The 57671-nt window shown below is 68.3% G+C and carries 25 protein-coding genes and 1 tRNA gene (1 of these 26 running past the window's edge); 13 read left to right on the top strand and 13 right to left on the bottom strand.

Annotated features, from left to right (window positions below; all coding sequences use genetic code 11):
• The 6 genes from M8859_RS26975 to M8859_RS26950 form a co-directional block, all read right to left on the bottom strand.
• Positions 1 to 528, bottom strand: the 5' portion of a protein-coding gene (locus tag M8859_RS26975; protein WP_249644996.1) for an NAD-dependent epimerase/dehydratase family protein. 198 nt of this gene lie to the left of the window's left edge; only the first 528 of its 726 coding nucleotides appear in the window; the start codon lies at positions 526 to 528; its stop codon lies beyond the left edge, outside the window.
• 112 nt (positions 529 to 640) lie between these two features.
• Positions 641 to 1054, bottom strand: coding sequence for a cupin domain-containing protein (locus M8859_RS26970; RefSeq protein WP_159930112.1), 414 nt, complete (start codon positions 1052 to 1054; stop codon positions 641 to 643).
• Positions 1055 to 1069: 15 nt separating this feature from the next.
• Positions 1070 to 2872: a thioesterase domain-containing protein gene (locus M8859_RS26965; protein WP_249644995.1), complete on the bottom strand. Its 1803-nt coding sequence runs from the start codon at positions 2870 to 2872 to the stop codon at positions 1070 to 1072.
• Positions 2869 to 14964, bottom strand: a complete 12096-nt coding sequence (locus tag M8859_RS26960; protein WP_249644994.1) for a thioester reductase domain-containing protein — start codon at positions 14962 to 14964, stop codon at positions 2869 to 2871. The genes M8859_RS26965 and M8859_RS26960 overlap by 4 nt, the downstream gene beginning before the upstream one ends.
• Positions 14961 to 36761 carry a type I polyketide synthase gene (locus M8859_RS26955; RefSeq protein WP_249644993.1) on the bottom strand — a complete coding sequence of 7267 codons (21801 nt, stop codon included), beginning with the start codon at positions 36759 to 36761 and terminating at the stop codon, positions 14961 to 14963. The genes M8859_RS26960 and M8859_RS26955 overlap by 4 nt, the downstream gene beginning before the upstream one ends.
• Positions 36762 to 36933: 172 nt before the next feature.
• The gene (locus tag M8859_RS26950) at positions 36934 to 37290 is read right to left on the bottom strand and encodes a winged helix-turn-helix transcriptional regulator (protein WP_159930108.1); all 357 of its coding nucleotides are present in this window, start codon (positions 37288 to 37290) and stop codon (positions 36934 to 36936) included.
• Positions 37291 to 37433: 143 nt separating this feature from the next.
• On the opposite strand from M8859_RS26950, the gene M8859_RS26945 reads away from it, so the two are divergent.
• The 4 genes from M8859_RS26945 (at position 37434) to M8859_RS26930 (ending at position 40898) form a co-directional block, all read left to right on the top strand.
• Positions 37434 to 38303, top strand: a complete 870-nt coding sequence (locus M8859_RS26945; RefSeq protein ID WP_249644992.1) for an NAD(P)-dependent oxidoreductase — start codon at positions 37434 to 37436, stop codon at positions 38301 to 38303.
• Between the two features lie 123 nt (positions 38304 to 38426).
• Positions 38427 to 38511: transfer RNA gene (locus tag M8859_RS26940), tRNA-Leu, on the top strand.
• 867 nt (positions 38512 to 39378) lie between these two features.
• Positions 39379 to 39891, top strand: coding sequence for a hypothetical protein (locus tag M8859_RS26935; protein ID WP_249644991.1), 513 nt, complete (start codon positions 39379 to 39381; stop codon positions 39889 to 39891).
• Complete coding sequence (locus tag M8859_RS26930; protein WP_249644990.1) at positions 39888 to 40898, top strand: tyrosine-type recombinase/integrase; 1011 nt, start codon at positions 39888 to 39890, stop codon at positions 40896 to 40898. The genes M8859_RS26935 and M8859_RS26930 overlap by 4 nt, the downstream gene beginning before the upstream one ends.
• A 7-nt stretch (positions 40899 to 40905) precedes the next feature.
• Here the strand turns inward: M8859_RS26930 and M8859_RS26925 are convergent, their stop codons facing one another.
• Positions 40906 to 41280: an MmyB family transcriptional regulator gene (locus M8859_RS26925; protein WP_249644989.1), complete on the bottom strand. Its 375-nt coding sequence runs from the start codon at positions 41278 to 41280 to the stop codon at positions 40906 to 40908.
• A gap of 477 nt (positions 41281 to 41757) precedes the next feature.
• Between M8859_RS26925 and M8859_RS26920 the strand changes: the two genes are divergently transcribed.
• From M8859_RS26920 to M8859_RS26905, 4 genes are read left to right on the top strand one after another with little or no spacing between them, the layout of a single operon-like run.
• The gene (locus tag M8859_RS26920; RefSeq protein WP_283780103.1) at positions 41758 to 43779 is read left to right on the top strand and encodes a KAP family P-loop NTPase fold protein; all 2022 of its coding nucleotides are present in this window, start codon (positions 41758 to 41760) and stop codon (positions 43777 to 43779) included.
• Positions 43779 to 44513, top strand: a complete 735-nt coding sequence (locus tag M8859_RS26915; RefSeq protein WP_249644987.1) for a Qat anti-phage system associated protein QatB — start codon at positions 43779 to 43781, stop codon at positions 44511 to 44513. The genes M8859_RS26920 and M8859_RS26915 overlap by 1 nt, the downstream gene beginning before the upstream one ends.
• Positions 44510 to 45871, top strand: a complete 1362-nt coding sequence (qatC, locus tag M8859_RS26910) for a Qat anti-phage system QueC-like protein QatC (protein WP_249644986.1) — start codon at positions 44510 to 44512, stop codon at positions 45869 to 45871. The genes M8859_RS26915 and qatC overlap by 4 nt, the downstream gene beginning before the upstream one ends.
• Positions 45861 to 46658, top strand: coding sequence for a TatD family hydrolase (locus tag M8859_RS26905; protein ID WP_249644985.1), 798 nt, complete (start codon positions 45861 to 45863; stop codon positions 46656 to 46658). Before qatC ends, M8859_RS26905 begins: the two co-directional genes overlap by 11 nt.
• Positions 46659 to 47162: 504 nt before the next feature.
• On the opposite strand, the gene def is transcribed toward M8859_RS26905, so the two are convergent.
• Together def and M8859_RS26895 are read right to left on the bottom strand one after the other, a co-directional pair.
• Positions 47163 to 47729 (bottom strand): peptide deformylase, encoded by a 567-nt coding sequence (gene def, locus M8859_RS26900; protein WP_249644984.1) that lies wholly within the window; start codon positions 47727 to 47729, stop codon positions 47163 to 47165.
• Entirely contained in the window at positions 47726 to 48697 is a 972-nt protein-coding gene (locus M8859_RS26895; protein WP_249644983.1) for a helix-turn-helix domain-containing protein, read from the bottom strand. The genes def and M8859_RS26895 overlap by 4 nt, the downstream gene beginning before the upstream one ends.
• Before the next feature lie 192 nt (positions 48698 to 48889).
• On the opposite strand from M8859_RS26895, the gene rfbB reads away from it, so the two are divergent.
• From rfbB to M8859_RS26880, 3 genes are read left to right on the top strand one after another with little or no spacing between them, the layout of a single operon-like run.
• Complete coding sequence (gene rfbB, locus M8859_RS26890) at positions 48890 to 49900, top strand: dTDP-glucose 4,6-dehydratase (protein ID WP_249644982.1); 1011 nt, start codon at positions 48890 to 48892, stop codon at positions 49898 to 49900.
• 1 nt (position 49901) lies between these two features.
• A complete protein-coding gene (locus M8859_RS26885; RefSeq protein WP_249644981.1) occupies positions 49902 to 50930 on the top strand; it encodes an ATP-grasp domain-containing protein in 1029 nt (342 codons plus the stop codon).
• Complete coding sequence (locus M8859_RS26880; protein WP_249644980.1) at positions 50927 to 52054, top strand: DegT/DnrJ/EryC1/StrS family aminotransferase; 1128 nt, start codon at positions 50927 to 50929, stop codon at positions 52052 to 52054. Before M8859_RS26885 ends, M8859_RS26880 begins: the two co-directional genes overlap by 4 nt.
• Here the strand turns inward: M8859_RS26880 and M8859_RS26875 are convergent.
• From M8859_RS26875 to M8859_RS26865, 3 genes are all read right to left on the bottom strand, one after another.
• Positions 52042 to 53181: a UDP-N-acetylglucosamine--N-acetylmuramyl-(pentapeptide) pyrophosphoryl-undecaprenol N-acetylglucosamine transferase gene (locus M8859_RS26875; RefSeq protein ID WP_249644979.1), complete on the bottom strand. Its 1140-nt coding sequence runs from the start codon at positions 53179 to 53181 to the stop codon at positions 52042 to 52044. The genes M8859_RS26880 and M8859_RS26875 overlap by 13 nt on opposite strands.
• Positions 53182 to 53588: 407 nt before the next feature.
• The gene (locus tag M8859_RS26870) at positions 53589 to 54785 is read right to left on the bottom strand and encodes a hypothetical protein (protein WP_249644978.1); all 1197 of its coding nucleotides are present in this window, start codon (positions 54783 to 54785) and stop codon (positions 53589 to 53591) included.
• A 296-nt stretch (positions 54786 to 55081) separates the two neighbouring features.
• On the bottom strand, positions 55082 to 55339 hold the full coding sequence (locus M8859_RS26865; RefSeq protein ID WP_249644977.1) for a helix-turn-helix domain-containing protein: 258 nt from the start codon (positions 55337 to 55339) through the stop codon (positions 55082 to 55084).
• A 262-nt stretch (positions 55340 to 55601) separates the two neighbouring features.
• Between M8859_RS26865 and M8859_RS26860 the strand changes: the two genes are divergently transcribed.
• Positions 55602 to 56051: a hypothetical protein gene (locus tag M8859_RS26860; RefSeq protein ID WP_249644976.1), complete on the top strand. Its 450-nt coding sequence runs from the start codon at positions 55602 to 55604 to the stop codon at positions 56049 to 56051.
• Positions 56048 to 57208 carry a tyrosine-type recombinase/integrase gene (locus M8859_RS26855; protein ID WP_249644975.1) on the top strand — a complete coding sequence of 387 codons (1161 nt, stop codon included), beginning with the start codon at positions 56048 to 56050 and terminating at the stop codon, positions 57206 to 57208. Before M8859_RS26860 ends, M8859_RS26855 begins: the two co-directional genes overlap by 4 nt.
• 234 nt (positions 57209 to 57442) lie before the next feature.
• Here M8859_RS26855 and M8859_RS26850 read toward each other — a convergent pair.
• On the bottom strand, positions 57443 to 57671 hold a 229-nt coding region (locus M8859_RS26850), incomplete at its 5' end, for a hypothetical protein (protein WP_249644974.1).

Raw genomic sequence — 57671 nt, 5'->3', positions numbered from 1 at the left:
GGTGTCCTCGAGGTGGCCGGCGATCCAGTCGGCGCACCAGTCCACGGGGGCGAAGCTCTGGCGCGAGCGGCCGCTGGCGAACACCGGACGGTCGGCGGCCATGTCGGCCAGCACGCCCTTGCGGTAGTCCCCGCCGTACATCGGACCGAGGCGGACGACGAAAGTGTCCGCACCCGAACACAGTTGCTCGGCTTCGGCCCGATGACGGCCGTACACCGTATCCAGCTGGGTGCGGGCGGAAATGCTGCTGATCTGCACGAACCGGTCCCAGCGCCACCGCTGGCGCAGTAGCCGCGTCTTGTCCACCGTCTCGGCACGATCGGCTTCGGGATTGTGCTCGGCCCAGAACCTCTTCGAGGGGCAGGCGGCATTGATCAGCACGTCGTAGCGACCCGCCGTGCGGTGGGGCTCGTGATCGGCGCGGACCACGGGCACGACCTCGAAACCTCCGCGCCTGCCGAGCGCTTCGACCAGCGCGGCACCCACGTATCCGGCTGCGCCGACCACCGCCACCCGCACCCCGCTCATGCGGTGTCCCGTCCGGCGTGAGCGGTCACGCTTCGTGGCCGCCCCGCAATCGCCGCACCTCGCGGCGAGCGCATCCGAATGCGCCTGTTTGCCCGCCTCTCGGTCCGCCGGCTCACGACTTGCCTTCCAACGTGTGTGGCAGCGGCGCCACCTGCACGATCGGCGGATCGCACTCGTCCCACGGCTTGGTCAGCATCGCGACGAACGTCAGCGGCGTGATCGAGTACACCGTGTGCATCACCCCGATCGGGGTTCGGGTGCAGATGCCTTTGGAGACGTGGATGAACTCCTCCGGGCAGTCCGGATCCTCGTGGTCGTCCTTGGTCACCAGCACGCCGTTGCCCTCGACGAACAGCAGATACTCGACGAAGTGGGGGTGGTAGTGCAGCCCGCGCACCTTGCCGGGGTGCATGTAGATGAGGTTGAACTCCAGCAGGGGTTCGGGCGGGACCCAGGTGAAAATGCCGCCGCGCCCGTCACGGACGGTGTCGAGGTTGCACGACGGGGTGAGGACTTCGACCTTCATTACTGCATCCCTTCATCAGGCGGGTACCGCGTCGGGGCGGACAGCGTCGAGCTTGTCCGCGAGTGAGCCGAGCAGCGCTGCCCGCTGCTCGACGAGGAAGAAGTGACCGCCGGGCAGCAGCTCGGTGGAGCGCAGCCCCGGCAGGACATCGCGCCAGGCCTCCAACTGCGAGACAGCCACCTGACGGTCGTCACGACCGCCGAACAAATGAGCCGGGCACGACGGCGCGTCGGCGGGTGTGAACCGGTAGTCGTCGAAAATCTCGAAGTCGCTGCGTAAAGCGGGCAGGAACAGCGCCATCACTTCAGGGGTCTCGCGCACTTCCGGCGGGATTCCGCCGTAGTGGCCGACCGCGGCGGTGAATTCGTGATCCGGCAGGTCCGACAAGCGTCCCGGCCTGGGCAGGTGCGGGGCGACCGCTCCGCCGAGGAACAGCGCCCGCGGCGTGACTCCCGCGGGCAGGCGGCGCGCGACCTCGTAGGCGGTTAGCGCGCCGAGACTGTGGCCGAAGAAGGCGAACGGAAGATCGGTCAGCGGCAGGATCAGCGGCAGTGCGGCGTCGACCAGGTCGGTGAAGCGGCGGATGGGCGTCTGCGCCAGATGCCGCTGCCGGGCGGGCAGCTCGATCGCGCACAGTTCGACCCAGTCGGGCAGTTGTTGCCGCCACGGGGTGTAGGCCGCCGCTTTGCCACCGGCGAACGGCCAGCAGAACAATCGCAGGCGCGGCGTGCCCGCAGTTTTGCGGTGGATGGTCAGCCCGCCCGTCTCCGGGCGTCGTGCCGGTTCGGGGGTAACCGAAACGGTCGCAGAAGCCGGAACAGGATCCGCCGCAGGGGTCTGCGGTTCGAGGGTCGCAGAAGCCGAAAGGGTTTCACCCATGGGACTTTTCGATCCGGCTTCGTCAGACAGGGTACGCAGATCACCCACCGTCGCGATCCGGATCACCGGCGCACCGAGCGTCGCGAAGAACTTCGACAGCGGAGCAGACGGACCGACCTCGTACCGGGGTGTGCCGGAGCGCAGCAACGCGCGCATGTTCGCGGTCCAACGGACCGGAGCGGAGATCTGGCGGACCAGATGCTCGGCGAGGGTTTCGGGCCGGTGGAACTCACCGGTGTAGTTCGAAGTCACCGCGACCGCGCGTGCGGCGCGCATGCGGGGCGCGCAGTCGGCCAGATGTCCGGCGAAGTCGGCCTCGATCCCGCGCATCCACCGCGAGTGGAACGGCGCGCTCACCCGCAGCGGGACGAACCGCAGGTCCGGATGGCGGTCGGCCAAGACGGCGCGCGCGGCCGCGATCGCGTCGCTGTCGCCGCTGATGACGAGCTGGTCGGTCGAATTGTCGTTGGCCACTTCGGCGCCCGCCTCGACCACCAGTTCGGCCACCCCGCAAGCGGCGATGTCCGGCAGGATCAGCGCCGCCATGGCGCCCTGGCCTTCGGGCACCGCCCGCTGCATCAGCGCACCGCGGGTGCGCACCAGCCGTACCCCGTCGGCGAGTTCGAAGACGCCCGCGGCGACCAGCGCGGCGTACTCGCCGAGGCTGTGGCCGCCGAAAGCGACCGGCCGGGCGCCGAATTCGGTGACCAGCACCCGGTAGGCGGCGATCTCCATGGTCAGCACGCACGGTTGGGTGTACTCCGTGCGATGCAACCGCGGATCGCGCTCGACGCAGATCCGCAGCAGATCCTCGCCCACCGCGGCAGCGGCCTCGGCGAACGTCTCTCGCGCGAGCGGGAACTCGGCGCACCAGTCGGCGCCCATCCCGGTGCGCTGGGCGCCCTGCCCCGGGAAGACGATCGTGCACTCGCCGCTCATCGCAACGCCTCCGCGGTCGGCTCGGCCGCGCGCGGCGCGGGGATGTAGCCCACCTCCGCGCAGTGCGCCAGATACACCCGCACCAGATCCTCGGTCGGCGGGCAATCGATGCCCGCGGCGGCGAGCACGCGCCGGGTGTAGGCGCAGTCGGCGTAGGAGCTCTCCTCGTAGTGGATCGTGCCGAAAAGTTCGATGCCGTACTTGAACATCTCCAGGGTCTGGCTGTCGTAGACCTCGTCGGTGCCCAGCCGGTAGATCTGTCGGTCGGTGGCCCTGCGGTGGAATTCCTCCAACGGCACGAGCGTCACGTCGTACCCGGCGCGCTGGACATAGCGCACCACGTCGTAATAGCGCCGGATGTCGGGGTTGGTCAGGTGGTAGGTCTCCCGGTAGGTGGGGCGGTGCATCGCGATGTGCACGATCGCGGCGCTGACGTAGTCGACCGGGGTGATGTCCCAGTGCACCGGCGTCAGCATCGTCTCGCCGGTCTCGATCATCGTCTTGAGGATGTCGTAGTACGCGCCTTTCACGCTGACCTCGGAGAACGGATACCGGCCGGTGCGGCTGTCGCCCATGATGTTGCCCGGGCGCACGATGTCCCAGAGCAGCCCGCGTTCGCTCGCCGCCCGGATCAGCTTCTCCGACTCGTACTTCGTCTGCTGGTAGGGCAGATGGTCGTAGCCCTGGCCCAGTTCCAGATCGCGTTCGGTGAACGGCGGGTTGTTGAAGTTGAGCCGATCACCAAGCGCGCTGAAGCTCGACACGTACACCAGGTACTTGCCGCGTGAGCGCAGCGCGAATTCCACCGCGCGCCGGGTGCCTTCGACGTTGATCGGGGCCAGCGCGTCGTAGAAGGTGACCAGGGTGGTGCGGCCGGCGGCGTGGATGGTCAGGTCCACGTCGTCGGCGAGCCGCTGCCAGGTCGTCTCGTCCAGGCCGAGCCGTTCGCCGGAGACGTCGCCGAGCACCGTGGTCACGCGATCGGTGAACGCCTGGTCGAGCGTTCCGTCCGGATCGTAGGTGCTGAGGAAGTGCTTGACCCGGCGCTCGGCCGTGGCCACGGTCTTGCCGCGCACCAGGCAGGTCACTCGCACGTCGGTGCGGGTGAGCAGATCGTGCAACAGCTTGCCGCCCAGCACGCCGGTCACGCCCGTGATGAAGACCGACCGCACCGCGATCGGAGCGTCCATGCGCACCGGCGGGATGTCTTGCTGGACTGTCGCGGCCGGGTCCACCGCGGTGGCGCGCGGGACATCGTCCCGCGTCGTCCCGGCGATGATGCCGTCGGCCACCAGGTAGTGCGACAGCGACGCGATGGTGGGATGCAGCTCGGTCGACTCCGCCGGGATCTTGACGTCGTAGTGCTTCATCAGCCGGTTCAGCATCCGGACGGTGGCCACCGAGTCGAACCCGAAGTCGGTGAAATTCGCGTCCAGGTCGAGATCGGCCGGGTCGGACTTGGTCAGATCGGCGAAGATGTCGCGGATGTGCTCAGCGAGCCGATCGCACATCTCGCTGTCGAATTCGTCGCCGGTCGGGGCTGTGGTGACCGGTTCGGTGACGCCGGTCGGAGCGGGCAGGTCCGTGCGCGGCTCGATCGGTTCGGTCGACGTCGGTTCGGTTCGGTGCGCGGTGCCGTTCGTGGAACGGCCGTTGCGCTGCTGTGCCCGAGGCGGCCCGCTTTCCTGCGTGACCACTGTTTTCGCGACCACCTGAGGAGCCGGGTGGCTGCGTTTGCGGTAGTCCTCGGGAACGATCCAGTACCTGCGCCGCTCGAACGGGTAGCCGGGCAGGCTCACGGTCCGGCCGAACGGCTGGTCGTAGCCCTGTTCCCAGTCCACGCTCCAGCCGCCGGCCCACAGCTCGGCGACCCGTGGCAGATTGCCGGAGCGCAGCAGCGCGCGCACTTCGGCGCGGTCGGCGTCCGACTCGCCGGGCAACTCGTCGAGTTCGCGGTGGGTGCGGGCCACGCCACGGAAGATGAGCAGCCCTTCGGCCGGTGCCGGGGAACTCGGCTCGGCTGCACTGTCGAGCAATTCGACGAGTTCGGCCGTGGAGGTGGCCACCACCGCGAGGCGATGTGTGAACGCGCTCCGCCCGACGGCCAGCGTCCACGCCACATCGGGCAGCGGCAGCGGGTGTTCGCGCAGCCGGTCCGCTGTGCGAGCGGCCAGTTCCGTGAGCCGGTCACCATCGCGCGCCGACAACACCACGATTCGCGGTTGCCCGTCTTCGGCGGTCGGCACGGTGGGCTCGGCGTCGGTGAGGATCACGTGGGCGTTCGAGCCGCCCGCACCGAATGAGCTGACGGCGGTGATACGGGGCTTGCCGTCGTCGGGACGCGGCCAGGCCGTGGGCCGGTCGATGACCCGGAACGGCGTCGCCGCGAAATCGATCCCCGGGTTCGGCGGGTCGCTGTGCAGGTTCGGCGCGATGGTGTCGTGGCGCAGTTGCAGCAGCGCCTTCACCACGCCCGCGGCGCCCGCCGCCGCTTCCAGATGCCCGACACTGGATTTCGCCGAGCCGATGCCGCAATAGCCGCGTTCGGACCTCGCGCTGCGGTAGGCCTTGGTCAGTGCCGCGATCTCGATGGGATCACCCAGCGCGGTGCCGGTGCCGTGGGCTTCCACGTAGCCGATGTCGCCCGCGTCGACGCGGGCCGCGGTCAGCGCCCGGCCGATGAGGTCGGCCTGTGCGACCGGGTTGGGAACGGTGAACCCGTTGGTGCGCCCGCCGTGGTTTATCGTGCTGCCCCGGATCACGCCGTAGACGCGGTCACCGTCGGCGCGCGCGTGCCGCAGTGGTTTGAGCACGAGGGTGACCACTCCCTCACCGGGCACGTAGCCGTCGCCGCCCGCGCCGAACGACCGGCACCGGCCGTCGGTGGAGGCCCAGCGGCCGTAGCCGAGCAGCAGATACTTGCCCGGGTGGATCGACACGTTCACCCCGCCGGCCAGCGCGTAGGCCGACTCGCCGCGCCGCAGGCTCGCGCAGGCCAGATGCAGCGCGGTCAGCGACGCCGAGCACGCCGTGTCGACCGCGAGACTGGGTCCGTCGAAACCGAAATGGTAGGAGACCCGATTCGCCACCGCGAAATATCCCGAGATCGGCACGCCGACGAACGCCTGATACTCGGCGTAGCCCACCCCGGCGAAGACCCCGGCATCGGGCAGACCGCGCGCCGCGGCGCTGCGGCGCACCCGATCCGGCGAATAGCCCGCGTCTTCCAGTGCCGCCCAGGAGGTTTCGAGGAACAACCGCTGCTGCGGGTCCATCTCCTCGGCGTCCTTGGGCGTGATGCCGAAGAAGCGGGCGTCGAACTTGTCCACGTCGTCGAGGAACCCACCCCACCGTGCGTAGGTGGTGCCCGGTTCGTCGGGGTCGTCGGAGAGGTATTCACTGTGGTCCCAGCGTTGCGGCGGGACCTCGACGATACAGTCGCGGCCCGCGACCAGGTTGGTCCAGAACTCTTCTATGTCCCCCGCCATCGGGAACTTGCCCGCCATACCGATCACGGCGATGTCGTCGGAGTCGTCCGCATCGTGTGTGGCGAGCTCGGTTGGCTCCGGTGCCCGTTCGGGGGTGGGGTGATCCGCCGCCACCGTGCGCGTCGCTTCCGGGTTGCTGCCGGTGCGGGGCCGGCCCGCGGTGAGCACGGCCAGGCGTGGCGCGTGCTGCTCGGCGAGATAGCCCGCGAGGTCACGGACGGTCTGGAACTCGAAGAACAGAGTGCTGGGCAGGGGCCCGAAATCGGTTTCCAGCCGATCGTTCATCTTGCTGATCAGCACGGAGTCGATCCCATAGTCCTGCAGGGGGATACGAGTGCGGATCCGATGCGGGTCCAAGCGGCAGTACTCGGCGAGCAGGCCTTTCAGATAGGTCTCGGCGTCGCCCCGCAACGCTGCGGGATCTGCTACGGAGGAGGGCTCGGTACGGGGTGTCGCGAGCGCGCGATTCTCGTGAGCGGCAGTGCCGGGCGCGCTATGGTTGCCGGTCTCACCGACAGTGCGGGATGCAGGGATAACCGAGCCTTCGGTCTCCCCGCGTGCCGTAACGGCCGCGGCTTCGGGTTCGACGGGTGCCGGTGTGTCGGCTGCGCCGGAGGCGCCTACCCCCTCGAGTGCACCGGCCTCGGGTGCCGTGGCACTTCGTGGTGCCGAACTCTGTGCCGCGGCTCGGTGGAGGTCCTGAGGCCCGAAGATCCCGTTCGGCAAGCGCACGGAGCCGGTCTCGTGTGTGGACGAAGCGGCAACGCTCAGCTCGGGCGCCCAGCACCGTTGCCGATCGAACTCGTAGCCGGGCAGGTGGATACGGCGCGCGAGCGGGTCGTTCCAACCGGAGTGTTCGACGTGTCCCCCCTCGACCCATTGCCGGGCCACCGCTACCGGGTCGTCGAGCACGGTGGCGCCGGGCCGGTGCGCGGTCGGGGCGTCGAGCGTTCCCGTGCGGACTCCCGCAGGACGATCGCCCTCGGCGAAGGCAGCCAGCCGGGCGGCGATCGCATCCACCGAGTCGCCGACTACCGCCAGCCGATGCTCGAGTCCGCTGCGCCCGTGGGCCAGCGTGCACGCGACATCCGCCAGCGCCGTGTCCGGATGCGCGGTCAGATGCCTGCGCAGCGTCCGCGCCATCCGGATCAGGCTCGTGGCGCTGCGCGCCGAGAGCACGATCAGCTGCGGTCCGCCCGGTGCGTCACGCCGGGCGGACCGCGCCGCCGGTGCGCCGTCGACCACCACGTGCGCGTTGGTGCCGCTGAAACCGAAGGAACTGATCGCCGCACGCCGCGGCGCTCCGTCCCACCCACGCAGTTCGGTGTTGACGAAGAACGGCGACTCGTCCAACCCGAGCAGCGGGCTCACCGAATCGACGTGCAGCGAGGGCGGCAACTGTCCGGCGCGCATGGCCAGCAGCACCTTGAACAGGCTCGCCATCCCGGCGGCGTGCGAGGCGTGGCCGATATTCGATTTCACCGACCCCACCGGGATGGCGCCGACCGCGCCGGTGTGGTGGCGGAAGGCGGTGGTGAGCGCTTCGATCTCGATCGGATCACCCAAACGTGTTCCGGTTCCGTGAGTTTCGACGTAGCTGATGGTGGACGGGTCGATCCCGCCGTCGCGATACACCGCCAGTTCCAGTTCGGTCTGCGCGCGAACGCTCGGCGCGGTGATGCCGTTGGTGCGGCCGTCGTGGTTGATGCCGATCCCGCGAATCACGCCGTGGATCGGGTCGCCGTCGCGTTCGGCGGCGGCCAGCGGTTTGAGCACCACCACACCGACGCCTTCGGCGATCACGAAACCGTCGGCGCCCGCGTCGAAGCTCGCGCAGCGGCCGCGCGGCGACAGCATGCCCATCGAGGAAGCGAGCAGGTGGTATTCGGGCGTCACGAAAACCGCGACACCGCCGGCCAGCGCGAGCTCCGACTCCCCCGAGGCGAGGCTGCGGCAGGCTTGGTGCAGCGCGACGAGCGCCGAGGAGCAGGCGGTGTCCAAACCGAGACACGGACCGGTCAGGTCCAGGTGGTAGGCCACCCGGGCGGGCAGGATGGCCGGGCTGTTGCCGGTGAAGAGGTGATGGGAGCCGACGGTGCCGTGGTTGCGCAGCAGGGTGGCGTAGTCCGACCCCGGTGATCCGGCGAACACCCCACAGCGCGTGCGCCGCAACGACTTCGGATCGATGGCGGCGTCTTCCAGGGCCAGCCAGCTGTGCTCGAGGAACAAGCGCTGCTGCGGGTCCATGTAGTCGGCTTCGGCGGGCACCAGGTCGAAGAACGCCGGATCGAACTCTTCCACGCCGTCGAGGAACCCGCCCCACTTGGAGTAGGTCTTGCCGGGTGCCGCCGGTCCCGGCCGGAAGTAGTCGGCGACCGGCCAGCGTGACGCGGGCACCTCGGTCACCGCATCCTGCCCGGCGGCGAGAGCGCGCCAGAACTCGTCGAGGTTCCGCGCGCCCGGGAACTGCCCGGACATGCCGATGATGGCGATGTCCATCGATGCTGACCTTTCGCTGGGCCGTGCGGCCTGGGCGGTGACGGTTCGGGGAACCGACGCGCCGGACACCGGAGATGTTCTGCTGGTCGCCGTGGCGCCTTGTGCGGCCATGTGCTCGCTGAGCAGCCGCACGGACGGATGGTCGAACACCACCGTGGGTCGCAGCGTGAGGCCGTAGCGGGCGTTGACCCGGTCGATGATCTTGATCGCGAGAATGGAATCGACGCCGTACTCCGACAGGGGCAGTTCGGCTCGCACGTCGCCGCGTGCCACACCGAGTCCGTCGGCGACGATGGCGATGAGTTCGGCTTCCAAGGCCGTGGCATCGGCCGCATAGCTGACCGGGGCGCTCGGCTTCGGGGCGTGTGTGTATTCGGCCTGCACGCCCGCGCCGGGTTCCACGGCGGGTGCGAGAGGAACTCGAGCGATCGCGGCGGGTTCGGGCTGCACGTCGTCGGTCGGTTGCGCCGTGTCCCCGGCAGCGGGCCGCGTGGTGGCGCTGACGGCGGCCAGCAGCCGGAAACTCGGTTCCGGATCGGAGGACAGACCCGGTCCCCACGAACGGGCTCCCGAGAACCCCGCCGCGGTCATGGCGGCGTGCCATTGTGCTTCCGACAGCAACGGAGAGTGCGGGATACGCATCCCGGGATCGCGGTAGGCATGCCAGCCCTCCAGCAACCCGAAGGTCAGCGCGAGCACTTCGAGGTCGGTGGTCGCCTCGGTGAACGCGAGCACACCGCCGGGCGCCAGCAGGCGCCGGACATTGCGCAAGGTCGCATCGATCGACCGCGTCGCGTGCAGGACGTTGGCGCAGACCACCAGATCGGCTTCGTGGGCGGGGAATCCTTGCGCGACCGGGTCGGAGTCGATGTCCAGCACCGCGAAACGCAGGTTCGGGCGCGCGCCGAAGGTGCGTCGCCCATGCGCGAGGAAACTGTGCGACACGTCGGTGTAGTGATAGTCGAACGCGATCCCGCGCTCGGTGAGCGCGTCGAGCACCGCGTGCGTGGAACCGCCCGTGCCCGCGCCGACTTCCACGATCCGCAACGGCCGCGCGTCGTCGTGCCGCTGCGCGAGCGCCGATACCAGTTCGGCGAGTAGGCCGTTGGTGAAGTCGTAGGCGGCGTTGCCACGATAGATCGCGCTCACCATCTCGATGTCGCCGCCGGGGAACAGCACCTCCGTCGCCGACAGCTCCCCGCGCAGTACGCGTGGATAGGCTGCCAGGCAGGCGTCCAGCAACGCCACGTACGGCTCGGTTTCCGGGAAGCGCGCGATCAGATCGGCGCGCATCCCGCCCGTGCCGGGTGGCGGGCCGGGGACCTCGATCCGGTCGTCCTGCCACCGCACGAGCCCGTGTCGCCGCAGGATGTTCAGACAGCTGGTGCGCAGCCGGTCGAATTCGGGCCGCACACCCAGGTGCGCGTCCAGTGACCGCACGGTCCACTCCCCCGGCGTGAGTCCCATTCCGGCGAAGGTGGCGAACAACAGCATCGCCGCGTAGCGGCCGAGTTCGGCCTTGCCGGGCTCCACGATGCCCGTGAGCTCGACGGAGGCATCGAAGCGCTCCACCGCAGCGTCGAACTCCGAGCGCGGCGGTGCGATGATCCAGTAGTCGGTGCGTTCGAAGGGATAGCCGGGCAACGGAATTCGGCGCTGCGGGCCGCCGCGCCCGCGCCAGTCGACCTCGACCCCCGCGACCCACTGGCGGGCCAGTTCCTGCTCGTCGGCCGCCGGAGCGTACCGCGGCGGCCTGCTCTGAGCGTCGACGGTGCCGGTGACCACAGGGCCGAGCTGGTCGGTGCGATATCGGTCGAGCGCCTCGGCTACCTCGACCGGTGCGGACGCGACCACCGCGAGACGGTGCGCCAACGCCGGCCTGCCCACTTGCAAGGTGCGCACCGCGTCGGTGAAATCCGCTGGATCGAGGGTGCGGAAGTGCCGCGCCATCCGCTCGGCGTATCGGTGCAGCCGCTGCGGTGTGCGGGCCGACAGCACGAAGACCTCCGGTCCGATCGTCCCGGCCGGGTGAACGCGGTCGTCGACGAATTCCGCTAGCACCACATGGGCGTTCGCGCCGCCCGCGCCGAAGGCGCTGATGCCCGCGTGCCGAGCCACCACGACCCCGTCGATGGTGCGGCGCGGCCAATCCTCCACTTCCCGGGGCAGATGGAACGGCACCGAGTTGAACGCGATGGCCGGGTTGATCCGGGCAACGTGCAGTGTCGGCGCGATCCGGCCGTGCCGCATCTGCAACAGCACCCGGGTCAGGCTCGCGACACCCGCGGCGGCTTCGGAATGGCCGATGTTCGATTTGGTCGACCCGAGAGCGCGGGAGCGACCGGCGTCACTGATTCTGCCGAAAGCCGCTGCCAATCCGGCGATTTCGATCGGATCGCCGAGCGGTGTCCCCGTGCCGTGTGCTTCGAGATAGTCGATCGTGTCGGGATCGACCCCGGCCGCCCGCAGTGCCTCGCCGATCACCTCGGCTTGCGCTCCGGGATGGGGAACGCTGTATCCGGACGTCTGCCCACCGTGGTTGATCGCGCTGCCCAGGATCAGGCCGTGAATGGTGTCACCGTCGGCGCGGGCGGCCGACAGCGGCTTCAGATACAGCGCGCCGACACCTTCGCCGGGAACATAGCCGTCGGCGGCGGCGGCGAACGGTCGGCACCGGCCGCTGTCGGACATCATGCCCAGGCTGTGCAGCAGCAGGAATTTGTCCTCGTGCAGCAGCAGGTTGACTCCGCCGACGATCGCCGCGTCGCATTCGCCGCCGAGCAGGCTGCGCCGTGCCAGATGCAGCGCGGTCAGCGACGCCGAGCACGCGGTGTCCACGGTGAGACTCGGGCCGCGCAGACCGAGGGTGTAGGAGGTGCGATTGGCGATGGACGACGGGATCGAGGCCACCGCGACCGGATCGCCGTCGCGGGTGGCACCGACCCCGAGCAGCCGGTAGTCGCTCCAGGTGGCGCCCACGAACACCCCGACGCGGCGATCCCGCACGGCCGGGTCGGTGTGGTGATATCCGGCGTGCTCCAGCGCCGCGTAGGCCTGCTGCAGGAACAAACGCTCCTGCGGGTCCAGCAGCGGCGCCTGGACCGGCGGAATGCGGAAGAATTGCGGGTCGAATCCGCCCACGTCGCGCAGGAAGCCACCGATCATCGGGGGCGCGCCGGGGGCCTCCCCTGCGGCGGTCAGCCACCAGCGTTCGGCGGGGACCGGTCCGACCGCGTCATGCCCGTCACGCAGGTTGCGCCAGAACTCCTCGATGTCCTCCGCGTCCGGATAGCGGCCGCTGATTCCGACGATCGCGATCGGCTCCTCGGCGCCGGTGGACACACGGTGCTCGTTCGCCGACACCGGTTCGGCGGCAGGGGCGTTCGCCGAGGGAATTGGCGGCTGTAGTCGTGTTCGCAGGGTTTCGGGCTCCCCCCATACCGCGGCGAAGTGGGCGCGGTTGGATGTCGTGCAGGACAGCAGCAGGTCCAGGCCGGTCGTGGTGGGCAGCAGTCCGACACCGGCCCGCCGCAGTGCGGTGATCTGTTCGGCAGGCGGGAGCATGCCGCCCTCGGCCCACAGCGGCCAATTGATGCTGATCGTCCTGTTTCCGGCCCGGTCACGCTGTTCGGCGAAGACGTCCAGATAGCGGTTGGCCGCCGCGTAATCGGCCTGCCCGGGGTTGCCCAGCACCGCGGAGACCGACGAGAACAGCACCGTCAGGCGGACCTCCGGTAGCGCCCGGGTCAAGTGCCCGACGCCGGAGACCTTCGGTGCCAGCACGGACCGCGCCGCGTCACGGCCGGTGCCGGACAACAGTCCGTCGCGCAACTGTCCCGCACCGTGGTAGAGCACGTCGACCGGTCCGAAGGTGGCGTGGGCGATCGCGGCGACGCGTTCGGCGTCCGCGGCGATCGAGACGTCGGCGCGCACGTGCACCGCTTCCGCGCCGAGGTCGTTGAGGTCGGCGAGCAGACCGGCGGCCGCCGCGTCGAGCGGACGGCGGGACACCAGCACCAGCCGGGCGCCGTACTCGGTGGCGAGGCGGCGCGCCAGATGCCGGGCGATGCCACCGAATCCGCCGGTGACGACGACCACCGATCCCGGACGCAGCGCCGCGTCGCCGGAACTCGTCGTGGCGTCCGTCAGCAGGCGCGTCCGGCGGATCTCACGTCGGCGGCCGTGGTAGCGGATCTCGGTCGCCGGGTCGCGTTCGTCGATGCCCAGCTCGGTGGCCACGATCTCGTCGATCGGCGCGGCGGGGTCGCGCTGGACGGCACGCAGAATCGGTTGCGGCTGCTCGAGCCGCAGCGTGCGGGCGAGACCGCCCAAGAGGGCGCAAGTCGATGCACCCGCGGGGCTCGCGGGCGTGATCGCGAGCACCCGGCGCACCGGCGGTTCGGAGATCCCGGCCGTCGCACGCAGCAGATCACGCAGCGGCAGGTACACCCGCTCGATCAGCGCCTGCGGGTCGTCTTCGGTCGCGGATTCGGGCCACAAGTACAACGCGGCGTCGAAGTGGAGCCGACGGGCCGTCAGCTGTGCGACCAGCAGCTCCATATGTTGTTCGTTCACCGGGTCGACGAGGAAATCGTCTGCACCGGAGCGAAATTCACCACCCTGCCGCACCCGCACGACCGTGGCAGCCCCGGGGTGGGGGTACGGGTGGTCGGCAGTGTCGAAGACGAGCAGGCTGGTCGGTTCGCGACGCGGGTGGGTGGTGGTGTCGGGTTCCCAGTCGAACCCGAAGGTGATCAGGTCCTCGCCGGCCGCGGCGGCGTGTCCGGTCTCGGCTGGGGCAGAGATTTCTGGTGCGGGAGCCGCTGTCGAGGCGACCGTTGCCTGGCCCGAGTCGAATCCTGTCGAGCCTGCGAATCGTTCAGAATGTTCGGTGTCGATTTCGGATTCCGGCGCAGCCATGGTGACGGCAGCGTCTGGCCGGTAGTTCCCGCCGACGGTGTCGGCGAGGTGTCCGGCGAGCGCTTCGATGGTCTGGTATTCGAACAGCAGTGTCGGGTAGAGCGGTTCGCCTACCCTGGCCTCCAGCTCCGCGGTCAGCCGCAGCAGGCGACCGGAATCCAGGCCCAGTTCGTAGAACCCCACGTCCGTCGCGATTGCGGCGGGATCGGCGCCGAGTTCACCGGCGACCAGAGCGGCCAAGTCGGCGGTGATCACGGCACGGGGGTCACCTGACGGCGTCACCGGAGCCGAATGGGTGCCGGATCGTGGTGCGGGTTGTGACCGGACTACCGCGTCGGTCCGCGTCAGCAACCGTCGAATGTCCTCGCTGCCCCGCACCCGTTTGGACGTCAGCCGGTAACGCGCCACCGGCGATCCGTCCTGGTCGTAGAGCGCCACATCGGCTTCGAGCAGGTCCGGGCCGCCACCGCGGACCGTGGCCCGCACGAAGACCTCCTCGGGGGTGGCCCGCCAGGCGCGGACGTCACCGAAGTAGATCGGGATGAACGCGCTCTCGGCGTCCACGCCCAGCCGGTGCGGGTCGATGAACGGCACGATCGTGGAGGCATCCAGAAACGTGGGATGCAGCAGGAAGCCGGGCAGATGCGCGGCGGCTTCCGGTCCCAGCCCCATCGTGGCGGTGACCAGGTCGTCGCGGCGGGCGAAATGCCCGGTGGCGCGCATGAACTCGCGATGTTCGATGCCGCGGCTGCCGCTCTGGGCGTACAGCTCGGTCATACCGCGGTCCCGCGCCGCCGCCCGGAACTCGGCCACATCGATGCCGCTCGGTTCGACCGACGAATCCGATTCCACCACAACGCATTCCGCGACCGGCTCGATCGCCCCGGCTGGTGCGCCCGTCGAGTCCAAGCGCTGCACGTCGATGGCGACACGTCCGGTGGGACGGTCGATCCGGAACGCGATGCGTACCGCGTCGTCGTCACCGAGAGCCACCGGACGCTGGAACAGCGCTTCCCGGATCGTCAGGTCGCCGGGCCGGTAGCCGGCCGACATCGCCGCCCGCAGGATCATGTCGAGATACACCACGCCGGGCAGAATCCGGACACCGTGCACGCGGTGGTCACGCACCACCGGGTCCTCGGCCCGCAGGGTGGTGGCGAAGCTGTCCAGGTCGATCCCGCTCATCGCAGCGGCTCCACACGGAGGAACGACGGCGCGGGCGCGCTCTGCGTCATCGGGACCACGATGCGTGGCGTGGGCTCCGTCGATGTGCTGGAAACCGTTTTCGGCAGCATGAAGCTCCTCTTGCGGAAGGCAGGTGGATCCAGGGGGCGGCGCGTCGGCCGGTGCCCGTCGGGCGCCTGCTCGACGACCAGGTGGGCATTGGTGCCGCCGAAGCCGAACGAGCTGACGCCCGCCGCGCGGGGCCTGCCGTCGGCGGGCCGCCACGGGCGCAGTTCCCGGTTGATCCGCAGCGGCGAACCGGCGAACTTGAAGCGCGGATTGAGGTTGTCGCAGTGCAGTGACGGCGGCAGCGCCGCGTGGTGCACGGCCAGGATCGTCTTGACGGCCCCAGCGATGCCGGCCGCGGAGAGCAGATGCCCGATATTGGTTTTCACGCTGCCGACCGCACACGGCTCCGGGCCGCGCGAGCGGTCGCCCAGCACGGTCGCCAACCCCTTCAGCTCGATCGGGTCGCCGATCATGGTGCCGGTGCCGTGCGCCTCCAGATACGACAGGGCATCCGGCGACATTCCCGCTGCCTCGAGCGCCGCGGTGACCACCTCGATCTGCGCCCGCATATTCGGTGTGGTGATGCCCATGGTGTGCCCGTCGTTGCCGATCGCCGAGCCCCGCAGCACCGCGTAGACCCGATCGCCGTCGGCGAGCGCGTCGTCGAGCCGCTTGAGCAGCAGCAGCGCCGCGCCCTCGCCCGGCACGAAACCGTCCGCGTCTTCGGAGAACGTCGCGCACCGGCCGTGGGGTGAGAGCACGCCCGCCGCCGCCAGGGTGACGAACGGCAACTCGTCGAGCAGCACCTCCACGCCACCGGCCAGCGCGGCGTCGACCTCTCCGGCGCGCAGTGCCTGGCAGGCCAGGTGCACCGACAGCAGCGACGAGGAGCACGCGCTGTCGAGCACGACATTGCCCGCGTGCCAATCGAAGAAGTCGGAGATGCGCGCGGCGATGAAGTTCTGCCCGATGCCGATGATGGTGTGCCGATCGGCGACCGGGATCCGGTGGAAGTAGTTCGCCGAACGACTGCCCGCGTAGACGCCGACCCGCTTGCCCGCCAGCTCGTCGCGCCGGTATCCGGCGTCGGAGGTGGCCAGCACCGACGCCTCGAGCAGCAACCGCTGCAATGGGTCCATCTGCCAGGCCAGTTCGTCGGTGACCCCGAAATACTCCGGATCGAACAGATCGACACCGTCGACGAACCCGCCCCACTTGCTGTTGGTCAGACCGGGGCCGCCGCCGGGGCGGTAGAAGCGGGCGGGATCCCAGCGCGCCGGGTCCACCTCGCGGATGCCGGACTCGCCCGCGGCGAGCAGCCGCCAGAACGCGTCCGGGGTGTCGCCGCCGGGCAGGCGGCAACCCATGCCGATCACGGCGATGGGTTCGGCCGCTCGGCCGCGGCGGGCGTCGGCGGCCCAGGTGGCCGCGCTGAGACGGGACTGTGCGGTCTCCCCCGCGCGCGGCGGATCATCCGGGGTCGGCTGGGGATCAGCCGCTAACTGCGACGACGGTTCGGGCGCGAAGCGTTCCGGGAACTGCTCGGTCAACAGACCCGCCAGCGCGTCCAACGTCGGGAATTCCAGCACCAGCGCCGGGTCGAAGGGCCGACCGACGACCTGCTCGATCCGGCGCACCGCCGAGGCGATCAGCACCGAGTCCGCGCCGTACTCCTCGAACCGCTTGTCGCCCTCGAAACGGGCCGGGTCCAGCTTCAGCTCGTCGGAGAAGATCTGCAGCAGTTCCCGATACGCCACCGCGGACCCGTTCGCCACTGCGGACCGGGCAGCCGCCGCGGACGTCGTCTCGCGCGCGGGGGGCACACTCGTGCGCGTCGAAAGACGCAACAGCGCGCCGTGATACGGCAAGACCACGGGAGTGTCCGGCAGGCCCAGCACGGCGTCGAGCAGTTCGAACCCCTCCGCGGCGGTCAATGCGGGCAGGCCGGTAGCCCGATAGGCCGCGGTGGTCACCTCACCGAACCCGGTGTCACGGAACGACGGCCAGTTCACCGACCGGAACCACGGCCGTCCCGCGGCGTGCTGGGCCTCGGCGAAGCGGTCCAGGTGCGCGTTGGCCATCGCGTAGTCCGACAGACCCACCGCCAGACCGGGCAGGACGGCCGACACCGACGAGAACAACACGAAGAAATCCGGCCGGTCGGCGGCCAGCACGTCGGCGAGGACGGCGGTGCCCGCCAGCTTGGGCGCGAGCACGGCCGCGACGGCGGGGCCGGTCTTGCGCACGAACGCCGGACTCTCGGTCGAAACGCTTCCCGCGCAGTGCAGCACGCCACCGATCGGGCCCAGTTCGCGCCGCACCGCGTCGAAGAAGCCGGACAAGCTAGTCTCGTCGGTCAGGCTGCCGAAGTAGGTGCGCACCGCGACGCCTCGATCACGCAACGCGACCAGCCGCCGCACCTTGTCCGCCAGGGCCCCGGCCCCGGCGGCCACCTGATCCCATTCCGGTTCGGGCGGCAGCGGTTCCCGGCCGAGGATGGCCAAGCGGCGCGCTCCGCGCTCCACCAGCGCCGAGGCGAACTCCGCGCCGAGGCCACGCGTGCCGCCGGTCACGACATAGGTGCGGGCGGGGTCCACGACGAGACCGTCGCGAGGCGTCGCGTCCGCCAGTTCGACCGCTTCGCGTACTCCGCCGCGATACCGCACTCGCGGCGCCCTGTCCTCGGCGGCGCCGCTCTCCGCGCCCAGGATCGCCAGCAACCGGGCCGGATCGGCGCACACCGCGTCGTGCTCCGCGACCACGTGGACGCTGCGGGTGCGCACGTCACGGATTTCTTCGGCGAGCGCGGCGACCAGACCGCCCAGCGGCGCGGACTCCGGGCCGCCCGCGCCGGGGTGGCCGGCGGTGACGTGCACCAGCGTGAGCGAACTGGTGCGTGCCTCGATTACGCCCTGGTAGAGCCCCATCCGGCCGAGGTCGCCGGAGGGACGGCCGGACGGCGCGGGAACGAGGTCACACACGTCCAGCACGCAGTCGGTGTCGGGGTAGCGCGCCGCCAGCGTCCTTCCGAGTGTCGCGCCCGCGGCGAAGTCGTCGCGGCTCGGGTCGCCCGGCACGTCCGAGATCCGCACCAGACGTCCCGGATCGCCGCTCGCGACGCCCAGCGCCTCGACCAAGTGGTGTGGGGTCCGTGCGTCGTACACGACCAAGGTGTGCCGGGAGCGCAGGTCAGCGCTGGGCAGCGGAGCTTCCCGCCAGACCGGAACCAGCGATCGTCGTTCCGTAAGCGCGGGTCGGGCGATGGGCGTGGGCCATTGGGCTGATCCGGACTGCGGCAGTGGCGTGAACTCCGGCACCGATTGTCGACCCGGCGAGGTCTGCGGCCGGGTGGTTTCTGGTAGTGGTGCCGACCCGTGCCTGGGCGGGGGTTGCGGCGACGGCATGACCGTATGGGGCGCGGATTGCCCAGGGTCGGCTTGCGGCAGCGGAGTCATCTGCGGTGTAGAGCTGGGCCCGTAGCGCGCAGGATCGGTCATCGAACCGGATCCCGGCACCGACGGGCGCAGTGATGCGGCCCATAACGATGGTGCGGACGCGTCTTGCGACCCCTGCGCGGTCCGCGAGGCCGGGCCGGATTGTGAGCCCGGGACAGGTTGCGGCGCGGGCGCGACGTCCGGAATCCAGTACCGCTCCCGTGCGAACGGATACGTCGGCGCGGGAATACGGCGTCGAGGTCCAGGATCGCGGACGGTGCTCCAATCGATGTCGCCGCCGCCGAGCCAGCGCGCGAGGCGGGAATCCTCCGCCGCGTCCCGGCACGACCGGGCGCCGGGCGCGTCGTCGACCCACCCGCGGACGGCGGCGCGCAGCTGGTCGATGTCGCGTGCCACGAACGCGGCGCGAGCACTGCCGGCTTGACGGCCGACCTGCATGGTGTATGCCAGATCGGCGAGGTCGGGTTGCTGGGCGGCCAGGAAACGGTCCAGCGCCGCAACATAATCCGCGAGCCGTTCCCGGTCGCGGGCCGAGACCGGGACCACCTGCCCGCCACTGAACCGGGTCCGCGGCCTGCGGTCGAAGTACTCCTCGATCACCACGTTGGCGTTGGACCCGCCCGCTCCGAACGAACTCACCGTCGCCCGACGCGGCCGGGCAGGGTTTCCGCCGGGCCACGGCAGCGGCTCGGCCGGAATCCGGAACGGAGTGGCCGCGAAGTCGATATTCGGATTCGGCGGTGTGGCGTGCAGCGACGGAACGATGACCCGGTGGCGCAATTGCAGCAGCACCTTCGTCAGCGCCGCCACACCGGCCGCCGCCTCCAGGTGGCCGAGATTGGACTTCACCGAACCGATCGGCAACTCGGCCATTCCGGCGTTACCGAAGACTTTCGCCAAACCGGCGATCTCGATCGGATCGCCCAGTGCGGTGCCCGTGCCGTGCGCTTCGATGTAGGACACCGACGCCGGGTCGACCCCGCCGACGCGCAGCGCCGAGCGGATCACCGCCGCCTGCACGTCGGGATTGGGCACCGTGAACCCGTTGACACGGCCGCCGTGATTGATCGCGGTGCCCCTGATGACGCCATAGATGGTGTCGCCGTCGGCTTCGGCGTCCGCCAGCGGTCGCAGCACCATCGCGCCGACACCTTCACTGGCCACATACCCGTCACCGCCCGCGCCGAAGGAGCGGCAGCGGCCGTCGGTGGAGGCGAACTGTCCCTGGCTGAGCGCGACGAACTTGTAGGGATGCAGCGACAAATTCACGCCGCCGACCACCGCCAACCGGCATTCGCCCGTGCGAATGCTCTGACAGGCCAGGTGCAACGCGGTCAGCGAGGACGAGCACGCGGTGTCCACCGCCATGCTGGGCCCTTGGAAGTCCAGGGCGTGCGACACGCGGTTCGGGATGCTCCAGAACGTCGAGCCCGGCAGCGTGCCGCGCCCGAGCCGGGACTCCTCCGCCCCGAACATCTGGTAGGTGCCCCACATGACGCCGACGAACACCCCGGCCTGCTCCGGTCGCAGGCCGCCACGGGCCAGGTCGGCCCGGGAATGACCGGCGTCCTCCAAGGCGGCCCAGGCGGTTTGCAGGAACAGCCGCTCCTGCGGGTCGAGTATCTCCGCCTCGCGCGGGGAGATGGCGAAGAACAGCGGATCGAAACAGTCGACGTCGTCGAGGAACCCGCCCCACTTGGTGTAAGAGGTGAACGGGTTGTGCCGGTCCGGAACGAAATAGCGGGTGTGGTCCCAGCGGTGCGGCGGGATCTCGGTGACGCAGTCGCGTCCCTCGATCAGCACCCGCCAGTACTCGTCGAGCCCGTCCGCGCCCGGATACCGCCCGCTTACGCCCACGATCGCGATATCCCCTACCGCGTCGGGATGATGGCCGGACTCCGAGTCGGCGGCCGTGTCCGGCACGGTCGGTGCTGCCCATGACGCGACCGAGTCGGCCGATACACGCGGCGTCCTCGGTTGCTGTTCGGAATTGAGCTGTCCGTCGGCGGGCGGCAGGTCGGCAGCGGCCGACGCGCCGTTCGCGGGCGTCGTGAATTCGCTGTCCGGCACTTGCGGCAGGACGGCTCCGTTCGGCGCAGTCGAGGTGATCCCTGGAACCGGGATGTCGTCGCCCGTGGGAGCGGGCGTCCGTGCCGTGCGATCGGACGAATCGCCGTGCTCCGGCGCGAACGGCTCTCGCACCGACTCCAACCGCACGAGCAGGCCGGCGACCGCGCGCGGTGTGGGGTACTCGAAGGCCAGCGTCGCGGGCAGTCGGTGACCGCTGGAGCGCGACAGTTCGTCGCGGATCTCGAGGGCCGCGACCGAGTCGAGCCCGAGTTCGTGCAGGGGGCGATCGAGATCGGCGCCGGGCGCCAGTCCGAGGCAGCGCCGCACCAGGGATTCCATTCGGGCGGACAGATCCGTGGCATCGGCAGCGTCTTCGGAAGCCGCAGGGACAGCTGCCACCGAATCCAGCAGCACGTCCGGTACATCGATGGCCGGTCCCGGCAGCGCGAGCGGCATCGTCGTGACCGCTGCCGCCGTCGCCGAATCGATCAATTGGCCGAGCGTGTCGAAGGCCTGCTCAGGACGTAACATGCCGTAGCCGCGCCGGGCGAGCCGCTCCACCGCGCCGCCGCTGAGCCGCTCGATCATTCCGGTGTCCGCCCACGGCCCCCACGCGATCGACAGCGCGGGCGAGCCCGACAGATTTCGCGACTCGGCCAGACCGTCGAGGAAGGCGTTGGCGGCGCCGTAGCTCGACTGGCCGGGCAAACCGACCACTCCCGCGGCAGAGGAGAACAACAGGAAGAAGCGCATCGGGCGAGACATGGTCAGCTCGTGCAGGTTCCACGCTCCGAATGTCTTCGGCGCGAGAACCCGCCCTACCCGTGTCGCGGTCTGTTCGGCGATCACCCCGTCGTCGAGCACTCCGGCCAGATGCACCACTCCCGCCAGAGGCGGCAGCTCGCGGTCGATCCAGTCCAGCGTGGCCGCCACGGCGCCACGATCGGTGACATCGAGCGACCGCACCGTGATCCGCGCTCCACGTCCCCGCAATTCGGCGATGACCGACTCCGCCCGAGCGTCGGGCGCGGACCGCGCCGCGAGCACCACCTGCGGCCGGCCCCGGTCGACCAGCCAGCGAGCCAGCCGCAACCCCACACCACCGAGGCCACCGGTGATCAGCACCGTCCCCGTGCCGGACACAACTCCGAGGCCGCCCGGCGAGGCCGCCAACGGCACGAGCCGCGGCGCGCGCATGCTTCCCTCGCGCAGCGCGAGCTGGCGCGGTGACGAGGACGCGACAAGGGCGTCGGCCACTGTGTCGATATCGGCTTTGTCGTCGAGATCAACTATCCGACAGGTGATTTCATGATGCTCGAGCTGTGCGCTGCGGGCGAAACCCCACAGCGCTGATTGCTCCGGCGCCACCAGGTCGGAGGCATCGACCCGCTGCCCGCGACGGGTCAGCAGCCACAGTGCGGGCTCTCCCGCCAGTGCCGCGGCCTGCACCAGATGCATCGCACCTACCACCAGACCTTCGGCGCGGACAGGCGCGGGTGCGTCGTCGGCCGACAGCGCGATGGCGGAGACGATCCCGCGCAGCGGTACGCGTCCGTCGCCGACCGCCCCGAGTAGCGCACGGACCGCCGCGGGCACGCCCAGGTCGACCTCGAACTCGTTGTGGCTTCGGAACGCGAAACCACGACCGGGCCGAGCGAGTACGCAGTCCGCGCCGCGCGCCCGCAAGGCGTCGGCGAGACCGTCGGTGAAGTCTCCGGCCGCACCGATGACCAGCCAGCGCCCGGTCGCCGTGGCCGGTAGCACCGATTCCGCCTCGCGCCAGTCGATTCGGTAGGTGTCCGCGACCGACCGATCATCGGGTACACGGGCGGGCGCTTGCCCGGACGAGCTCGGCGTGGGTGACGGCATCACTCGCAATCCGTTCGCGACCAGCACCGGACAGCCCTCCTCATCGAGCAGTCGAACATCGGCGACACACAGCTGTGGCGTCTGCTCGACGACGCGCACATGGCCGAATCGAACGGTGCCCGCCGCGACCGAGACGAGCACCCGGTCCACGGCGAACGGCACCCACGTGCGCTCGGCGGCCCGCGGCGACATCGCCGCGTATGTCGCCTGGAACGCCGCGTCCAGCAGAACGGGGTGCACGATGCCCGCGCCGTTTCCGGTGTCGGGATCCGTCAGCGTCACCAGGGCTTCGTGCTGCCCGAAGCGCACGTCGGCGATACGGCGGAACGCAGGACCATAAGGCAGGCCCGCTCGGGCCAGCATCTCGTAGAGGTGCACTCCGGCAAGCTGTTCCGAACACCGGGCAAGGACCTCCGCCGGGCTGGAACCGGCCGGAACGCGGTGCGTCGCGCTGAGGAGGCGGGCACGGGCGTGGATGCCGGATCGCTGCGTCGTCACCTCCACCGCCCACCCGTCGCTGGACGGCTGAAAGCTCACTCGCACCTGCCGCGGACCGGTCAGCGTGAGACCGCTGGTGATCACGAGGTCATCGATCGCGATGACGTCATCGGCGACGAGTTCGCGCGCGGTGTCGGCGATGGTCGCGACGAACCAGGCGCCCGGCACGACGACAGCCGAATTCACGACATGGTCGGCCAGGTAGCGCGGGGAATCCGGTCCGAGCGTGAAGCCGAAATATGTTGTTGTATCCGTTGATTCGGTGGGCGCTGCTTGTTCCTGGGGAACGGCGGCCGGAATCGCGGTGTCGGCGGCTCGCATCGGGCGGCTCGTCTGCCCGAGGGAAGCCGTGCTGGAACCCGGCAGCGCGTGCCCGGGTCGGGCGGGAAGGCTCGCGTCCGGCGTGGAAGCCGCGCCGCCGGGGTGGTCTGCGGGCGTGATGCCTGAACTGGGAAGCGCGTGATCGGATCGCGCCGCAACGGTAGGCGTGGAGTCCGGACTCGGAGCGCCCATCGGGGATAACGAATGCTCTACGGTAGCGACGCTCGAGGTCGTACACAGGGCGTCGCCGAGCGGGGTGATCGCTGCGTCGTCTCGCGTCGGTGTGGCGCTCGGCCCCGGGAACACCCCGGTGTGCGCCGGGAGATCCCGGTGCCCTGCGGCAGCGCTGCTCGGTGCCGGAAGCGCGGAGCGGGATTCGATCCAATAGTGCTGCCGCTGGAACGGATACGTGGGCGCGAGGACCCGCCGGTGGTCGTGCGGCCGGTGAACTCGTTCCCAGTTCACCGGCAGGCCACCGACATAGAGGTGGCCGAGCGCCGTCATCATAGTCTCGCGATCACCGCGTCCGCGGCGCAGCGACGCGATGAACCGTACCGAGTCCCCCAGCACTCGCCCGCCGAGGCCGGACAACGTCGGCTGCGGACCGATCTCGAGGAATGCCTCGATCCCCACCTCGGCCAAGGCGCGCATGCCCTGGGCGAACTGCACGGGCAGACGCGCGTGGCGCGCCCAGTACTCCGCGGTGAGCTCCCCCGGGCGCAACGGCGCACCGGTGACATTCGAGACCAGCGGAATCGCGGGATCGGTCATGGTGGCACGCGCGGCCGCCGCGGCGAGGTCGTCGAGGATCGGATCCATCGCCGCGCAGTGGAAGGCATGCGACACGGTGAGGGCCGCGGTCCGGATGCCGTCTGCGGACAACCGGTCGCGAAGCAGGTCGAGCGCGGCTCGCTGCCCGGCGATCACCACCTGAGCCGGCCCGTTGTATCCGGCGATCGACGCCGCCGGTTCATACCGCGCCAACAGCGGCGAGATCTGCTCGGCGGAAGCGTCGACCGCCAGCATCCCGCCCCCGTCCGGCAGGCGCTGCATGAGCCGGCCGCGCACGGCGACGAGCCGAAGAGCGTCCTCCATGGTCATGGCGCCCGCGGCGCAGGCGGCGACGTACTCCCCGACGCTGTGCCCGAGCACCGCCGCCGGGGTGATCCCCCAACTCCGCCACAGCTCCCACAGCGCCCATTCGACGGCGAACAACGCGGGCTGGGTGAACACCGTGCGGCGCAGCAGCTCCGCGCCGTGCTCGCCGTACACGGCATCCAGGAGCCCGACGCCGTCCTCGATCGGTCCCAGCACCGCGTCGCAGTGCCGCAGTGACTCACGGAAGACCGGTTCGGAGTCGTACAGCTCGCGCGCCATACCGGGGTACTGGGATCCCTGACCGGTGAACAGCAGCCCCACCTTCGTGCTCGCTGTTCGCGCCACCCGGCCGCGGAGCAGGGCAGGCGACCGGTCCCGCAGGTGTCGCGCGGCGGCGGCGCCGGTCTCGGCGACCACCGCGAGCCGTTCTTCGAAATGGTCGCGGGCGGTGGCGGCGGTGTAGGCCAGATCGCCGAGGTACGCGCGTGCGGAGTCGGCTTCGTCCGCCCAGCGTCGCGCTGCGTCGGTGAGGGCGGTTTCGTCACGTGCGGAAAGTACGAGTACCTGCGGGGTCGGTGATTCCGGGCGCGCTGCCGGTGCCGGGTCTCCCTGCGTCAAGACGACGTGCGCGTTGGTGCCGCTCATTCCGAAAGAGCTGATCCCGATCGCCGGTTCGTGCCCGGTGCGCGGCCAGTCTCGCGCCTCGCGCACGACTTCGATCGGTGCTGCCGACCAATCGATCAGCGGGTTCGGTGTGTGGAAATGCAGGCTCGGCGGTATCCGGCGGTGCTGCAACATGAGCACGGCCTTGATGACTCCCGCGACACCGGCCGCACCCTCGGTGTGCCCGATATTGGTCTTGACCGACCCGATGAGCAGCGGCTGCGTGCGTCCCGCGCCGTACACCTCGGCCAGCGCGGTGGCCTCGATCGGGTCACCGAGCGGGGTGCCCGTGCCGTGTGTCTCGACGTAGTCCACCGCGTTCGGCCGCATGCCCGCCCGGTCCAGCGCGTCGGTGACGACGCGTTGCTGGGCCGGACCGTTGGGCGCGGTGAGCCCGTTCGATCGCCCGTCGTGATTCACCGCGACGCCACGAACGACGGCCAGCACCCGATCGCCGTTGCGGCGGGCCTCCGACAGCCGGGTCAGCACCAGCATGCCGCAACCGTCGGCGCGGACGTATCCGTCGGCGTCGGCGTCGAACGCCCGCGACCGTCCGTCGGGCGACAGCGCGGCCAGACGGCAGAATCCGATGGTGGTCTCCGGAGCCAGCTGAAGGTTGACACCGCCCACGAGCGCGAGATCGCAACGGCCTGCGCGCAGGCCGTCCCAAGCTGCTTGCAGCGCTACCAGTGAGGAGGAGCACGCCGTGTCCAACGTCATCGCCGGGCCTTGCAGCCCCAGCACGTAGGCCAGCCGCCCGGCCGCGACGCTCGGCGCGGAACCGATCACCGAGTAGGCGCCGATCGCGGTCGGATGGGCGGCCCGGACCGGCGTTGCCGGGTACTCGCTGAAGCACAGTCCGACGAACACCCCGGTGCGGCTGCCCGCCAGACCGCCGGGTGCGCGGCCGGAGCGCTCCAGCGCCTCCCAGCTGGTCTCGAGCAGCAGGCGTTGCTGCGGGTCCATCGCGCGTGCCTCCGACGCGCCGATGCCGAAGAAGGCGGGATCGAATTCGTCCGCGCCGTCGACGAAACCGCCCCAGCGCGTGTACATCTTGCCCAGGGCGGCCGGGTCGGGGTCGAAGTAGGCGTCGATGTCCCAGCGCTGCGCGGGCACCTCGGTGATCGCGTCGCGGCCCTGCCACAGCAGATCCCAGAAGTCCTCCGGCGTGCGCACCCCGCCGGGGAAGCGGCAGCTCATGCCCACGATGACGATCGGGTCGTCGTCGTGGTGGGTCCGATCGCTCTCGTCTGTCGAAATGGACGCCGAAGCACTCTGCTGCACAATTGGTTCCGGCGTAATCGCCTCGGGCGCCGGCGGTGTCTGCGTAGTCGCCTCCGGCATCTGGGATGTCTGTGTCGTCGACTGCGAAATCCGCGATGCGGGCGGCGCCGACGTCATCGACTCCGAAATGCTCGCTGTCGGCACAGCCCTGTGCTCGTCATGGGCGAGCCGCCCCCACCCGGCCGCATCGTCCACGGTGGGCGCGGCCGCGCCCTTACGGTGCAGAAACCGTGCGATGTCACGCACCGTCGGGTAGTCGAAGACCAGTCCGGCCGGCAGCGGCATCCCGATCTCGGCGGCAAGCGCTGCCCGCAATTCCATCCCGGTCAAGGAGTCGACTCCGGTGTCGTGGAACGGCACATCCGGGTCGAGTTCGCTCGCCCGATCGAGCACCCGCATCGCGACGCGCTGCACAAGCGCCTCCCAGGCAGCGACATCGTCGGACGCGCCACGGGTTTCCGAGGCGCGGACGCCGCGGGGAGCCGGGAGCCCGGGGCCGACGAGGGTTGTCTCGGCCTCCGGCTCGCTCCGCAGCGGCGCGGTCGTTCCCGCGACGTGGCCAGCGCGGTTCGCGTGCCACCGCTCCGGCACGAATTCGAAGACGCCCGGGGTGGTGCTGTCATGTCGAAGGAGATGCGTCAGCGCCGCGGCCGCGTCGTCCTCGTACAGCGGCGGTAGACCGCGCCGCACGAGCCGCGCGGTGACATCGGCCCGGCCTGCGGCCATACCCACGTCGGCGAACGGCCCCCACGCGATGCTCAGCGCGGGCAGTCCCTCGGCACGACGCCGCCATGCGAGCGCGTCCAAGGCCGCGTTGGCCGCCGCGTAGTTCGCCTGACCAGGGGTGCCCAGCACGCCCGCCACAGACGAATAGGTGAGGAAGAGTTCCAACGGCTGGTCGCGGGTGAGCTCGTCGAGGTGGCGCGCCGCGTGATATTTGGGTCCGAGCACGGTCTCGAACCGCGACCAGGTCTGCTCGGTCGCCACACCGTCGTCGAGCACTCCCGCGCAGTGGACCACGCCGCGCAGCGGCGGGAACCCGGAGTCCGCGATGTCCCGCAGCAGTGCCGTGACGGCTGCGCGGTCGCTGACATCCGCCTGGCGCGCCGTCACGTGAACGCCGTTGGCGCGCAGCGACTCCAGCAGCCGCGACCCCGCCGCGTCCGGTGCGCGTCTGCCGACCAGCACCAGGTGGCCGGCTCCGTGGTCGGCCAGCCACCGTGCGGCCGCGGCACCGAGACCGCCGAATCCTCCGGTCACCAGGTAGGTGCCCTCGGTCAACCGGTCACCATGCGCGGCGCCCGGGGTGTCCCTGCCGAGCAGGACGACGCGGCCGGGATGATTCCGCTGCGACATGGCGCGGAACGCCTCGGCGGCCCGCTCGATACCGTGCACCGCGTGCGGCAGCGCACGCAATGCACGCTGCTCGAACAGCGTCATCACGCTGCGCAGGATCGCGCCGAGCCGTCGCTGGTCCACAGCGGCCGGATCGATCTCCCGGTGATCCACACGACCGCTCCGGGGGGCGGTTGCGGTCTGCACCGGGTCGACCACCTCGACGAGTCGACCGCCCGCGTGCAAGACCTCGGAGGCGTGCGCGGCGAAGTCGTCTCCGAGGGTGTGCACGACGACGTCCATTCCGTGCGCCGCGGTCGCCGCTCGGACGTGTTCGGCCAGATCGTTCTCCCGCCAGGTATCGATACGCGCGACCGGCAAGCCCGCCTTCCCTGCCCAGCGACACAGTGCGGCGGTCGCGAACACCTCGGCGCCGGCGTGCACGGCCAGTTGCACAGCGGCCATGCCGACGCCGTCGGCGGACGCGTGCACGAGCACCCGGTCCCGGGCTCGCACGCCGCCGACGTCGAACAGCGCATGCCATGCGGTGGTGTAGGCGTACGGCACGGTCGCGCCCTCGGCGAAGGCGAGGTGATCCGGCAGCACGGCGACCGTGCCCTGGTCGACCGTCACGTAGCGAGCGAAACTGTCACGCGCCAAAGCGACGACACGGTCGCCGACCGCGAGACCCTCGACATCCGCGCCGACTGCGGTGATCCGGCCCGCGCATTCCGCACCCAGCGGCAGCACGCCATCCGGATGTATGCCCGAGGCAACCCACAGGTCGGGAGCGTTGAGGCCGGTGGCGGCGACCGCGATTTCGACCTCCCCTGCGGCCGGAGCGCGGCGGGCACCGGATTCCAATCGCATCCGGTCGAATTCGCCGGAGCGGTGCGCGACCAACCGGTAGTCATCGGAGGGCGCGGGACCGGCGGCGAGGCGAGCGGTCAGCCAACGTCCGTCGCGGATCGCGAACTCACCGGCGGCGCGGACGCCGAGCAAACCCTCGACAATCGTGCTGTCCTCGAGGAATTCGGTCGGCAAGTCCAGCAACCGGCACCCGAACTCGGGATGCTCGGTGGCCACTGCGCGGCCGAGGCCCCACAACAGAGCCTGATCGGGATCCGGCCGGTCGGCTGGGGTGACGCGCTGGGCGTTCACGGTCAACAACCACAGCGCGGCAGGCTGGTGCGCTGCCGAGTCCACCGCGCGCGCCAACCGCAGGGCGGCGTCGACGCGGGTCTGCGCGGACACCGTGGTCCAGGCGAAGACGACGCCCTGCACCGAAGGCAGGGTGGGGAAAGTGGAGGCTGCGTTCTCAGGGCGAACGACCACGGTCGCGGCGCCTCGCTCGGCCAGTCCGGCGGCGACGGTGTCGCCGACCGGCCCGTCACCGAAGACCAACCAGCGGCCCACGGGCTCGTCCCGGGCAGGCGCGCCGCTGTCCGCGGGAACCCATTCGACGTGATGCAGCAAGCGCGCGAGCCTGGAGGGATCGGTCCCGGCAACGGCTTTCGGCGCGGCATCGGGTTTCGCCGCCAGCAAGCTGACCCCTTCCAAACTGGCGAGCAGCCGCCCGGACGCGGAGTGCAGTGTCGCGTCGCCCACGACAACGCGCGCACCGCGTTCGGTCACCCGCACCCGGCACAGGACGGTCGTATCCGCGACAGTCCGGCTACCGAAGAATCGAGCACGATCCATCCCAGAGGGCAGGAACATCTCGTTCGCGGCGGCGGTCACCACGATGCTGTGCAGGCAGGCATCGAGCAGGATCGGGTCGAGCATCGCCGAGGCCTTGTCCGGCAACCGGAACACGGTCTCGGCTTCGGACTCGCTGATCCGCCGGAACTCGACGGCGCAGCGGTAGTCAGGGCCCAGCTCGAGGCCCAGCCCGGCCAGAGTGTCGTAATAGGCGGGCCATCTGCCCGCGTCCGCGCCGGCCGCCACACCCGCGGGCGGTTCCGGCGGAGCCGTCGCGGCGGCGGAAAGTTTCGCCTGCGCATAGCTGGACTGAGCATCCTCGGGACGGACGAAGCGCACCCCGTACCCGTCCGGGCCGGGATCCAGCGTCACCCGCACCGTCGACTCGGCGGCGACCTCCAGCGGCGCGATCAGCCGCAGCTGGGTGACGTCCCATGCTCCGGGCAGCTCAGCGGCGATTTCGTTCAGCTGAGCGCACAGCCAGGCCGCGGGCACTGTCGGCACACCACGCAGCCGGTGCCCGTCGAACATCTCCGGGGTGAGCCGCAGGGTGCGCGACGAGTGCGTGCCCTCCGGGCGTGGTGCGAGTTCCAGCCAGTGCCGTTTGCGCTGGAAGGGATAGCTCGGTAGGTCGATATGGCGCCACGAACGTTCGGAATACACCGTCACCCAGTCGATCTCGACACCGCTGACATACCGGCGCGCCAGCTCTACCGCACCGCTCGACATCTCGGCTACCGACCCGCTCGCGGTGATCCCCGCGGCGACATCCTCGAGCGCCGCGCGCAGCTGTGCGGCGGTGTCGAAGGCGATCGCCACCCGCTCGCCGAAATGGGTACGGCCTACCGCCGCGGACGCGCACAAATCCCCCAGTGCCGTCTCCGGGTGGGCGGCCAGGAGATCCCGGTAGCGTACCGCAAGTTCGCGTAGGGCATCGGTGGTCTTCGCCGAGAAAACCAGCAGGTACGGCCCGGAATCGTCGGCGACACCGGCCTCGGGCGCCCGCGGCGCCTCTTCGATTACCACATGCGCGTTCGTCCCGCTGATCCCGAACGCGCTCACACCCGCCCGTCGCGGCCGCCGTGAACGCCGCCACGGACGCTCCTCGGCGACCACGCGGATCGCGACCGAATCCCAGTCGATATGCGGATTGCCCGAACGGAAATGCAGCGAGGCGGGAATGCGCTCGTGCCGCAGGGCCTCGATCACCTTGATGATGTTGGCGATGCCCGCCGCCGCCTGGGTGTGGCCGAGATTCGACTTCACCGAGCCGATCCACAACGGCGCGGCCTCGGTGCGGTTCTCCCCCAGCGCGGAGGCGAGCGCGTGAACCTCGATCGGGTCACCCAGTGCCGTGCCGGTGCCGTGCGTCTCGACGTAATCGATATCCGCGGCCTCGACCGCCGCGTCCCTGAGCGCGGCGCGGACGACCCGTTCCTGCGCCGGACCGTTCGGCGCGCTCAACCCCTGACTACGCCCATCGGAATTGACCGCCGATCCGCGCACCAGGGCCAGCACCCGATCGCCGTCCCGCTGCGCGTCCGCCAGTCGTTTGAGCACCAGCACCCCCGCGCCGTCACTCCAGACCACGCCGTCGGCGCGCGCGTCGAAGCTCTTGCACCGGCCGTCGGCCGCCAGACCGCGCGCCCGCGCGAAGTAGATGTCGAGCGAGGGTGTGAGGACCACGGTCGCCCCACCGGCCAGCGCGAGATCGCATTCACCACTGCGCAGGCTGCGCACCGCCGTGTGCACCGTCACCAGCGACGAGGAGCACGCGGTGTCGATGGTGAGGCTCGGACCGTGCGCGCCGAGGAAGTACGACAGCCGACCGGAGGCGACGCTGGACAGGTTGCCGGTGCCGAACCAGGCATTGGGGGCGACATCGGCCCGCGCCATCCGCTCGGCATAGTCATTGGACATCAATCCGACGAAAACGCCGGTCTTGCTGCCTTCCAGGCGGCTCGCCGGATATCCGGCGTGCTCGAGTGCCTCCCAGGCTGTTTCGAGCAGTAGCCGCTGCTGGGGATCCAGCATCCGCGCCTCCCCGACGGAGATGTCGAAGAATCCGGCGTCGAATTCCTCGACACCGTCGACGAAACCGCCCCAGCGCGTGTAGGTCTTGCCTTCGGCATCCGGATCCGGATCGAAGACGGCGTCCACATCCCAGCGCTGTGCCGGGACCTCGGTCACCGCGTCGGTCTCGGTGGCGAGCAGGCGCCACAGGTCGGCAGGACCGCGAACACCACCGGGATAGCGGCAGCCCATGCCGATCACCGCTATCGCGTCGGCGTAAACGCCTGCATCAGAGTCGGCTTCACCCGATGTGAGGTGAGACATGTTGGGGGTAGTAGGTGTAACCGGGAGTTCGGTGGGGTACAACGGGGTGGTGAGCTGCTCGGAGATGCGCGTGATCGGTCGCTGCGCGGCCTGCTCGCGCGCCCTCGAGGGCGGGGCGTCGCGCTCGCGCGCGGACTTCGCGCCGAGCCGGGCGATTTCCTCCGACACCGCGGCGACGGTCGGATGATCGAACAGCAAGGTCGCGGGCAGGCGTACCCCCAGATCGGCCGCGAGCGCGTTGCGCAGTTCCACGGCCATCATGGAATCGAGTCCGAGTTCACGCAGGGGGGTACGGTCGGATACGGCCGTCGTGCGACCGAGCGTCGTCATGACGTGCGTACGCACCAACTCCAGCAGTTCCGCCGGGTCGCGGGGGTCCTGGATGTCCTGCGAGTCGACCTCGGAGACCGTTTCCGGTTCCGCCGAAACACCCGCGATAGCGGGGAATACCGCGACGACTCCCTCTGCCGACACCAGCGAGCGCAGCGCGCGAGCACCGTCGGCGGCGGCCAGTTCGGCGACGCCGTGGCGCACCCACGCCCGACGGGCCGCGTCACTCAGGCCCCCGGCCATGCCGGTGCCCGCCCACGGACCCCACGCGATGCTCACCGCGGGCAGCCCTCGAGCCGAGCGCAGGCGGGCCAGGCCATCCAGATAGGCGTTCGCCGCGGCGTAGTTGCCCTGCCCCGCGGTGCCCACCACAGCGCTGACCGACGAGAACAGCACGAACACGTCGAGCGATCTACCCGCGGTCAGCTCGTGCAGATGCCAAGCACCCGAGACCTTCCCCGCGAATACCCGCTCGATGTGCCCCGAGGTCTGCTCGATCAGCAGGGCATCGTCCAGCACACCAGCGCAATGCACCACCCCGGCCAGCCTCGGGAACTCGCCGCCGAAGCGAGCGATCAACTCGGACAGACCGTTCCGGTCGTCGACGTCGACCACCACATTCTCGACGCGCGCACCGAGGGCGGCGATTCCCGCCAGCTGCGGCTCATGCTCCGGGCCGGGCGCGCTGCGACCGGCCAGCACGATGGTGCCCGCCCCGGCCTCGGCCAGGGTCCGCGCGGCTGCCGATCCCAGCGCTCCACGCCCCCCGGTGACCAGATACGCTCCACCGCGATCCAGCCACGGGACTGCCTCGACGTCCTCGGTGGTCTGCATCCGCATCGTGTACCGGTGACGTCCACGCAAAGCGACCGCGTCCGCTGCAATGGATCGGATTTCGTCTACCAGCCGATGGTCGTCGCAGCGGGCGCCCACGGGGAGGTCGATCAGCCGGCAGCTCAACTCGGGCAGTTCCGTCCGCGCCACCGCGCCGAGTCCCCACAATGTCGCGGCAGCCGGACGCACGGGTTCCCCGGGCAGCGCTCCGGTGGCGCCTACGGTCACCAGGTACAGCGGTCCGCTGTCGACCGTCCGAGCCATTGCCCGCACCACACCGAGTGCGAACTGCGTCTCCACCCGCGCCGCGTCGGCGCTGTCGTCCGCCTCGGCATCCGCGAGGTAGATCACCGCCCCGTGGCCGTCGGGCCAGACGTCCGGATCGGTCGTACGGTCCACCGCCACAGAGTCTGTGCCCGCGGACCGCAACGCGGCGGCGAGCCGGTCCGCCTGCGGGCCGACGCCGATCACCAGCGCGTCGGCGAGATTCCGCTCGCTCGGACGTGGCGCGGCGGACTCCCAAGTCGGACGGTGAATGAGGCCGGACATACGATCCCGATCCTGCGATCGCCCGGCAGTGCCGGACTCGGCGAACCATACGTCTTCGATATCGCAGACCATCTCGTCGGCGGTATCGAAGACGGTGATGCGAACTGTGCGGCCGGTGCGCTGCGCCAGCGCCCACGCCGTCGCCCCCGCGTCCGCGCCGGACAGCCGCAGACGGCCTATGCCAACCGGCAATCGGTCCACGTGACCTTCCCCGGACACCAGGGCCAGGCCGGTTTGTACCGCGGCGTCGAGCAGACACGGCAGCCAGGCGTCCGGTTCGTCCGCCAGTTCCGCCGGACGCGTGAGTTCGGCGAGCACGCTGTCCGCACCGAGCCGAAGTCGTGTGATCCAGCGGAACCGTGGACCGAACGTCAACCCGCCGTCCGCGCATCGTCGGTAGAACTCGTCCACGTCTCCGTCGGTGGACGACGCGAGCCGTGCCGAGGACAGCTCGCTCGCATCGCGCGGCCGATCCGAGGCGGCTCGAACGGCCGCGGACACCGCGGTGACGCTGCCGTTGCCGACTTGGAAACGAACTTCGGTGCGGTCTCCCGCGTCGGATACGAGCGGCTCGGCCAATTCCTCCAGCGGCACCGGCCGAGCGGCGACGAAGTCGATCAGTTCGTGGCCGGTGCCTCCGGCCGCACGCAACGCCCGCAGCGCGAGTTCCGCCGCCGGGACCACCGCGCGACCCCGGAAACGATGCTCGGCAAGGTAGTCGATGTTCGGCGGCGCGCCCGCGATCGGCACGAAGAGCCGCTGTCGTTCGAAAGGGTAGGTGGGCAGGCCGTTGCGCCGCCGCGCGTCACGGGGCACCACCGCCGTCCATTCGATCTCCGCGCCCGCGCAGTACAGGTCGCCCAGACCGGTCAACAGCACCTCGTCGTCGGCGGATGTCCGGCGCATACTCGGCACCCACAACGCGTCGGGGGCAGTGTGCCGTCCGAACTCCAGCAGTACCGGCTGCGGTCCCACCTCCACATAGGCGTCCACACCGAATTCGGCGACCGAACGCACACCCTCCGCGAAACGGACGGTGCCACGGGCGTGCGCGCGCCAATACGCGCCATCCATCGGGCTTTCGATCCGCGCGCCGGTCACGTTCGACACCAGCGGAACCGCCGCCGCCCGCGGGCTCGGCACCAACTCGGCCACCGCGGCCCCGAAGTCGTCCAGCATCGGGTCCAGCAAGGGCGAGTGGAAGGCGGTCGCGCCGGGCAGTCGCACAACGCGAATTCCGCGTTCCTCGGCTGCCCGCATCACCCGGTCCACCCCGTCCGCCGCTCCGGAAACGACGAACTGTCCAGGACTGTTGACCGCAGCCACCGACACACCCGCCGCGAGTTCATCCAGCAGCGCTTCGAACTGCGCGGGCGCGGCGAAGACCGCCGCCATCGCCCCGCGTTGCGTCACCGCCTGCATCAACCGGCCGCGCTCGGCGGCCAGACGCAGCCCCGCAGCAAGGTCGAACACCCCTGCGACGGTCGCCGCAACCAGCTCACCGAGACTGTGTCCCAGCACCACATCAGGGCGAATACCGAACGCCGACCACAGTTCGGCGCACGCCCATTCGATCGCGAACAGGGCCGGTTGCGCGTATTCGGTGCGGGTCAGCAACTGCTCGTCCGCATCGAACAGCAGCGACCGCAAGCGAATCCCGCCGGGCAGCGGCCCCAGTAGCTCGTCACATCGATCGAGCGCCGCGCGGAACGCCGGATATTCGCGGTCGAGCGCCGCACCCATCCCCGCGTACTGGGCGCCTTGCCCGGTGAACAGCATCGCGACGCGCGGCTTCCCGGACACCGGGTCGGTCGACCGACTCGAAGGGGTCGCGAGTTCGCGCGCAGCCTCCTCGACCGTTCGCGCAACGACCGCGCGCCGGTGCGCGAAATGCGTGCGTCCCAGCGCCGCGGTGGCGGCGACGTCGGCGAGCGGCACCTCGTGCCGGTCCAGGTGCTCTGCGTACCGGCGGGACAGCGCATCGAGCGCGGAAGAGGTGCGCGCCGAAAGAACGAGCAGCGCAGCACCTTCGGAATTCAGACGCGGCTCCGGTTCGGGTGCCTGCTCGAGCACTACGTGCGCGTTGGTGCCCGCGAAGCCGAACGAACTCACCCCCGCCAGCCGCGGCCGCTCGGTGCGCGGCCAGGCGGTCTCCTGGGTGGGCACTGCCAGCGCCGTGCCGTCGAGCGCGATCTTGGGGTTCATTGTGGCGAAATCGTGCTGGCGTGGGATTCTTTCGTGCTCGAGCTGCAGCACCACCTTGATCAGCCCGGCAATGCCCGCGGCCGCCTCGAGGTGCCCGATCTGCGACTTGACCGAACCCAGCAGGCACACCGACCCGTCCGCCCGCGGCGCGCCGAGTACCTGGGACAACGCCTCGATCTCGATCGGATCGCCCAGCGGTGTTCCGGTGCCGTGCGTTTCGACATAACCGACCTGGTCGGCGGTGCACCCGGCGTCGGTCAGCGCGTCGCGTAGCAACTCGCGCTGCGCCGTCGGGTTCGGCGCGGTCAACCCCATGGACCGACCGTCGTGGTTCACACTCGACCCCCGGACCACGGCCCTGATGACGTCGCCGTCGGCGATGGCCCGCGAAAGCGTCTTCAGAACGACGACACCCGCGCCCTCACCGCGCACATAACCGTTCGCCCGCGCGTCGAAGGGCCGGCAGTGCCCGTCCGGCGAAAGCGCGCCCATGCGGGCCAGCGCCTCCGAGGTGAGTTCGGATTGCAGCAGATTCACTCCCCCAGCCAGCGCCACGTCGCACTCCCCCGCGCGCAGGCTGCGGCACGCCTGGTGCACGGCCACCAGCGACGACGAACACGCCGTATCGATCGTCACCGCGGGGCCGCGCAACCCCAGCACGTAGGACACCCGCCCGGCCACGATGCTCGACATCGTCCCGGTGAGCGTGTGCGCGTCCACCGAACTCACCCAGTCCGGCGTGATCGTGCGCTGGTATTCCTGCCAGCTGACGCCGAGGAAAACCCCCGTGCGCGCCGCGTCCGGGCCGTCCGGCGCCAGTGCGGCGTCTTCCATGGCCTCCCAAGCGACTTCGAGCGCCAGTCGCTGTTGCGGATCCATCGAGGCCGCTTCGCGTGGCGCGATGCCGAGGAACTCCGCGTCCATGGCATCGATCGGACCGGCGAGCATTCCGGCCCGTCGCCGCGCTCGCCGAGGCGCCGAATCCGTTACCGTCCAACGGTTTTCCGGCGCCTCGACGATCGCGTCGCGGCCTGAGGACAGCAGTTCCCAGTACTGCTGCGGGGTTTCCGCGCCGCCAGGCAAGCGACAACCGATCCCGACAATGGCGATCGGCTCGCGCTGCGGCCGTGCCTCCAACTCCTGAATTCGGCGGAGTGCCCGCGTCAGCAAGACCCGTAGGTCATACCCATCTTCCGACATCTGCACAGCCACCCACATCTTGCAAAAGTTGTGACGTGGAACATACGACGGGCCCGGTTATGCGTCAATTGACTTGTGTATGCACAAAGTTAACCAAAGTTACCAACTAGTAGCTTGATCTTCCGCTCGATGATGTTGCCCAGATGAAACATTCACATTCGAAGGATTCACTTCAGGCCTGCTGAGGCACTCGCTGCGCGCCGATCCGATCGATCCGTGCGCGTCCCCACGCCCCCAAAGGCTCCAGCGCGGCGTTGAGCGCGGCACCGACATCGGTCAGCCGGTACTCCACTCGCGGCGGCACTTCGCGGTAGACGGTTCTGCTGACAATGCCGTCCTCCTCCAGCTCCCGCAGCTGCTGGATCAGCATCTTCTCCGAAACTCCCGGCAGCCCCTTGCGCAGTTCGCCGAAGCGTCGGACCTCGTGCGCGTCCAGTTCCCAGAGAATCAGCGCCTTCCACTTGCCGCCGACCACATCCATCGCGGCGTCGATGCCGCAGATGTATGGTCCCGATCGCTTCGTGCCCATTGCCCGCCCTCTCTACCTGTTCACAAACCAATTGGTAAGTACCCGACAAAATAGTAGGTACTTGCTCCTCTGCCGGGAAACTAGCACTCTTGGTTGCAGCGCGCTGACCAGGACGTACTCGACCTCTAGGAGTTGAACCCGCAATGGCGGAAACCACGAAGACCCCGGTGACCATCCTGGGCCTCGGCGCGATGGGCCAAGCGCTGGCCGCCACCTTCCTGAAGGCCGGCCTGCCGACGAGGGTGTGGAACCGCACCCCCGGCAAGGACGCAGACCTCCTCGCGGCCGGAGCCGTCGGCGGCGCGACCGTCGCGGAGGCGATCGACGCCGACGGCCCGATCATCGCCGTACTGCTCGACCACGCATCGGTGCACGCCACCCTCGACCCGGTAGCCGACCGACTGGCCGGACGGCAACTGATCAACCTCACCAGCACCGCCCCCGGTGAGGCCCGCGAACTGGCCACCTGGGCAGCGAGCCACGATTGCGACTACCTCGACGGCGGAATCATGGCGGTGCCACCCATGATCGGGCAGCCCGGCGCCTCCATCCTCTACAGCGGATCGCAAGCGGTCTTCGATGCCCACCGGGAAACCCTCGAATTGCTCGCCGCCGCAGAGTACTTCGGCGACGACGCCGGCTTCGCCTCGACCTACGACTTCGCCCTGCTCGCCACCATGTACGCCATGTTCGGCGGCTTCATGCACGGCGCGGCCATGATGCGCTCGGTCGGCGTCTCCGCCGCCGACTTCGGCAGGCGAGCCACCGCATGGGTCACCGCGATGGCCGAGTCCCTGCCGGACCAGGGGCAGGTCATCGACAGCGCCACCTACACCGACCCCGTCCAGTCCATCGCCTTCCACAAAGCCGCACTCGACGCGATCACCCGCGCCAGCCGCGACGCCAACGTCACCCTCGACTTCGTCGCCCCCATGAAGACCCTCCTCGACCGCCAGGTGGCCGACGGCCACGGCGCCCTGGGATTCGAACGCATTTTCGAAGAACTGCGCTGATTCCCCGCGCGGGCCGCACTCCTCGCGGCCCGCGCAACTCCTTTCCCCGCCTCCGGAGAATGTGCAGGTCCAGGCGCGATTTGGTCCACGCGGAGGGATCCGATAATCTTGCTGAGCACACCGGTCCGGGTGGCGGAATGGCAGACGCGCTAGCTTGAGGTGCTAGTGCCCTTTATCGGGCGTGGGGGTTCAAGTCCCCCTCCGGACACCGTTTTGTCATGCATCCTCCGCAAATTTGCAGAGGATGCATTCTTTTTTGGGTCGCCCGTGGTGTCTGGACACCCTCGATCTGCAAATTTGCGCAGGCAGTCGGTCAAAAGTGGCGGCACCGACCCGGATGTGCGGGCTGTTCGGTGATCGGTGGCGGGGTGCGCCAGTCGGAGCGAAACGATCCGGCCGACGGCCAGTGTTTCGCCACCGGTGCCGGTCGCGGGCGGCGATGTTCTTCGGGGCGGGTGGTCGCCGGTGTGCGCCCACGGACCCAGGCGGTGCTGGGGCGCGGACAGGTGCAGAGTGCGGTCCGAGTGCGCTGTGTCGGCGTATCGCTGCCGGGTCGGCGTTTCGTCCACCTACAGGTGCTGCGGCGGTTCTTCGCGTCAGTTGGTCGTCGGCGTCGTCTACCGAAGCCGAACAGTCACCCAGTGTGGGGAACTTTTCGTCTTTGGTGGACGAAAAGGCACCCAGCGTGGGTGTCTTGTACTGAAAAGGTGTACAAGGTGGGTACCTCTTTGATCTTGACGACCCCGGTGTTCGTCTTGAATGCTTGTAGCGGACAAAGTCCCGATTTTGTTGAGGTACTGCAAGTTTCGCCTAGCAGCTATCGCCGGTTCACGTCGAGATATGCGGCAAGCACGTTGGAAACAGGTGGGTTGCTCCTGCTGGGTGGCGGCTATTGGTGTCGCGTAAGCACATGTCTTGGGCCGGGGCCACCGCCAGGGCGATGGCGAATGCGAGCTTGGTGCGCGGCGGATCGCTAGCGGGACCCGGAAGGAGTAATCGAAGCGTGGGCACAACGTCTGGTGACCGGTCATTCAAGCAGATGCGAGCAGATCGGAGTATCTCGTACAGCGAGTCGATGTCCTCGATGGATGGTTTCAAGGCTGGTGTTGCCAGAGACTACAGAGAAATCGGCGGCCTGCTCGACCCGGCAGATGGTGTCGTAAACGTTTCACCGGTGACGCGGACCGTGTCGGCGGCGGAGATTCCGTTTGCGTTTCCGGTCGAGTTGCCTGTTCCGCCGATGGGTGAGTTGACGTGTGCGACGACGACGATTGATCCGGCGGGCCGGTTGGGTGACCGGTCGGTGATCAAGAGCCTTGGCTGGCAGGCTGGTCAACCGGTGTCGATCGAACCCAGCCAGGGGCTGCTGTGTATCAGGCCTGTCGCCGAGGGTGAGTCGTCGGTGGCGGGAAACGGCTATTTGTTTCTTCCGGTCGCGGCACGCCGGGCCTCGCGATTGCACACCGGCCAGCGGGTTCTGATGGCGGGTGTGCTCGGTAGCGGCCTGCTGGTCATCTGCCCTCTACGGGCGGTCGGTGCGGCGCTGTGGTCGTATCGTCGGGATCTGTTCAAGGCGGCTGTCGCATGAAACGCGCTGAGGTCGATATCGCGCTGCGGTTCATGGCATCGCTCGGGCTCACTGCCGGCGACCTGACATCCGCGCAAGCTGGTGGAACATCCATGCCCACCATCGGCGAGTACATCCAATGGATGGCGATCAAGGCCCCAAAGGGAACAACCCATTACCGCTACTACTTGTCGATCATCGAAAAGGAATGGGGCCAACGACCTCTCGACTCACTGTCCGAGGCGGAGATCGAGGAGCTCGCGGCGCGGCATCGACGCCGCGCAATCGCACGAGCGAACAGCAGAGGCGGCCACGGGGCGCATGCCAACGTCATCTCCGCGCTGCGCTTCCTCTACCACGCAGCCGTAAATGAGGGTCTGATCGAACCGGAGGCGAATACGGCCGCCGAAGTCGTCAAAGCAACCCAGCCTTCCAGACCGGCTCGTGTATTGAGTGTCGAGCAGATCGGAGATCTCGGTCGTGTGGCATCAACGACGGGTGACGACACCGAACTCGACGCGCTCATTCTGCGGTTACACATCGAAACAGCCTGCCGCCGAAACGCTGTCCTCGCGCTGCGCATCGAGGACCTCGACCGAGACGACTGCCTGGCCCGGCTGCACGAACACGACGGCGCAATCCGATGGCAGCCGATCTCCCCGACGCTAATGAACCACCTGCTCAGCCACATCCGGTGCCGCGGTGGCCGTAACACCACCGATCACGTACTGCGCTACCAACGCGGGACACCGGTTGATATCGCACGCTACCAATACCTCGTTCGCCGGTTCCGTTGCGAACTCGCCTGGGCAGACGCACTACAGGTAAACATGGACTGGATCCATCACACCACACAAGCATTCGTCGAAAAGCAATTCGGCCACCGCACAGCGGACCTGTTCAAGCACGGACCCGCACACATCGACAACCACGAACACCACGATCACTACGACCCCCGCCGCCTGGCATCGGTCGCTGAAGTGCTGGTCGCGCTCACCGGCGAGCCCCACCCCCTCGCCCGCCGGTAGCAGCAGATTACCGTGCGACTGCGCCTGCCGGATGGGGTGCGGTCTGCGTCCCTATGACGCTCAGGACCGCCAGGTGGTCGGCGTCTTCGGTGCAGGGTTGGGCTGTGTAGACCAGGATGCGCAGGTCGTTGCCGACGACGCTGAGGACGTCGGAGTCCAGGGTCATGGCGCCGACGTGGGGGTGATCAATAGCGCACGATTCGAATACATGCCCCTCCACCGGTCCTGCCACTGCTGCGGCGGTGCGCCGGCGCGTGGTGGAGGTGGCCGGCACCAGGCCCTGTGCTGCGGACGGGATCGTGGTGTTGCAGGACACGCGGGAGCCGGTCAGCTTGCACCCCGACCCGCAGGAGCACGGCTTCTTCGCCTCAGCGAGGAGCATCGCCGCAACGGCGTGCTGCCCACTCTGGGGGCAACCGAACCTGCACTGTTGACTGCACTATCTGACCATCCTCCATGATGGCGGAATTCGAATTTCAGAACGCTGACACACCGGATTCACCAGACCGCCCCAACCGTCCAGGGCGGCGTTGGTAGGTTCCATCGGGGAAGTCATCGCTCTCGCGTCGGGTTGGCGGCGTCTGTCCACCGAGCTCACTCTTCTCGGGGATTCCGGTGGTGTCACCGAATAGTCGAAGCCGGGTGTCGATCGTAGATCGGATTGTGCCGGACATCAGCGCGAAACGCTCGAACTGGTGATAGCCCGATGTGGGCTACCGTTTCGCCACGCTGAATGTACTGGTAGTGCTAGCTTCTGGAGGCTGCGGCGGATCGTCGAGGCCACGGTGTCCAAGGCGGGTAGAGCACCGCATGGGCGTGATGTTCATCGGTGTGGGGTGCGCGAGATCGGGAGTAATTCATGTGGGCCGACAATGAGGCCGATATCGATCTGCTGGGGTTCGATTTCTTGGTCGATACCTTGTTCGTCGCGGTCACCGAGTCGCGGTTGTTGCCGTTGACGATCGGGTTGCTCGGTGATTGGGGTTCGGGCAAGAGTTCGTTGATGGCGTTGACCTGCGCGGAACTCGAAGCCGAGGGCGGTCCTGAGCAGAGCTCACCGTATTTGTGTGTGCAGTTCAGTCCATGGCAGTACGAGGACTACGACGACGTCAAGGTGGCGCTGATGAACGCCATCCTCGATGTCATCGACGAGCGGATCACGGATGACGCGCAAGCTCAGGAGCAGGTCGAGCAGCTTCGAAAACGCTTGCCCCGGCTGCGGCGGTACGGCCGCAAGGCGGCGCGCACGTTCTTGAACGCCGCACCTCAGCTGGCACCGTTGGCGATGCAAGCAGTCGACCAGAACATCGATCCGGACTTGGCGGGGTTCGTCGGCGATGCGGTGACCGCAGGCGCCCGTGCGGGGGCCGAGCGGTTGGTCGACCCAGTGGAACCGGCGGCTGAGGCGGTCGCACGGGAGCGGGTGAGCGACGTCGGGTCCTTCCGCGCGCAGTTCAGGGACCTCATGACGAGTCTGTCGGAGGTGAAAGCCGTGGTGGTATTCATCGATGATCTGGATCGGTGCTTGCCCGACACTGTGGTCGATACCTTCGAGGCGATCAGGTTGTTTGTCAACACCGAGAAGACGGCGTTCGTGATCGCGGCCAACGAGGAGATTGTGCAATCGGCGATTGATTCGCGGTATCCGGAGTTGGTGCGCGAGGGCACCGGGTTGGGCGCGAAATATCTTGAGAAGATGTTGCAGTTGCGGGTCAGTGTGCCGCAGCTGTCCGCGCCGGAAGCCGATACCTACATGAATCTGCTGCTGGCGCAACTGCATCTGGGTGCCGAGCAGTTCGAGAGGGTTGTGGACAAGACCCGTACGATCCGGGCCGAGGGAAACCTTCATGTGGCGTTCAACGTTGGTATCTGCGGGGAGGTCGTCGGCGAGGTCCCGCCGGGGCTAATCGCCGACTTGTCCTGGGCGGCGGGTATTTCCGAGGTTCTCGGCGGTGGTCTGCGGGGCAACCCTCGCCAGCTCAAGCGTTTCCTGAACGATCTGATGCTGAAATATCGCAGTGCCGAGCGTCGGGGCATCTCGCTCGAGCGGCCGGTACTGGCCAAGTTGATGGTGCTCGAAGCCCAGTATCTGACCGATTTTCAACGGCTGTTCGGCTGGCAGGTGCAGGCACAGGGACCGATCCCGGAACTCGCGATCGCCGAGGCCGCCGCCGCGAGCGAGCCCACCGCAGGTGTTGCCCGCGAACGTGGGAGCGAGGACGGGTCTGCGGCGGGCGACGAACAGCCTCCTCGTTCGCGCCGCACGCGAACGTCCTCTTCGGGTGAGGCTGAAAATGCTGCGCCCCGAGCTGGTAGCGAACCGGCACTGCCCGCCATAGACGAGGATCTGCAGGCGTGGATGAGCAAACCGCATGTGCGCGCATGGCTGCGTTTGGCCCCGAGTCTGGCCAGCACCGATCTTCGACCGTACTTCACCTACTCGCGTGACAAACTCAGTCTCGGTGTCGCGGTCGCTCGTTTGACCCAACAGCTGCAGGAGTTGCTGACCAAGGTGCAAAGCGAAGTCGAGGCGCTGCGCCGCGGGGCATGCCAGCAGATCACCGCTCTGCCGCCGGGCGAGCGCGCCCAATTGGTGGAGGCGTTGCTGCACATGCTGGAACGCCAGCCCGGCGGCCCGGCGTTCGTCGCGGTCCTCGAAATCGCCGAGCGCTGCCGCGACGTTGTGCCGACGATATGTGGCAAACTGCTCAAGCTCCCGGCCAGTGCTGTACCGCTGGCGAAGGTGCCCACCGCCGTCAAACGGCTGCCCGCTGATGAACCGACCGCAGTCGCGGTTCTCGACTACTGGCAGAACAGCGAAATCCCCCAGCTGAAATCGGTGGTAACCGCCGCGCGACGCGTGCCGCGAAGCGGCCGGTAGTGGGTACCTCCGCCGACCGCACCGCGGGGCGGGGCGGGGCGTGGACACCACTCAAGCACGCCGCCTCGTCCTATGTCCGCGGTGTGCGCGTCGGGGCCGGCTCCGACGCGCTCGCCGAGAGACTACTCGCCCATCACGTTCCAGTACTCGGCGGCGCGGCCGCGGCCGCAGCCGCAGCACGTGCGGGAACCATCGGCGTGCAGCGGCTAGGCACTCTGCTGGCGGGAGCCAGTGACGTCGGGTTCGCCGACACGCTGGCAGGCCTCGGGCTCTCCGGTCTCGTCGGGGGTACCCGGTTCGACGTACTCGATCAGCTGGTGACCTTCATCGCCGGTGACGGTGACGAGTTGGACTCCCAAGCTGCGCGTGATGCCACCTGCGAGGTGCTGGATCTTCTCTTCGCCGAAGCCGACACCTTCGAGGAGTTGGGTGAGGAGTTCACTGCCGCAGTGTCGCGGGAGGGAGTGGTGGAAATGCTGGAACTGTTCCTGTCGCACTATATCTACAACAAGATCCCTGTCCTGGCAGAGCGACTCGGCGCGATCACCGACCCTACCGCGGTGCAACGCGCCGACGAGCAGGTCCGCGAATTGATTAAAGGTTTCGTCAGTTTGAGTTTGCCCGAAGACCCCTTCACCGTCGACTGGGCCGGTGCCGAAGGCCGCGAGATCGCCGCGAACTGCTTCCGCACCGTCTACGACACCCTCGAGCATCTGATCGACGAGGCACCATGACCACCTTGCGGGTCCGTACCGATCCGGCCGAACCGATCACCGCCGCCGGGGTCCGGTTGCTGGACTGGGCACCGGGCCGCTCGGCGGCCACGATCCAGGCCAGTCGAGAGTTCTATCAGGGTTGGCGGCCCACCCGCGCCGCGGCCGATCTGCTTGTCCTGGGCGCCGCGGTGTACTGCGCCGACAAAACCACCCGCAGAGCGCTGGCCCCGGATCTGTGGACCCGACAGCTCACCCTCGAGATACCGACCGCCGACCCGGCCCCATGGCGGCAAACCGACCTGGCCTCGACTCTGGGTTTTCTGACCGGGGACCGCTGGACCCTTGAGCCCTACCGCCAATCCCGCCATCCATTCACCGGCATTGACCGCAACCCGGTGCGCGAGAGCACCATAGGACTCGACGTGGACGCGATTTGTCTGTTCTCCGGCGGCCTGGATTCCTTGTGCGGCGCAATTGATCTGCTCGAAAGGTCGCCCGAAATACGGGTATGTCTGCTGTCCCATCACGAGGGAGGCCAGGCCTCCACCGCGCAACAGAACCTGCTCGACGCACTCGTGGAAACCTACGGATCCGACCGGATCGTGTCACGGCGTCTGCACCTGCGACCGGCGCCTAAACACCCTAGCCAGGCCCGGCCCTTGCCCCGCGCACGGGAGAACACCACACGATCACGCTCGCTGCTGTTCTTGACAACAGCACTGGCGATGGCCTCCGCCTGCGGACCCGGTACCCCGGTCTACATCCCGGAGAACGGGTTCATCGGGATCAACGTCCCATTGACCAGCGCCCGAGTCGGCAGCGCCAGCACCCGCACCACCCACCCGCACTTCCTGGCCCGTCTCGCCGAAGCCGCCGAAGCCCTCGAAATCACCAATCCGATCCTGAATCCCTACCGGCACGCGACCAAAGGCGAGATCCTGGCCGGCTCGGCCAACCCCACCCTGCTACGACACCTGGCACCCGAGAGCGTGTCCTGCTCGCATCCCGAAGCCGCCCGCTACGTCGGACGTCGCCAAGGCAATTGCGGATACTGCTTCCCGTGCCTGATCCGACGCGCCTCCCTCGCCCATGTGGGCTGGGACGACGAACCCCACGCCTGGGACGTGTTCGACCCTGACGACCGCGACTACTTGATGACCCCGCGACGCCGACGCGGAGCAGACCTACGGGCGGTCCTTACCGGCGCGTTCGCCGAACGCCCCGACCATGACGTTCTGAGGAATGGTCCGATCCCGAAGGGAGAACACGAGGCATTCCTCGGCGTCTGGCGCCGTGGCCTCGCCGAACTGCGACACTGGCTGTCCCACGGCCCCGGAAACCAGCTACTCGACATAATGGCCGATAGTGACGACTGAGATACCGGCGCGATGGTTGCTCGACACCCACTGCCACCTCGACGCCTACCACGATCCGCTCGCCGAACTCGAACGCGCCAACCAGGCCGGGGTCCACGTCGTGGCCGTCACCGAGGACCCGGGCCGATATCGAATCCTGCGCACTCGCCTCGGCCGCCGCCCCGGCGTCGAGGTCGCCGTCGGATACCACCCGATGCGCGTGGGCAACCTCGGCACCGGCGACCTGCTGCGGTTCTTGCGTCTGCTCCCCCAGGCCAACTGGGTCGGCGAGATCGGACTCGACTTCAGCCGCCACGCGCTAGCGACCAAAACCGCGCAGATACATGCTTTCGAAGCCATCCTCGCCGAACCACGACTGCGCACCACACCGGTCACAGTCCATAGCCGCGGCGCCGAACGCGACACCATCACCAGACTCGCTCAAGCGCGGATCCCCGCCATCCTGCACTGGTACACCGGGCCCCTCGGCCCCGTCGAGGACGCCCTGGCCGCCGGGATGTACTTCTCGATCAACCCCGCGATGCTCGCCTCCCGCAAATCCGCGACACTGGTGTCGCGTCTGCCCGTCGACCGCATTCTGCTCGAAACCGACGGCCCCCACACACGTCTGCGATCTCGCGAAACCAAACCCGCAGATATCGCAGCCATCGTCGGGGCCCTGGCCTCCCTGTGGCAGGTCAGCGAACAACACGCTCACGCCACGGTCTGCGCAAACCAGCAACAACTCCTGCGAGGACTGAACGCTGCTGCCGCCGACCATCACCGAGACGTCCCGGGCCAACCCTGACCGCCGCACCACGACGACCAACACTGTGGGGAGCCGCACGACAGCGTCGCATCCTGCAAGATACCCACGCTGGCTGATCTATGCCCCCGTCGAGGGTATACGGGTGCAGCGGTCCCCAGGTGGGTGGTTCGAGCGGCCAGTATGCTTTCGAAGTCGGCGACGGCGGTATGCGGATCCGCACTCTCTCCACGCCAGTAGGCAAGGCGATGCCGTGCGAGGAGCGTGTCCGCATGATCCCATCCCATATGCTCGCCGAAGGACGGTAGCCAGTTCCCCCAGAGGTCTCGGTTGTCCGCGGGGCGTTGTGTCTCCGACCGTCGGAGGAACCGGATAGCAGCTGCGGATTCCTTGTTGGTGAGGTAGTGGTGACCGCTGTTCCGCGAGCGTATTCCATGGAGGATTCCGTCTTGCTGTTTGGCCAGCGTGCTGGCCGCGGCTCCGATCCCGGAAGAACTGGGTGGACCGCGTGCGCAAGTGCTGCGGGTCGCCGCTGGCCTGCTGGTGCTACTCGTAGCTCCAGCTGTGGCCAGTTTGGCGGTATTGCTCGACCGGTATCGGCTGGATTGTGGGTCTCATGCGTGCGGTGTAGAGGACGCCGTCGAGGTGATCGATCTCGTGCTGGATAAGTCTTGCGAGGCCGTCGTGGTACTGCGCCCGTCGGATTTCCCCGGTGAGGGCGGCTGTCTGGACGTCGATTCGCAGTGGTCGTGGTACTTTTCCGCGGACGTCGAAGAAGCTGAGGCACCCTTCGTACTGCTCGTCTTCCTCATCGGAGCGAGCGACGACGGTGGGGTTGATCAGGGTAATAACCGGTGCGTTCGGTTCGGGTGGTTGGACGACGGCGACTCTGCGGCTGATGCCGAGTTGTGGTGCGGCGATGCCCATGCCTTTGGCGAAGTTGTGGATGTGGCGGGCGCGGTGCATGGCGTCGGTGAGGTCGTTGACGATCGCCGTGGCAAGGTCCTGCTCGGCGGGGAGGTTCAGCGGCTGGGTGGGTTGGTGGAGTATGGGGCTAGCTGATTGGACGATTCCGATTCCGCGCATGGCGTCGCTGGGTTTGGTTTCGATCACGGTTGCTTCCTTCCCTGCGTGGTTGCCTCGGGTGAGGATCGGAATCGCCATTCCATCCGGTATCGGGTGTGTAGCGGTGGTCGGGTTGTGTTCCAGGTGAAGATCGCGGTGTCGTTGTCGTCGTGTCTGGTCGGTGCGGTGGGCAGTGGTCTGGCGTCGGCGGTCATCGATGTTTCGATACCCCACACGGCGGGGGTGAGCGCGATTGGGAATGCCAGGGTGACCTCCAGTCGCTCGGTGGGCAGGCGTACGGCCCGTTGGAACCAGCGGCCCCATTTGGTGTCGCCGACACTGTAGACGTAGTCGATCCACACCGAATCGCCCGGATACAGCGGGAATCGGGCATTGTCGTTTTCGAACAGCAGCCACACTTCTTTGAACGCGTCGTGGTCGTGCTTGGCCTCCCACCGCATCCGCTCCCCCTGACAGGCCGCCGTCAGTTCCAGTTCGTCCCAGGTCAGTGGATTGTGCCGGTAGTGCTGTTTGGATCGTTCGGGCTCGCCAGGGTACCGGTCGACGCTGATGCGGATGAGGAAGCGCGTGATCGGCTCGACTCCGATGTTGCGCAGCAGCCGGCGCATCGTGAGCCGGTAGACGGTGCCGTCGTAGTCGAGGCGGGCGGCGTCGTGCTCGACGACAAGATCGGTTCCGGGGTACTGGCTCGACAAGCCCGGTGTGGCTGTCGGTGTGGGCTTGGATGCATGGAGTTTGGCGGTCTCATAGTCGCGCCAGCGCTTCCAGATCGCGGTGCCTGACTCAAGGGCCACATCGGCGCGGCGGGCAAAGTCCTCAGTCGGACGATGGCGGCCGGATTCGATGTGGCTCACGTAGGAGGCGTCGAAACCCATCCTCGCTGCGAGGGCTTTCTTCGCCAGTCCTTTGACGTCGCGCCAGTAGGCGACTTCGGCGGCGAAGGCTTCGGCGGCCTGTTCGACGCCGATGGTCTGCTGTCGCTGTGGTGTGTCCAACCCTTGAGCCCCCGGACTTCGGCGTGATCGCGTGAATGGAATGAACCGTGAGTGAGTCCAGTTCAGCATTCCCTCACCCCCAGCGCCACCGATTCACTGAACCCCTGACCGCAGCCGGTCGGCCACCGTCAACCACGGTGGCGCTGCGGCTGAAACACACTCGGCTGTTGCCGATTCAGGAGGGGATAGAGAATGAACAAGGTACTCGTCACCGGTGGGGCGGGCTTCATCGGCTCGCATGTGGTGCGTCGGCTGCTGCGCCGTAATTCCGAGTTCGAGGTGACGGTCCTCGACGCGCTGACCTACGCCGGCCACCGCGACAACCTGGCAGACGTCCTCGGCTCGCCGCGGCTGCGGTTCGTGGAGGGCAACATCCTCGACGCGCGGTTGGTCGACTCCCTGATGCGCACCCACACCGCAGTGATTCATCTGGCTGCCGAGTCGCATGTGGACCGCAGCTTCTATCAGGCAGGCAACTTCCTGACCACGAACGTGCTGGGCACGCAGGTGCTGCTGGAGGCCGCGATGCGGCACGGGATCGGCAAGTTCGTGCATGTCTCCACCGATGAGGTGTACGGGCCGCTGGCCTTCGGTGCCGCGACAGAGCAGTACCCGCTGCAGCCGACAGTCCCCTACGCGGCGTCGAAGGCGGCGTCGGACCTGGTGGCGATGTCGTATCACCGCACCTTCGGTGTCCCGGTATGTATCACCCGGTCCAGCAACAACTTCGGTCCGGGACAGCATCCGGAAAAGATCATTCCCCTGTTCATCACCCGCCTGCTCGAGGGCGAACCGGTGACGTTGCACGGCGACGGCGGGCATGTCCGCAATTGGTTGCCGGTCGAGGACAACTGTCAAGGCCTGGAGCTCGTGCTGCGGGAAGGGGCGCCGGGCGAGGTGTACAACCTCGGCGGCGGCACCGATCTCACCAACCACGAACTGACCGACCGGATCCTCGCCGAACTCGGCTTGGGGTGGGACCGTGTCCGCAACATCCCGGATCGGCGTAGCAACGACCGCCGCTACGCGATGGATTGGTCGAAGATCGCCGCGCTCGGCTACCAGCCCACGCGCGCGTTCGAGCAGGCACTGGCCGATACCGTCCGCTGGTATCGCGACAACCCCAGCCGGTGGGCGCCACTGCCCCGGGATCCATCGGCGCCGATCGCGGCGATCACACTCGATGCGGCGGGCGGTCAGTGAGATGACACAGCGTGTTCTGGTCACCGGCGTCGGTGGCCAGCCCGGCTTCGACCTGGCGCGCCAGCTGCTCGAACTCGGTTGTGACGTCATCGCCACCGACGCCGATCCACTCGCCAACGGGCTCCTGCTGCCCGGCGTGACCCCGCGACTGACGCCACCGGTCACAGCAGCCGACTACCCCAGCAGACTGCTCGCGCTGTGCCGGGAAACTCGAGCGGACGCGCTCTGGCCGACCGTCGAATCCGAACTGCCCCACCTACTGGCCATGAGCAGCGCACTGGAGAAGGCCCGGGTGCGCACGTGGCTTCCCTCGCTGCCCGCGGTCCAGGCGTGTCTGGACAAGGCGCTGTTCCATCGACTACTGACCGACCACAACATTCCCACTCCGGCCAGTTGGCTGCCCTCGGAGATCGGCGATGTACCGGACGGGGTCGCGTTGGTGGTGAAGCCGCGGCGCGGTCAGGGGTCGAAGAATGTGGTGTTCTGCTCGACGCGCGAGCAAGCCCGCCTGCTGTGCGAGCTGGTGGCTGATCCGATCGTTCAAATCAAACTCGACGGGCGCGAGTTCACCGCGGACTGCGTGGTCGACCGCGATGGCCGAGCATCGGCCGTCCTGCGGTATCGGCTGCTCACCAAAGGCGGACTATCGATGGTCAGTGAAACCTTTCACGACCACCGAGCGCACGACCGAGTGATCGAGACGTTGCAGGCGGTCCAAGCGTCCGGATTGTGCTGCGTCCAAGGGTTTTTGGTTGACGGCGGCGGTGAGCGGGTGGTCATCACCGAAATGAATGCCCGGATCGCGGGAGGGTTCCTGCTCGCCGAAGCGGCTGGCGCGGACCTGGTTGGCCAGACACTGGCGGGACTGTGGCAACGCCGCATCGACCACGATCGGTTGACCTACAGGCCTGGCGTTCGGCTGACCAAAGCCACCACGACCCTGGCAATCACCGAAACCGCCCGATTGGGAGCAATCAGCTCAACCAGAGATATCGGTGTTGCTGACGGCTCATGGAAGGAGCGACGATGACGAATACCGACCCTGTGAGCAGGAACGCCGCCCCGTTTCTGCACGGCTCGGAATTCGCCGCGGTGATCGAGGCGCTGCGGGCCGGGCAGTACGGTCACAACGCCGCGACCGAAACGTTCGAGTCCGAATTGGCGCAGTTTCTGGGTGTACCGCAGGTGGTGGCGGTTTCCTCGTGCACCGCCGCACTTCATCTCGGGCTGCTGCTGACCGGTGTAGGGCCCGGTGATGAGGTTGTGGTGCCGTCACAGACGTTCTGCGCCACCGTGCATGCGGTTCTGATGACCGGCGCGCAGCCTCGATTTGCCGACATCGACGCCACCACACTGTGCGTCACCAGCACCACAGTGCGCGAAGCGATCACGCCCCGCACCCGCGCGGTGGTGCCCGTCCTCTACGGCGGCCGCGCAATCGACCTCAGCGACCTGCGCTCAGAGTTGTCTGAGCGAGGTATCACGGTGGTCGAGGATGCCGCGCACGCCTTCGGCTCCCGCCTCGGTCCGGTCCGGGTCGGCGCCACCGGCGCGCTGACAGCGTTCTCCTTCGGACCGATCAAGAACTTGACCTGCGGCGAAGGCGGCGCGTTGATCCCCCGCACACCTGAGCAAGCCGATCGAGCACGCACCCTGCGGCTGCTGGGGGTCAGCCAGTCTCAAGCCGCCCGTATCCGCTCGACCACCTACAACGTCGACAGTTTCGGGTGGCGTTACCACCTCTCAGCGCTGCATGCGGTCATCGGGAGTGCGCAACTGGCCCGTTTCGACTCGATCGAAACCGCCCGCAAGACGTTGTGGCGTGCCTATGCCCGCGCGCTGGCGGCCGTGGACGGCGTGAGGTTGGTCGACGTCGATGTGCAGCACAGTGTGCCGTTCAACTGCGTGGTACGAGTCGCCAACCGCGACAGCGTGTTCGAGTTCATGCGTGACCGCGGAATCGGTGTCGGGGTCCACTACCCGCCCAACCACACCCAGCCAGCATTCACCCGATGGTCGCGGCCGCTGCCGGTCACCGAGGCGACGGCCCGCGAGATCATGAGCCTGCCGTTCCATCCGGTTATGACCGAACCGGACGTCGCCCGGGTCGTGGCGGTACTCCGGGATGCGATCACCACCTGTCAGCGGTCTTGACCAGCGACGCAGATCAGCAGGTTTGTCAGTGCCCTCGCTGCGTCAGGTCGCCCGTGCTCGCGAGCACGCGCGGCTATCGCTGCTCGGCGGCCAGGGTCGCCGAGCAGCGGTTCGATCGCTTCCCGCAAGGCCTGTGCCGAGACGTCCCCGAGCAGCGCGACTGCCGCTGTATGTTCGGCGAGGGTGGTGGCGTTGTGGGTTTGCTCGTTGCCCGCCGAGGACGCCAAAGGGATCAACACCGATGCCTTCCCCAGCGCGGTGAGCTCAGCGATGGTGCCCGCGCCGCTGCGCGAGATGACCACCTCAGCCAACGCGAACACATCCGCCAACTCCGGGCCGATGAAGTCGGTGACCACATACCGTCCGCGCAACGCTGCGTCGAGGGTGGCGGCGTGATCGCGGAGTTCGATGATCGATGTCTTGCCGCATTGATGGATCACGTTGGCTCGCTGGAGCAGCCACGGCAACAGCTCCCGCACGACACGGTTGATCTGGACCGCGCCTTGGGCACCACCAGTGACATAGACGGTCGGCAAGCTGCGGTCGAAACCGTCAGCGCCTAGAGCGGCGACAGCTTTGTCAGCGTCACCGTCGAACAACTCCGGCCGAACAGGGTTACCGGTGACCGCGGACTTCGCCGCGGCGCGGTGGGGCAGCAACGCCAGACTGGACTCCGACGACAGGGCCACGCGAGCCCCAAGACGGGCCAGCACCCGATTGGCTAGGCCCAAACGGACAGTCTGCTCGTGCACCACCAGCGGCCGACGCCGCAGCCACGCCGCCAACCCGACCGGCACGGTGACGTACCCACCGGTCGCGAGCACCACATCTGGTTGGAACCGGCCCACCGTCCGCCACGCCTCGGCGATACCGCGCGGAACACGCAGCATGTCCGCAACGTTGGCGCGAGTCACCATCTTCAACGGATTAGCCGCGCGACGGATCTTGCCCGTCGCCACCGCAGCGAACCGGATACCCTCGCCGGCCGCGATCCTCGATTCCAACCCGCCGGCCTGCCCGATCCACAACACCTCGAGCCGACGCCCGCTGCTGGCCAGTTCCTCACGCAGCGCGCGCACTGTGGTGACCGCGGGATAGATATGCCCGCCAGTGCCACCGGCCGCCACGATCAGCCGAACCTCCGAATGCGGCGAAACTGCCGAGTTCCCGTCGATGGCTGCACTCCCAGTAATAGCGCCGAGGTCCATTCCCCTGGAGTGCACGAGATTATCAGTCCGACCGGACCATCCCCATGCAAGCGGCGCGATCCCGCCTCGCGCGGACACCGGCTAGGAGTCGTCAGCGACCGCTTTCCCGGCAGGCAGGACAAGGTCGTGGGCACACACAGAGCACGGGCGGCCAGTCCCGCCTTTTCAGAGGGTCCAGTTGGCTCGCCTTGGCACGGCGGCAAGGAGTTCTGGGAGCTTGCAGTGCGGATGCCGGTGCGGGGTTTGGAAGGCAGAGGCCAGGTTCGGCCGCATCTGAGCGAGTCCACTGGCTCGAGTGGTTGCGGTCGTCGCATACCGCCGAGTGATCAGTGTGGTCGGTGGAAACCTGGCGATGCAACAGACAGACGCAACGTGTCGTCACGGTGGGTCAGGGTCAGTTCGTACCAGTCGGAGGTGCGGGCGTGGGTGACGATGCCGTCAGGGTCGGTGGACAGCGTCACAGTCCAGCCCTGCTGCTCCCAGATCCGGACGATCACTGGCGGGTAGATGTCGGCGCGGTCGAGGGCGGGTGGGTCGAGGAAGTAGCGGGCCTCGAGTCGGTCGACCTGGTAGATGTTGCCCGCGTCGTCATCGAACGGCAGTATCGTCTCGCCGTCGAGGCCTTCCTGCGGGCGGATGCGCATCTGCCTGCCCAGCGCGTCGAGCAGCTCGGCGACGAGATCGCGGATACGGTCGCGCGCGGCGTCCTCGGTGAGTTCGCGGTTCCACACGACCGCCCGCGCCGCCCTGGGCAGGGACATGATCGCCTGCCGCAATTCTTCGGGTGTCGGCGGTGTCTCGGGCGCGGTGGTCTCGGGTGGGCGATCGCGCTTGAGCTGGAAGCCGTAGCTCATCAGTTCGTCAAAGGTTCCAGCGAAGTCCAGTGGCCGCTCCATGTGGCCGTCGGCCTCCCAGCCGATGGCGCCTCGGGGCAGGTCGGGCGAGACGAAGTAGCGGGTATCGCCCAATCCTTTGGCGATGAGCATCGCCCGGTCACCCGGAATGTCCTCGTTCGTTTCCCAATTACGCACGGCCTCAGGCAAGTTCAGCACGGAATAGGTCTGCATGCCCCGGGGGCGGGTGGGACCATAGGAAACCCCATCGAGATCGGTGAAACCCGCGTGCACCGTGGTGAGGAACACCCGTAGCGCATCGGGCAGCGCGTCCCAATACGGCGGCCGGTCGGTGCCAAACGTTTCCGGATCCCATCCGATACGGAACTCGTGCGGCTGAAACGGCTTGCGCAGCGCATACAGCAGCACCCAGTCACCACGCAGCAGGCAGACCCGCACATCGTCGAGGCATTCCTCCAACACAACCCCGAACCGCGGCAGCACCTCGACGAACAAGTCGAGATTCCACAGAGCCACCGCGGCCGCGCGCCGGGCGTGCGAATCCCCACCCGCTGCGATCCCGGCCCACCGCGCCGGCACATGGGCCGCGGCCGAGGATCCCGGCTCGACCAGCAGCGCGGAGCCGGGACCGAATTCCGCTACGACCCGCGCGAAGTCGACACTGTCCACGACACCTATCGAACAGCATCCCCACCGCTGACACCACGACGGTCACCCACACGACGCGGGAGGCAGATGTCCGCCTCGAACCCCGAATAGGTCACTGAACACCAACGGCGCAAGGATGCCGCACCACAACCTCGTCCCCACTGGCTGCTAGAGCTCGCCGAGACGACCGATCAGATCGAACGAACTGAAGCGACCTGAAGATCGCCGCCCATCATGTGCGCCGACCGCTCTGCGCACAGCCACACCGGCGACCACAGCGCGACGCGCTGACCATTTGACCGCGCACAGCGGCTTCCTCACACCGAGTCCGCCGGGACAGGAAGATGATCCATTAACTGTCCTGGCGTCGTCTGCAGACCAGCAGCAAACTTCATGATGTTCTCCACCCGCGGACTGCGCTGCCCGCGTTCGACTTGCCCGAGGTAGGTCCAGTGGACTCCGCAAGCATGCGCGGCGGCTTCTTGGCTCCAGCCGAGTTCGGTCCGACGGGCACGCACGCGTGCTCCGAACGCCGCAGCAGTCGGATTGAGCGCGGGCTTTCCTGGACTGGACATGTCGGCCCAAGCACATACGTCCCACGCGCATTGATCCAGAGCGCAATCGTCCTATGCGCTATCATCCCATGCATAAACGTCCTATAATCCTGGTCCGCAGCGATGCGACCCATCACACGAAGCGCGTCAGCTCGCCGCCTCCTCAGCACGACACCGTGTGATGACCACTTCTCGGCAACCTTGCAGTGAATGCATGTCCGTTTTCAGCGAAGAGATCGGAGCTCGAGATGCAGTTCATTGGCGCCGGCCCGGTGGGGGTCGTATGACACCGATTACCCGGCCCGCGGGCACCACCCCCGCTGCGGCGGTTCCGGCGCGGATCCCAGCGCTCCCCTTGCCGGATCTTGCTGCGCTGGCACCCATCCGCGGCGAGCGCGAACACTACGCGGTATCGGCCATGACCCACCATGGCCGCTTGTGCTTGAAGAGAATCACCGACGAGCTGGGCTGGTCGGATCTACGAACTCTCGCGGTGGGCATCGATGCCGGAGCAATCGTCCTCACACCAGGATCGACGCCTCGATCGGCGGCCCTGCGCGACGGCTGGGTCTTCCTCTCAGCCGACATACGCCGCGGATGTCTGCTGCGCCCCGGTGATCAAGTCCTCATGGTCGGCACCGTGAGCAGGTCATCGGTGTGGCTCTATCCCCCGCACGTGCTCACTGCCATCCTCTCCACCCACCACCGACACACCGCAGAGGAGTCACGGTGAAAGACAAGTCTGCGGTCGCCGCCGCCCGCGTGCTCCTCGACCAACTCGGCATCCGACCCGAAGAACTGCTCGACATCACGGACGCAACCGGATCGGCACCTGCCGAGAAATCGTCCCCGACTCAGATGAGGCGCGTCGGCGCACCGAGGTCGACGACGATCCCGACATTCGCTGCCTACGTCGCGTTGGTCGAGGCGGCGGCTTCCCCGGGCTCGTTACGCAACTACGGGCCGTACTGGAAGCGGCTTGTCGAGGTGTGGGGCAGCCGGTTGATCACCGAGCCCACCGCCCTCGAGATTCGGGCACTGACCGAACAGGTGAAGAAACATGCTGTGGTGCGGCGTAACTCTCGCGGTGGTCACAGCGCCCAGGAACACATGCTCGCCGCCATTCGGCGGGTGTACCGGCACGCCGAGGATGACGGCTACCTCGCCGGTGACAACCCGGCCCTGCGCGTTCCCAAAAACCGACGCCCGCCCAATAGCCGCCACGCCCTCAACGACCAGCAACTGTCCGAAATCTTTCACACCGCCACAACCACAGGCAACGACCGCGAACTCGACGCACTCATCTTGCGCCTGCACGTCGAAACCGCCTGCCGCCGAGGCGGAGTGCTCAACCTCCGCATCCGAGACCTCGACCCCCGCTACAGCCAGGTCTACCTCCGCGAAAAAGGCGGAACCACACGTTGGCAACCGATCTCACCCACCCTCATGCACCACCTGCAAGACCACATCCGCCAACGCCCCTCCTCCTCTGGTCAGGACAAACCCGACAACGCCTCAGTGCTGCGCTACCAGAACGGTCGGCACCTGACTTCCCGCCGCTACGACCACCTTTGGAACCGGCTGCGCGAACAGCTGCCCTGGGTCGCCGCCTACAACGTCAGCGCCCACTGGCTGCGTCACACCACCCTCACCTGGGTCGAACGCAACTTCGGCTACGCCGTCGCCCACGCCTACGCCGGCCACACCGACAGCACCGGCGACACCGCATCCACCACCACCTACATCCGCGCCACCCACGAAGAAATCGCCCACGCACTCGCAGCACTCACCAACGAACCCCACCCGCTTGATCGCGCAACCACACCACCGCCGACACGACCGGTAACCAACACTCGTCACCCATGGGCCAACCACCAACCTCCGCGGTGAAGCCCAGAACCCCGCGGTGGCGAGAACCAACGCTGTCGATTCGAGCCCGTGAAAAACCGCCCTTGTAGGGCGGCGGAAGCCATTTGGGGCCATGATTTGGCGAGACAACTGTGGCGACGGCAACGCAGCACCGAAGTAAGCCTGCAAGATCGTCGAACGTCGACTCGAGCGGGCGTCATCGGCCAGAAATGGCTACCTCGGACTACAGACGGGAAGGCAGAGCGCCTACTCGGATCACAGTCGCTCTATCGATAGCCACAACACCACAGACAACAGCGCCTGGTGTCTATAACCAATCGGGCCACTGAACTGGACTGTCGCTTCCGCCTGAAGACTGGATCTGGCACAGATTTCGTGATTGACCCCGTTCGGGATGCGAAGGGGCGGTTGATAGTTCATCATGTCGCGGGTGTTCTGATCTTGGACCGACGAGGGTCCTGTTCCCGCATCTGGACGGGTTGCG

The organism is Nocardia sputi (genome assembly GCF_023501985.1).
The sequence above is the reverse complement of the archived record's forward strand: the minus strand, read 5'-3'. Positions and strand labels throughout refer to the sequence as shown.

Bases quoted from the DNA above. Each gene is read 5' to 3' on its own strand.
- M8859_RS26970 (WP_159930112.1), bottom strand. From the start codon at position 1,054: ATGAAGGTCGAAGTCCTCACCCCGTCGTGCAACCTCGACACCGTCCGT.
- M8859_RS26885 (WP_249644981.1), top strand. From the start codon at position 49,902: ATGACACAGCGTGTTCTGGTCACCGGCGTCGGTGGCCAGCCCGGCTTC.
- M8859_RS26860 (WP_249644976.1), top strand. From the start codon at position 55,602: ATGACACCGATTACCCGGCCCGCGGGCACCACCCCCGCTGCGGCGGTT.
- M8859_RS26965 (WP_249644995.1), bottom strand. From the start codon at position 2,872: ATGAGCGGCGAGTGCACGATCGTCTTCCCGGGGCAGGGCGCCCAGCGC.
- M8859_RS26960 (WP_249644994.1), bottom strand. From the start codon at position 14,964: ATGAGCGGGATCGACCTGGACAGCTTCGCCACCACCCTGCGGGCCGAG.
- M8859_RS26865 (WP_249644977.1), bottom strand. From the start codon at position 55,339: ATGTCCAGTCCAGGAAAGCCCGCGCTCAATCCGACTGCTGCGGCGTTC.
- M8859_RS26945 (WP_249644992.1), top strand. From the start codon at position 37,434: ATGGCGGAAACCACGAAGACCCCGGTGACCATCCTGGGCCTCGGCGCG.
- M8859_RS26930 (WP_249644990.1), top strand. From the start codon at position 39,888: ATGAAACGCGCTGAGGTCGATATCGCGCTGCGGTTCATGGCATCGCTC.
- M8859_RS26880 (WP_249644980.1), top strand. From the start codon at position 50,927: ATGACGAATACCGACCCTGTGAGCAGGAACGCCGCCCCGTTTCTGCAC.
- M8859_RS26950 (WP_159930108.1), bottom strand. From the start codon at position 37,290: ATGGGCACGAAGCGATCGGGACCATACATCTGCGGCATCGACGCCGCG.
- M8859_RS26920 (WP_283780103.1), top strand. From the start codon at position 41,758: ATGTGGGCCGACAATGAGGCCGATATCGATCTGCTGGGGTTCGATTTC.
- qatC (WP_249644986.1), top strand. From the start codon at position 44,510: ATGACCACCTTGCGGGTCCGTACCGATCCGGCCGAACCGATCACCGCC.
- M8859_RS26955 (WP_249644993.1), bottom strand. From the start codon at position 36,761: ATGTCGGAAGATGGGTATGACCTACGGGTCTTGCTGACGCGGGCACTC.
- M8859_RS26925 (WP_249644989.1), bottom strand. From the start codon at position 41,280: ATGCTCCTCGCTGAGGCGAAGAAGCCGTGCTCCTGCGGGTCGGGGTGC.
- rfbB (WP_249644982.1), top strand. From the start codon at position 48,890: ATGAACAAGGTACTCGTCACCGGTGGGGCGGGCTTCATCGGCTCGCAT.
- M8859_RS26935 (WP_249644991.1), top strand. From the start codon at position 39,379: ATGTCCTCGATGGATGGTTTCAAGGCTGGTGTTGCCAGAGACTACAGA.